Origin of the sequence: Acinetobacter sp. YH12070, from assembly GCF_013419625.1 — a bacterium.
Lineage (GTDB): Bacteria > Pseudomonadota > Gammaproteobacteria > Pseudomonadales > Moraxellaceae > Acinetobacter > Acinetobacter amyesii.
In genome coordinates this window covers 1-57,671 of record NZ_VOZT01000005.1, presented here as the reverse complement: position 1 = coordinate 57,671, position 57,671 = coordinate 1, and the positions used below count along the sequence as shown (strand labels likewise).

Annotated in this window: 52 protein-coding genes and 2 pseudogenes (1 of these 54 running past the window's edge); 31 read left to right on the top strand and 23 right to left on the bottom strand. The window is 40.6% G+C overall.

The window, feature by feature from the left end; genetic code table 11:
- From FTU17_RS02700 to ahcY, 5 genes are all read right to left on the bottom strand, one after another.
- A protein-coding gene (locus FTU17_RS02700; protein WP_078192090.1) for an NADP-dependent malic enzyme crosses the window boundary here: on the bottom strand, positions 1–122 show its 5' portion. Its footprint begins 2,158 nt before the window's first position; only the first 122 of its 2,280 coding nucleotides appear in the window; its start codon is at positions 120–122; the stop codon falls past the left edge of the window.
- Positions 123–262: 140 nt separating this feature from the next.
- The gene (locus tag FTU17_RS02695) at positions 263–3,139 is read right to left on the bottom strand and encodes an EAL domain-containing protein (RefSeq protein ID WP_180134622.1); all 2,877 of its coding nucleotides are present in this window, start codon (positions 3,137–3,139) and stop codon (positions 263–265) included.
- Between the two features lie 183 nt (positions 3,140–3,322).
- Complete coding sequence (locus tag FTU17_RS02690; protein WP_180106419.1) at positions 3,323–4,036, bottom strand: 16S rRNA (uracil(1498)-N(3))-methyltransferase; 714 nt, start codon at positions 4,034–4,036, stop codon at positions 3,323–3,325.
- A 32-nt stretch (positions 4,037–4,068) separates the two neighbouring features.
- The gene (gene metF, locus FTU17_RS02685) at positions 4,069–4,905 is read right to left on the bottom strand and encodes a methylenetetrahydrofolate reductase [NAD(P)H] (protein ID WP_168378282.1); all 837 of its coding nucleotides are present in this window, start codon (positions 4,903–4,905) and stop codon (positions 4,069–4,071) included.
- 217 nt (positions 4,906–5,122) lie between these two features.
- Entirely contained in the window at positions 5,123–6,505 is a 1,383-nt protein-coding gene (gene ahcY, locus FTU17_RS02680; RefSeq protein ID WP_168378281.1) for an adenosylhomocysteinase, read from the bottom strand.
- A gap of 236 nt (positions 6,506–6,741) precedes the next feature.
- Here ahcY and FTU17_RS02675 point away from each other — a divergent pair, with 236 nt between their 5' ends.
- The 3 genes from FTU17_RS02675 (at position 6,742) to FTU17_RS02665 (ending at position 8,616) form a co-directional block, all read left to right on the top strand.
- The gene (locus FTU17_RS02675; RefSeq protein ID WP_111883908.1) at positions 6,742–7,044 is read left to right on the top strand and encodes a hypothetical protein; all 303 of its coding nucleotides are present in this window, start codon (positions 6,742–6,744) and stop codon (positions 7,042–7,044) included.
- A gap of 34 nt (positions 7,045–7,078) precedes the next feature.
- Positions 7,079–8,026 carry a DUF4424 family protein gene (locus tag FTU17_RS02670; protein WP_180134621.1) on the top strand — a complete coding sequence of 316 codons (948 nt, stop codon included), beginning with the start codon at positions 7,079–7,081 and terminating at the stop codon, positions 8,024–8,026.
- A 65-nt stretch (positions 8,027–8,091) separates the two neighbouring features.
- Positions 8,092–8,616, top strand: a complete 525-nt coding sequence (locus tag FTU17_RS02665; RefSeq protein ID WP_180110359.1) for a cysteine peptidase family C39 domain-containing protein — start codon at positions 8,092–8,094, stop codon at positions 8,614–8,616.
- Between the two features lie 64 nt (positions 8,617–8,680).
- Here FTU17_RS02665 and FTU17_RS02660 read toward each other — a convergent pair whose 3' ends face one another.
- The 6 genes from FTU17_RS02660 to radA form a co-directional block, all read right to left on the bottom strand.
- A complete protein-coding gene (locus tag FTU17_RS02660) occupies positions 8,681–9,193 on the bottom strand; it encodes a tetratricopeptide repeat protein (protein ID WP_180134620.1) in 513 nt (170 codons plus the stop codon).
- 102 nt (positions 9,194–9,295) lie between these two features.
- Positions 9,296–9,634, bottom strand: a complete 339-nt coding sequence (locus tag FTU17_RS02655; protein ID WP_180134619.1) for a DUF3325 family protein — start codon at positions 9,632–9,634, stop codon at positions 9,296–9,298.
- The gene (locus FTU17_RS02650; protein ID WP_180134618.1) at positions 9,631–11,382 is read right to left on the bottom strand and encodes a PepSY domain-containing protein; all 1,752 of its coding nucleotides are present in this window, start codon (positions 11,380–11,382) and stop codon (positions 9,631–9,633) included. Before FTU17_RS02650 ends, FTU17_RS02655 begins: the two co-directional genes overlap by 4 nt.
- 1 nt (position 11,383) lies before the next feature.
- Positions 11,384–11,731, bottom strand: coding sequence for a hypothetical protein (locus FTU17_RS02645; protein WP_180116889.1), 348 nt, complete (start codon positions 11,729–11,731; stop codon positions 11,384–11,386).
- Positions 11,732–11,933: 202 nt separating this feature from the next.
- Positions 11,934–12,935 (bottom strand): Tim44 domain-containing protein, encoded by a 1,002-nt coding sequence (locus FTU17_RS02640; RefSeq protein ID WP_078192078.1) that lies wholly within the window; start codon positions 12,933–12,935, stop codon positions 11,934–11,936.
- Between the two features lie 123 nt (positions 12,936–13,058).
- Complete coding sequence (gene radA / locus FTU17_RS02635; protein ID WP_180003350.1) at positions 13,059–14,447, bottom strand: DNA repair protein RadA; 1,389 nt, start codon at positions 14,445–14,447, stop codon at positions 13,059–13,061.
- A 185-nt stretch (positions 14,448–14,632) separates the two neighbouring features.
- Here radA and FTU17_RS02630 point away from each other — a divergent pair.
- Positions 14,633–14,989 (top strand): annotated as a pseudogene (locus FTU17_RS02630) (hypothetical protein); the annotation flags it as partial.
- A gap of 240 nt (positions 14,990–15,229) precedes the next feature.
- Here FTU17_RS02630 and FTU17_RS02625 read toward each other — a convergent pair.
- Entirely contained in the window at positions 15,230–16,591 is a 1,362-nt protein-coding gene (locus FTU17_RS02625) for a sodium:alanine symporter family protein (RefSeq protein ID WP_078192076.1), read from the bottom strand.
- 332 nt (positions 16,592–16,923) lie between these two features.
- Here FTU17_RS02625 and FTU17_RS02620 point away from each other — a divergent pair, with 332 nt between their 5' ends.
- The 7 genes from FTU17_RS02620 (at position 16,924) to FTU17_RS02590 (ending at position 23,560) form a co-directional block, all read left to right on the top strand.
- A complete protein-coding gene (locus FTU17_RS02620; protein ID WP_078192075.1) occupies positions 16,924–18,327 on the top strand; it encodes an amino acid permease in 1,404 nt (467 codons plus the stop codon).
- Between the two features lie 343 nt (positions 18,328–18,670).
- A complete protein-coding gene (locus FTU17_RS02615) occupies positions 18,671–18,880 on the top strand; it encodes a lipoprotein (protein WP_372491094.1) in 210 nt (69 codons plus the stop codon).
- A 24-nt stretch (positions 18,881–18,904) separates the two neighbouring features.
- Positions 18,905–20,149, top strand: a complete 1,245-nt coding sequence (lysA, locus tag FTU17_RS02610; protein WP_180039623.1) for a diaminopimelate decarboxylase — start codon at positions 18,905–18,907, stop codon at positions 20,147–20,149.
- A gap of 13 nt (positions 20,150–20,162) precedes the next feature.
- Positions 20,163–21,008 carry a diaminopimelate epimerase gene (gene dapF, locus FTU17_RS02605; RefSeq protein ID WP_111883917.1) on the top strand — a complete coding sequence of 282 codons (846 nt, stop codon included), beginning with the start codon at positions 20,163–20,165 and terminating at the stop codon, positions 21,006–21,008.
- Positions 21,009–21,092: 84 nt separating this feature from the next.
- On the top strand, positions 21,093–21,914 hold the full coding sequence (locus FTU17_RS02600) for an enhanced serine sensitivity protein SseB C-terminal domain-containing protein (RefSeq protein ID WP_180134617.1): 822 nt from the start codon (positions 21,093–21,095) through the stop codon (positions 21,912–21,914).
- A 71-nt stretch (positions 21,915–21,985) separates the two neighbouring features.
- Positions 21,986–22,909, top strand: a complete 924-nt coding sequence (locus FTU17_RS02595; RefSeq protein WP_180134616.1) for a tyrosine recombinase XerC — start codon at positions 21,986–21,988, stop codon at positions 22,907–22,909.
- A gap of 279 nt (positions 22,910–23,188) precedes the next feature.
- Positions 23,189–23,560, top strand: coding sequence for a hypothetical protein (locus tag FTU17_RS02590; RefSeq protein ID WP_218949190.1), 372 nt, complete (start codon positions 23,189–23,191; stop codon positions 23,558–23,560).
- A gap of 453 nt (positions 23,561–24,013) precedes the next feature.
- Here the strand turns inward: FTU17_RS02590 and FTU17_RS02585 are convergent.
- Positions 24,014–24,506 (bottom strand): annotated as a pseudogene (locus FTU17_RS02585) (Lrp/AsnC family transcriptional regulator).
- A 113-nt stretch (positions 24,507–24,619) separates the two neighbouring features.
- On the opposite strand from FTU17_RS02585, the gene FTU17_RS02580 reads away from it, so the two are divergent.
- The 6 genes from FTU17_RS02580 (at position 24,620) to FTU17_RS02555 (ending at position 32,336) form a co-directional block, all read left to right on the top strand.
- Positions 24,620–25,225: a LysE family translocator gene (locus FTU17_RS02580; RefSeq protein WP_180023307.1), complete on the top strand. Its 606-nt coding sequence runs from the start codon at positions 24,620–24,622 to the stop codon at positions 25,223–25,225.
- 527 nt (positions 25,226–25,752) lie between these two features.
- A complete protein-coding gene (locus FTU17_RS02575; protein ID WP_078192067.1) occupies positions 25,753–26,505 on the top strand; it encodes an electron transfer flavoprotein subunit beta/FixA family protein in 753 nt (250 codons plus the stop codon).
- An 18-nt stretch (positions 26,506–26,523) separates the two neighbouring features.
- Positions 26,524–27,456 carry an FAD-binding protein gene (locus FTU17_RS02570; protein WP_180134615.1) on the top strand — a complete coding sequence of 311 codons (933 nt, stop codon included), beginning with the start codon at positions 26,524–26,526 and terminating at the stop codon, positions 27,454–27,456.
- A gap of 455 nt (positions 27,457–27,911) precedes the next feature.
- Positions 27,912–28,544: a hypothetical protein gene (locus tag FTU17_RS02565; RefSeq protein ID WP_180134614.1), complete on the top strand. Its 633-nt coding sequence runs from the start codon at positions 27,912–27,914 to the stop codon at positions 28,542–28,544.
- A 290-nt stretch (positions 28,545–28,834) separates the two neighbouring features.
- Positions 28,835–31,819: a DNA gyrase subunit A gene (gene gyrA, locus FTU17_RS02560; RefSeq protein WP_180134613.1), complete on the top strand. Its 2,985-nt coding sequence runs from the start codon at positions 28,835–28,837 to the stop codon at positions 31,817–31,819.
- A gap of 73 nt (positions 31,820–31,892) precedes the next feature.
- Positions 31,893–32,336 (top strand): DUF3887 domain-containing protein, encoded by a 444-nt coding sequence (locus FTU17_RS02555; RefSeq protein ID WP_180134612.1) that lies wholly within the window; start codon positions 31,893–31,895, stop codon positions 32,334–32,336.
- 65 nt (positions 32,337–32,401) lie between these two features.
- Here FTU17_RS02555 and gltP read toward each other — a convergent pair whose 3' ends face one another.
- Positions 32,402–33,697, bottom strand: coding sequence for a glutamate/aspartate:proton symporter GltP (gene gltP, locus FTU17_RS02550; protein ID WP_078190399.1), 1,296 nt, complete (start codon positions 33,695–33,697; stop codon positions 32,402–32,404).
- A 459-nt stretch (positions 33,698–34,156) separates the two neighbouring features.
- Between gltP and FTU17_RS02545 the strand changes: the two genes are divergently transcribed.
- The gene (locus FTU17_RS02545; RefSeq protein ID WP_180123760.1) at positions 34,157–34,705 is read left to right on the top strand and encodes a hypothetical protein; all 549 of its coding nucleotides are present in this window, start codon (positions 34,157–34,159) and stop codon (positions 34,703–34,705) included.
- A gap of 119 nt (positions 34,706–34,824) precedes the next feature.
- Here the strand turns inward: FTU17_RS02545 and FTU17_RS02540 are convergent, their stop codons facing one another.
- The 4 genes from FTU17_RS02540 to FTU17_RS02525 are packed head-to-tail and all read right to left on the bottom strand — an operon-like array spanning position 34,825 to position 39,778.
- Positions 34,825–35,943: an ABC transporter permease gene (locus tag FTU17_RS02540; RefSeq protein ID WP_180003322.1), complete on the bottom strand. Its 1,119-nt coding sequence runs from the start codon at positions 35,941–35,943 to the stop codon at positions 34,825–34,827.
- Positions 35,940–37,070, bottom strand: coding sequence for an ABC transporter permease (locus FTU17_RS02535; RefSeq protein ID WP_180003320.1), 1,131 nt, complete (start codon positions 37,068–37,070; stop codon positions 35,940–35,942). The genes FTU17_RS02540 and FTU17_RS02535 overlap by 4 nt, the downstream gene beginning before the upstream one ends.
- On the bottom strand, positions 37,070–38,269 hold the full coding sequence (locus tag FTU17_RS02530) for an HlyD family secretion protein (protein WP_373684050.1): 1,200 nt from the start codon (positions 38,267–38,269) through the stop codon (positions 37,070–37,072). The genes FTU17_RS02535 and FTU17_RS02530 overlap by 1 nt, the downstream gene beginning before the upstream one ends.
- Positions 38,270–38,290: 21 nt before the next feature.
- Positions 38,291–39,778: a TolC family protein gene (locus FTU17_RS02525; protein WP_180134611.1), complete on the bottom strand. Its 1,488-nt coding sequence runs from the start codon at positions 39,776–39,778 to the stop codon at positions 38,291–38,293.
- 347 nt (positions 39,779–40,125) lie between these two features.
- Between FTU17_RS02525 and serC the strand changes: the two genes are divergently transcribed.
- Positions 40,126–41,205 carry a 3-phosphoserine/phosphohydroxythreonine transaminase gene (gene serC / locus FTU17_RS02520; protein WP_078192058.1) on the top strand — a complete coding sequence of 360 codons (1,080 nt, stop codon included), beginning with the start codon at positions 40,126–40,128 and terminating at the stop codon, positions 41,203–41,205.
- 606 nt (positions 41,206–41,811) lie between these two features.
- On the opposite strand, the gene FTU17_RS02515 is transcribed toward serC, so the two are convergent.
- On the bottom strand, positions 41,812–42,744 hold the full coding sequence (locus FTU17_RS02515) for a hypothetical protein (protein WP_180009976.1): 933 nt from the start codon (positions 42,742–42,744) through the stop codon (positions 41,812–41,814).
- Positions 42,745–43,010: 266 nt separating this feature from the next.
- Here FTU17_RS02515 and FTU17_RS02510 point away from each other — a divergent pair, with 266 nt between their 5' ends.
- A complete protein-coding gene (locus FTU17_RS02510) occupies positions 43,011–43,499 on the top strand; it encodes a YaiI/YqxD family protein (protein ID WP_372491130.1) in 489 nt (162 codons plus the stop codon).
- Positions 43,500–43,503: 4 nt separating this feature from the next.
- Positions 43,504–44,415 carry a DMT family transporter gene (locus FTU17_RS02505; RefSeq protein WP_180134610.1) on the top strand — a complete coding sequence of 304 codons (912 nt, stop codon included), beginning with the start codon at positions 43,504–43,506 and terminating at the stop codon, positions 44,413–44,415.
- Here the strand turns inward: FTU17_RS02505 and FTU17_RS02500 are convergent.
- The gene (locus FTU17_RS02500; RefSeq protein WP_078190390.1) at positions 44,412–44,981 is read right to left on the bottom strand and encodes a PilZ domain-containing protein; all 570 of its coding nucleotides are present in this window, start codon (positions 44,979–44,981) and stop codon (positions 44,412–44,414) included. The two genes, FTU17_RS02505 and FTU17_RS02500, sit on opposite strands and share 4 nt — an antisense overlap.
- Positions 44,982–45,007: 26 nt before the next feature.
- On the opposite strand from FTU17_RS02500, the gene FTU17_RS02495 reads away from it, so the two are divergent.
- The 3 genes from FTU17_RS02495 (at position 45,008) to FTU17_RS02485 (ending at position 49,484) form a co-directional block, all read left to right on the top strand.
- Positions 45,008–46,243, top strand: a complete 1,236-nt coding sequence (locus tag FTU17_RS02495) for a lipoprotein-releasing ABC transporter permease subunit (RefSeq protein WP_078190389.1) — start codon at positions 45,008–45,010, stop codon at positions 46,241–46,243.
- Positions 46,236–46,919, top strand: coding sequence for a lipoprotein-releasing ABC transporter ATP-binding protein LolD (gene lolD / locus FTU17_RS02490; RefSeq protein ID WP_111883937.1), 684 nt, complete (start codon positions 46,236–46,238; stop codon positions 46,917–46,919). The genes FTU17_RS02495 and lolD overlap by 8 nt, the downstream gene beginning before the upstream one ends.
- Before the next feature lie 105 nt (positions 46,920–47,024).
- Positions 47,025–49,484 carry a DNA internalization-related competence protein ComEC/Rec2 gene (locus FTU17_RS02485; protein ID WP_180134609.1) on the top strand — a complete coding sequence of 820 codons (2,460 nt, stop codon included), beginning with the start codon at positions 47,025–47,027 and terminating at the stop codon, positions 49,482–49,484.
- A gap of 31 nt (positions 49,485–49,515) precedes the next feature.
- Here the strand turns inward: FTU17_RS02485 and FTU17_RS02480 are convergent, their stop codons facing one another.
- Complete coding sequence (locus FTU17_RS02480) at positions 49,516–50,487, bottom strand: lysophospholipid acyltransferase family protein (RefSeq protein ID WP_180124323.1); 972 nt, start codon at positions 50,485–50,487, stop codon at positions 49,516–49,518.
- A 127-nt stretch (positions 50,488–50,614) separates the two neighbouring features.
- Between FTU17_RS02480 and sppA the strand changes: the two genes are divergently transcribed.
- Together sppA and FTU17_RS02470 are read left to right on the top strand one after the other, a co-directional pair.
- Entirely contained in the window at positions 50,615–51,640 is a 1,026-nt protein-coding gene (sppA, locus tag FTU17_RS02475; RefSeq protein WP_078190385.1) for a signal peptide peptidase SppA, read from the top strand.
- Positions 51,637–52,446 (top strand): alpha/beta fold hydrolase, encoded by an 810-nt coding sequence (locus tag FTU17_RS02470; RefSeq protein WP_180134608.1) that lies wholly within the window; start codon positions 51,637–51,639, stop codon positions 52,444–52,446. The genes sppA and FTU17_RS02470 overlap by 4 nt, the downstream gene beginning before the upstream one ends.
- Before the next feature lie 73 nt (positions 52,447–52,519).
- Here FTU17_RS02470 and purN read toward each other — a convergent pair whose 3' ends face one another.
- Both purN and purM read right to left on the bottom strand, forming a co-directional pair.
- Positions 52,520–53,149: a phosphoribosylglycinamide formyltransferase gene (purN, locus tag FTU17_RS02465; RefSeq protein WP_180040183.1), complete on the bottom strand. Its 630-nt coding sequence runs from the start codon at positions 53,147–53,149 to the stop codon at positions 52,520–52,522.
- A gap of 9 nt (positions 53,150–53,158) precedes the next feature.
- On the bottom strand, positions 53,159–54,229 hold the full coding sequence (gene purM / locus FTU17_RS02460; protein ID WP_078190382.1) for a phosphoribosylformylglycinamidine cyclo-ligase: 1,071 nt from the start codon (positions 54,227–54,229) through the stop codon (positions 53,159–53,161).
- A 134-nt stretch (positions 54,230–54,363) separates the two neighbouring features.
- Between purM and cxpE the strand changes: the two genes are divergently transcribed.
- The 5 genes from cxpE to FTU17_RS02440 form a co-directional block, all read left to right on the top strand.
- Entirely contained in the window at positions 54,364–55,581 is a 1,218-nt protein-coding gene (cxpE, locus tag FTU17_RS02455; RefSeq protein WP_180134607.1) for a chloramphenicol efflux transporter CxpE, read from the top strand.
- Between the two features lie 18 nt (positions 55,582–55,599).
- Positions 55,600–56,304, top strand: coding sequence for a DnaA regulatory inactivator Hda (hda, locus tag FTU17_RS02450; protein WP_078190380.1), 705 nt, complete (start codon positions 55,600–55,602; stop codon positions 56,302–56,304).
- A gap of 118 nt (positions 56,305–56,422) precedes the next feature.
- The gene (locus tag FTU17_RS17365; protein ID WP_218955521.1) at positions 56,423–56,680 is read left to right on the top strand and encodes a CSLREA domain-containing protein; all 258 of its coding nucleotides are present in this window, start codon (positions 56,423–56,425) and stop codon (positions 56,678–56,680) included.
- Between the two features lie 121 nt (positions 56,681–56,801).
- Positions 56,802–57,449 (top strand): hypothetical protein, encoded by a 648-nt coding sequence (locus tag FTU17_RS17360; protein WP_218955520.1) that lies wholly within the window; start codon positions 56,802–56,804, stop codon positions 57,447–57,449.
- Positions 57,450–57,531: 82 nt separating this feature from the next.
- Positions 57,532–57,671 (top strand): transposase (locus FTU17_RS02440; protein WP_151813106.1); only part of this gene is annotated, 140 nt, incomplete at its 3' end.

Genomic DNA, 57,671 nt, shown 5'->3' with positions numbered 1-57,671 from the left:
GAGTATGCGAGGGCTAAATCGTGTTGGTTGACCAATTGTTTGCTTGGTGTAACGCTGATTTTCCCCGGAGTTGGAAATTCGTGATAATACAAAGCCTGCTGTTTTAAAGATTGATCGTCCATCTGTATCTCGATTGTGTTTTGTTTATCCAATATAAAGCTGAAATGCTTGCTTTATCCGCTTGAATATAACATTAGTTGCACAGTTGGGACAGTCGAAGTCGCGTCTTTTTCAGACAATCTTATAGCTCAGGCATAGTGACTTATATTAAGTATGTATAAGCAGGCGAAGAGATATTATTTTCAAGGAACACGGTTGCCTCTTCTTGTGGCAATGGCTTAGAGAAAAAATAGCCTTGAGCAATGTCACATTCTAAGTCTTGTAGATACTGTAACTGTTGTTCGGTTTCAATCCCTTCAGCGACTACCGTCATGCCCATCGCTTTGCCCATGGCAATCATGGCACTGACGATGGCCAATTGTTTATTTTCACCAATTTTAGAGATAAAACTCCGGTCAATTTTTAAGATATCAATTGGGAAATCAGCTAGATAAGATAATGATGAGTAGCCCGTACCAAAGTCATCAAGTGAAATATTGATTTTACGTTTTTTGATTTCGTTTAACAGTTCACGTACTGAATCTAGATTTTCGACCAAAGAGGATTCGGTAATTTCCAGTTCTAAACTTGCTCCATCAATTTGATTGGCATCTATCGCTTCATCAAGATCATTTAACAATTGTCCACGGCGCAGTTGCTGCGCGACAATATTGACGGATACACAAATATTTTGATAACCCAAATTGTTCCAAAAACGAATTTGCTGTGCGGTTTTTTGCAGGACAAAACGCCCGATATCCGAAATTAAACTGGTTTGTTCTGCTAGAGGAATAAATAAGCCTGGTGGTATTAAGCCTTTTTCAGGGTGATTCCAACGCACCAAGGCTTCAAAACCATAAATATTTTTATCACGGAAATTAATCTTCGGTTGGTAATACACCACCAACTCATTATTTTGAATGGCTTTACGCAAGTCGCGTTCCAAGAAGATCCCCTGCTCTAATAATGCGGTATTTTCATTGGAATAATAACGAGTGGTGTTGCCACCTAAATTTTTTGCTTCGCTCAGCGCTTGTTCTGCACAATTATTCAGATAATCTAGCTGACGACCATGCTCAGGGTAGAACGCGACACCCATCGATAAAGTGATAACATGATCTTGGCCAAAAATATTAAATGGAATGCTAAAGGCTTTATTGATGCGTTCACAATGCTCTTGCACAGAAGGGCGGATATGTGAAATTTCATACACTATCGCAAAATCATCGCCATTTAAGTGTGCTACAAACAGAGCTTCGGCATTGGTTAGACGTAAACGCTGTGCGACTTGGCGTAACAGTTCGTCACCACCATTGTTGCTGAGATATTCATTTAATGGACGGAAACGGTCGATGTTTAAACGAATAACGGCCAACTGTTTAATCGAATCTTGCTGTGAAACTAAATATTGATGCAGTTGATAGTTGTAATAAAAACGGTTAGGTAAATCTGTTAAGGTGTCATAGTTTTCTAAATAAGATAAACGTTGTTCTTGCAATTTACGTTCTGTTAAATCTGAGACAATTCCAATGTAATGGGTGACGCGATTTTGATCATCGGTAATCGCATTAATATGCATCCATAGTGTCAGTTCTTTACCTGAAAGAAATTTTTCGTGCAATTCACCATCATACTCACCAATTTTCAGCACTTGCTTAATGATCGAATAGTGCATACTACGTTGAATTGATTTGTAATTTGCAGTGATATCAAAAAGATGTTTACCAATAATTTGGTCGTAGTTAAAGCCGGTTAATTGTTCGTAAAATGGATTGACTTCGATATAGCACAGCTCTTCATTTAAAATGAAAATCCCTTCAGCAGCTTGTTCGAGTACACTGGCTGCAAGTTTTAAACGTTCTTGAGACGTCCGTTCCTGATGAATGTCACGACGAATACCGACCATGCGCAAGGGCTTACGGTTATCTGGATCGCGTTGAATGACCCGCCCAATATCATGTACCCAACTCCATTTTCCTTGACTGTTTTGAATTCGATAGGTGGCCTCATAACGATCTTTAAATCCACGTAGATGTTGAATCATTGCCGACTTAAAATGAGGAATATCATCAGGATGGATCACATGCTGTAACTGTTGCTGATGCTCTTTCGAATGCCTTAGGGTTTTTTCTTGCTTATAGTTGGTGACAACGATTTTACGATCTTTGATATTCCAATCCCAAGGGCGTAAACCTGCAATTTCATGCGCAAGGACTAAATTGGCTTGTTGGTTTTCTAAATCCTTGTTCATTTGCTCAATGTCGAAGGTCCGCTCTTTGACTTTCTGTTCAAGGATTTGGTTACCCAGTTGTAGCTGTAATTCGATGTCTCGTGATTTGTTGACTTCATCTTGGAGCTGCTGACACAGTTCATCAGTCCATTTGACTTGTTGCTTCGCACTATCGACCAGTAGGTTATTTTTAGCATGTAATGTCGATACACGACGATGAATTCGATATGACGTCATGGCGCACATTAAAATCACAATGAGCCCAAAATTAATACTCAGGCTAAATAAGTGATTTGAACCATCTAAGAAAAAAAATTGTGCAATCAGATACGGCACGATAGACGGGATAAAGGCTAAACAAAAATAATTGAGTTTTTGCGTTAAATAGGTCAAACCAAAGGTTTGCGTCACGATCAAGAGTAGGGCGGAGAGCGTTAAGGCCTGAATCGGTTCAAAGCTTTGATTGGTCGCAGGTAAATAGTAAAAAATTAAAAAGATACCGCTCGCAATCAGTGTGCCGACAGAAAAACACTGAAACTGTAACCAACGATGCGCAATCATCAGTGAATATTGTTCAGGTTTAAAATAAACGGTGCTAATCAGCCAGCATAAACTGACAAAAACTTCGGTAAAAATAAACCAAATATTGAAATATAAAGATGGCGATTTATAAAAAATTTGATATATCGAAAAAATATATAAGCAAATAATCAGGATACTGACTAAAAAATAGCGGCTATGGCGAATCGTGTTCGCAATTTGAGCAGTATGATTGTACTGCTTGATATATTCATCTTGTTTATACGTCATGAATATAAAAACCCTGCCTTAGCCAAATTTAGATCGTTGTATTTGTATTGTTCCTGAGAATATTTGTTTATTCTTAGTAACAAATCATTTGTTTTTATTGACTCTAGGGTAATTGCGTTACAAATAAAAAGCAATATCGAGGATGTCATCATTGATGCTTTCAGATGAACTATCGAGTAAAAATTAAATAAATTTATAATTTAAAATTGAAAGTGCAACTACAGGTGCAGTTTCTGTGCGAAGGACACGTTCACCGATACACCAGTTCACAAAACCTTTCTCATTTGCTGCGCTGATCTCGGCTTCGCTCAAGCCACCTTCAGGGCCTATCAGTAAGGCAAATTGTGGGTCAGCATCAGCTAATACATCAACTTCATCTTTATTGGGTGCGAGTACCAACTTGGTAGTCGGAAGATTACTCTCCAGCCATTTTTCAAGAGAAAGGGGCGCAAGTACTTTAGGGACAATGTTGAGACCACATTGTTCACATGCAGCAATGGCAATACCTTGCCAATGGTCGAGTTTCTTTTGATCACGATCGTACTTCAAACGCATTTCACAACGTTCGGATGTGAGTAGTTGAATTTCAGAAACACCGAGTTCAACCGCTTTTTGAATCGCATAATCCATGCGGTCGCCTTTGCTCATCACTTGACCCAAGAGTGCCGTAAAATGTGGTGTGCGATTGCTTGGATTGAATTGCAAAACTTGGACGGCAGCCGACTTTTTAGCGACTTCAACCAATTCAACATGGTATTCGCCACCTTGCCCATTGAACAAAGTGGCAGTTTCGCCCACGTGAGCACGTAAAACTTTTACCCAGTGATGAAACACTGTTTCCGTTAATTCAACAGTCGTATCAACAGTTAAATCAGCTTCAATATAAAAACGTGGCATTAAAGTTTTACTCTCAAATAGGTCGAAATGTCTTATGCAAGACCGAGGTCTTTCACAAGTTGGCGTGTAGGGTCAGTGGTGTTCATGGTATAGAAGTGCAAGCTTGGCGCACCACCAGCAATCAGGCGTTCGCAAAGTTTTACAATCACTTCATGACCAAAGGCTTTGATCGATGCTGTGTCGTCGCCATAAGTCGCAAGCTGTTTACGAATCCAGCGAGGAATTTCTGCACCTGTACCATCTGCAAAGCGGATTAAGTTGCTTGCATTGGTAATCGGCATAATGCCTGGAGCAACAGGAATATTCACGCCTTCTTTTTGAATGCGCTCTACAAAGTAGAAGTATGCATCTGGATTAAAGAAGAACTGTGTGAGTGCTGCATTTGCGCCTGCATTGGCTTTATCGCAGAAACGTTTGATGTCGAGATCAAAGCTGTCTGCTTGCGGATGCATTTCAGGGTAAGCAGCCACTTCGATTTTGAAGTGATCACCAGTATGTTCACGGATGAAACGCACAAGATCTGTTGCATAAGGCAATTCGCCTAAGCCCACCTGACCAGAGGGCAAGTCACCGCGCAGCGCAACAATACGGTCAATGCCTTGTGACTTATACAAATCCAGCAATTCGGCAATACGTTCTTTGCTGTCACCAATACAAGACAGGTGAGGGGCAACAGGTGTGCCTTTACCGTTGAAGTCGTTCAATGTAGACAAAGTACGTTCACGGGTAGAACCGCCTGCACCGTATGTTACAGAGAAAAATTCAGGATTTAATAATTGTAGTTCTTGGTGTACAACTTTAAGTTTTTCCGCGCCCGCATCAGTTTTGGTCGGGAAGAACTCAAAGGAAATAGGAATCTGTTTTGACATGTTCAAATCCTTTTTTTATAAATACTTTTATTTAAAAAAATCCCCTCATCCTAACCTTCTCCCAGAGGGAGAAGGGACTTCCATTATGAAAGTAATAGTTATTTGGAGTTAACAACAAATTTGCTTTCACAATGAAGAGTTCCCTCTCTTGCGCTGAGCTTCAAAGCAGTGCTTGAAGCACGCTCAGGAGAGGGTTAGGGAGAGGTATTTATAAAACTTAGTATTTATAAGCCTCAGCTTTGAACGGGCCTTCAACTTGAACACCGAGGTAGTCCGCTTGTTCTTGAGTCAAAGTCGTCAATACGCCGCCGAAACCTGCAACCATTGCAGCAGCAACTTCTTCGTCTAATTTCTTAGGAATAAGTTCTACACGGATTGCAGCTTGTTTTTGATCTTCAGGAAGATCAGCAAATTTTTCAGCGAATAGGTGCATTTGACCCAATACTTGGTTGGCAAAAGAACCATCCATAATACGTGAAGGGTGACCGGTTGCATTACCAAGGTTCACCAAACGGCCTTCTGAAAGAAGGATTAAGTAATCATTTTCATTTTCTGAACGATACACTTGGTGAACTTGTGGCTTAACTTCAACCCACTTATAACCACGTAAGTAATTTGTGTCGATTTCAGTATCGAAATGACCGATGTTACAAACTACAGCGCCAGCTTTTAATGAATCAAGCATTGCAGCGTCACATACGTGGTAGTTACCAGTTGTTGTTACGATCAAGTCAGTATTTTGAAGAAGATCAAGGTTGATGTCTTCTTTCTTACCCGTTTGAATGCCATTTTTATACGGAGCAACAACTTCGAAACCGTCCATGCATGCTTGCATTGCACAGATAGGGTCAACTTCAGTGACACGTACAATCATGCCTTCTTGACGAAGTGATTGAGCAGAACCTTTACCTACGTCACCATAACCGACTACAAGCGCACGACGACCAGATAAAAGCATATCTGTACCACGTTTGATTGCATCGTTAAGTGAGTGACGGCAGCCGTATTTGTTGTCGTTTTTAGACTTAGTGACAGAGTCATTTACGTTAATCGCTGGAACTTTTAAAGTACCGTCGCGGTGCATTTCGTAAAGACGTTGAACACCTGTAGTGGTTTCTTCTGTAATACCGTGAATTTTAGCAATCACTTCTGGGTATTTTTCGTGAACAAGTGCAGTTAAGTCACCGCCATCGTCCAGAATCATGTTGGCATCCCAAGGCGTACCATTCACATTAATTTGCTGTTCAAGACACCACATGTATTCTTCTTCAGTTTCGCCTTTCCAAGCAAATACAGGAATACCTGCAGCAGCGATTGCAGCAGCAGCGTGGTCTTGAGTAGAGAAGATGTTGCATGAAGTCCAGCGAACTTCTGCACCTAATTCAACTAGAGTTTCAATTAAAACTGCAGTTTGAATGGTCATGTGGATACAGCCAAGGATTTTCGCGCCAGCAAGCGGTTTAGCCGCTGCATAGCGTTTGCGAAGACCCATTAGGGCTGGCATTTCTGCTTCTGCGAGTTTGATTTCTTTACGGCCGTAGTCAGCTAGTGAAATGTCGGCAACTTTGTAATCTGTAAATGAAGCATTAACCGCGTTCATCACGATCTCCTTAATAAAAACAATTGATCATTCAGTTCGCGGATGCCGTTGTTGATTGGAACGAGTGTCCAACCGAATCGTCGAGCCTAGCGATCTTATATTTAGTGCCTATAAGAAAGTCGCAGCATCCCTCGACTAGCGGAGTATTGTACTTGGAAATAGAGTGAGTTCCAATCAAAAATTGGTTAATATGTAGATGAATAATCTGATAATAAAAAGATAATAACGTACATATCATGAATATATTAAAATTTAATATTTTCCTAGTTTTACTCGTATCTTCACAAGCTGTCTCAGCAAGGCGAGGCGACTTTTCACCACAAGATATTTTTTTTCTGCCTTTAATTTTGATTGGGGTTTTATCCTTATTTAAATTTTCAGGCTTTATTGAAAATTATACGAAAGGCTTAAATTTAACCCTTAGAGTAGTCATAAAAGCAGTGAGTTTTATTATTTTGATTGGCATCATTGCCCTTATAATTATCGGGATAGGGCTAATTTCTGAGTATATTCCTGAAAAATGGTCGATGATATTCTAGTGCAATTTTAAATATAAAAAATTGGAAGCTAATAATGAAAAAATTAACTGCATTCATATGCTTGTGTTTTTCAGCACTAACATATGCCAACGATTCAACAGGCTATGTGGCAACGGGAGGGGTGCAGTACCTGAAAAATAAAGACATTCAAATGTTCAGTGAAGACCTGTTTATCAGTAAAAAAATGATCAAGGTCGATTATCAGTTTAAAAATCTGAGCAATCAAGATGTGATTGAAACGGTCTTATTTCCGTTGCCAAAAGTTAAAAACTTCTTTGAATCAGATTTTGCCAATACAGAAAAGTTGCTCAAACGTTTTAAAGTTCAAGTGAATGGAAAAACGATTCAGCCTGAAATGCATGTGCGCACTTTTATTCAAAAAGATGAAAAAACAGCCCCGATTGATATGACGGAGAGTTTTAAGCAATGCGGGTTTACGGAAAAAGACATGCTGAATCCGTGGAGCAGGCAAGATGATGAATATGAAACTTTCGAGGAAAAACTCAGAAACTGTAAAAATGCAGCTTTGCAAAAAGTTTTGCCCAAAGATCCGAGTGAAGTCATTTCATGGTCATCTCAGGTAATTTACAGCTGGAAGCAAACCTTTAAAGCCAAAGCATTTACTCGCGTACAGCATCAATATGCACCGCTGGTGGGTGGCTCTGTGGCGTTATATCCAGATGAGTATAATCAACAATTTTGTATGGATAAAAACTTTAAGGCAGGACTCAGAAAGGCCAAATCACAGCATGCACCATTTCAAGCACTGGGCTATATCTTAAAAACAGGTGCCAATTGGGCAAAACCTATTCAAGATTTTAAGCTGACTATTGAGCGGGATGCTAACGAACTGGTTTCATTTTGCTGGGCAGGTAAAGTCAAAAAACTGAGCGCTACGCAGTTTCAAATGGTTGAAAAGAATTTTGTACCTAAACAAGATTTGGACATTATTTTTGTGCATGTGAAATCAGGTCTGGATTAAAACTTGCAGGCAAAACCACTTTGATTTGTTTATCATCGTCCATAAGCAATTTTGAGTTTTGATATATGTCGATGGAAATACCTGATGAGTTGGCAAATTTAGAAGCCAACGGTGGCATTTATGCGGTGTGGATGTTGCTGCAGCACTTAGGCATAGATGCAGATATTCAGCAACTCATCGAAGTTTGCGCTTATGACGCTGACCATGGCACAACAACCATTGGTTTAGCTGTAGGACTGAAAAAGTTTGGTTTTCAAGTAAAGTTTTACACAGAGCATGATCCTGAGCTGCAGGACAGTGAAAAACGCAGTTATGCAGAAGCAGACCAATTGGAACTGCCTATATTGCCTGCAATTGGCTATGCACAAATTCAGCAGGCTTTTGAACAAAATCAGTTTGTGATTGTGTATTACGATACTCTAGAGGGCGTGGGGAACCATTCTTTGGTGTATGACATTGACGAAACTGAAATTAGTTTCTTTGACAGCTTTGATGCCATGCCAGCAGACGTATTTGAACAGCAGCGTGGAGCAGAAGGCATTTGCCGACAAGTCATTACTGTTGACGTAAATAGCTATGTAGCGAGCTGAGCCATTTTGTTAAAAGCAAAAAGCCCATCATGAGATGGGCTTTATTTTTTAGAAAATAATTGGATTACTGCTCAGCCACATTGGCTTTTTCATTCCAAAAATCTGCTTTTTCTTCATCAGCGTCGATGCCTAATCCATTGGCATAAATAAAAGCTAAATCACGCATGGCTTGAACTTCACCTAATTTTGCAGATTGTTCAACCAGTTCAATGGATTTAGCAACATCTTTTTCCACCACATCGCCGCGACGGTAAAAATTGGCCAATTCTAAAATTGCAGCAGGATGGTCATGTTTTGCCGCTTGTTCTAACCAGCGGTGTGCATGCTCAAAATAGGTATTAGATTCTTCAGGATCTTCTTCGAGCATATCTTTGGCATAGACTGCATAACCTTCACCCAGCCAATACATTGCTTCTACATGACCTAACTGAGCTGCTTTGAGTGCCCATTCTTCAGCAAGTTCAACATGCTCATCATTTTCACTTTGCATATAAATTTCAGCCAGTTCAAATTGAGCATCTTTATTACCTGCCATAGCGCGGTTATATAAAGCAGGAGAGATTGAAAGTTCAGACATGTGTAATCCAAAAGAGCAGAATAGGCATAGCCTAATCGGTTGGCATGAAAAAAGCCAATCCGAAGATTGGCTTTCAATGTTTAGAGAATGTCGTCTAAAGAATTAAAATTTCAATAACACTGCTGACAATACAAAGATGACAACTAAAGCACCAATAATTTTCCAAAAATATTCAGCGATATAACTAATACATAGCCCGACAAATAAAGCCGCAATGGTCAGCGCGCCAAAGCAATAACTGATGTTATTGCTCGGCGTGCCAAGTGAGAGGCAAAGTAGTAAGGCGATGATCAATAGCGCCCAGCCGACTAGCGTGGCTAAGCGTGTTTGGCCCACACTTAACTCTTTGCTGTAGAACTGCTTTTGATGTTTAGACATGCTGCATGCCAAGGCAAAAAAACCTAAGCTACTCAGTGCCCAAATCAGGAGAAAGAACATCATGCTTCAACCTCCTTTGTGCCACGTGCTTTTTTAACATGCAGCCCTTTATGCTTTTTCACTTTGTAAAATGAATAGGCAAACAAGATAGCCAAAAGCCACATTGCAAGATCAAAGGATGCAATCATCCATTGGCCATTTGCCATGGTATTCCAAAGCGCTTGACCACCAGTCATGAAGTTTACAATTGGCAGTAAGGCAAAAATTGCTGTGGCAAAAGCTAAAAGTTCCAGCCACGCTTGACGGTGCGTACGGAACATCGCATAAACGAGCGTCAGTAGCCAAACAATAAAGAAACTACGAATTTCTAATTCCGAACGGTTTTCAAGCTGTGCGGGAATAAAACGGTTGGCATAGAAAAATGCTGCACAGGCAATGGGTAAACCAATAATCGCTGCAATATTGGTCACTTCAACCGTGCGGTAGCCAAATGATTTAAAGCCTTGTTTCTGCTGTTGAGGCGCACGTTTTACACACCACAGAATGAGACCTGTAGCGACCATCAGGGTGCCTACAATCCCTGAAATAAACAGCAGCCAACGTAGTGCTAAATCTACACCGCGTGCTTCATGTAGCGTGGTCACTACATTGTAAATACCCATCGGTACAGAAGCGTGCTTTAACTTGGCACTTTTGTCAGTTAAGTCTTTGCCTGTTACGCCATCAAATTGTTTACTTGCATAGACATTTCGATATGCAACACTTTCACCATGTAAGGCGCGTAGCTCAATTTTAGCTTGGTCTGTATTCGGTGCAATGATGCTAACGATACTAATAGGATTAGTTTTCCATTCAGCCTGAACCGCAGTCACGATTGGTGCTAAGTTGGTCAGCGGCGCAGCAACAACAGGTTGCTCTTCACGTTTAGAGCGACGATCTCCTCGACCTTCACCACGGCCCTCAGCGCGATTTTCACCTGGGTTTTGTGCAGAATTGGCACGGGCTTGCTGTGGGCGTTCGCCACGTTCTTCGCGTCCTTGAGCAGATTCACGTCCTTCAGGTTTATTTTCTTGAACCAAGGCACGATTTTGTTCTTGTAAAAATTGTCCACGGTTTTCATAAATACGCTCAATCCCCCAAGGCATGATCGTAAATAACAGCAGCAACAGGCCACTAAAGGTGATCATGATGTGGAAGGGAAGCGCAAATACTGCGGTTGCATTATGTGCATCGAGCCAAGAACGTTGTCCTTTGCCTGAACGGAAGGTAAAGAAATCTTTAAAGATTTTTTTATGAGTAATCACACCACTAATGATGGCAACTAACATCAACAGTGTGGCTATCCCGATAAACCATCGTGTCCACATACGTGGCATGCCATATAGTTCGAAATGGAAACGATAGAGAAAATTACCACCACGCGTATCGCGCGGCTCAAGCACTTCACCTGTAGCACTATCAATGTAGATTTGTTTACCACCACGGCGTGCGCGAGGGTCTTCACCTTGTTCACGCACGGTAATTAAGGTGGCATTTTGACGCGTATTCGGCAGCAAAATATTCCAAGCACCTGCATTCGGATGATTTTGCTGTAAATAATTCAGTGCGACTTCAGTTTGTTGGACTTGTGAACTGGCTGGAACAGATTGATGCAGCTCAGGAGTCATCCAGACATTGATTTCATTTTTAAAGAAGCTCAGGGTTCCGGTCAGGAAAATAGCATACAGCAACCAACCTAAGATTAGGCTAGCCCATGTATGCAGCCAAGACATGGACTGGCGCGGTCCCTCTACTTTTGCATCAACACGCATTTTAGCTTCCCATCATCATGTAAATGGCATACAAACACACCGCAGGGATCACAATGCCTAAAGTTGCTTTGAGGGTTTTATTCACCATAAAGACCCAAATAAATGCACAGCTCCACAGGATAAACGCAATTAAAGTTGCACTCATGGCTGCAGTTCCACGGTCTTCGCTAAACACATCTGCGATCACGATGGCAGATAGCATCGCGACAACATATCCGCCCACTAAAGCGAGGGCAAAGCGATAGAAAATCATCAAGCGATAGGTCAATAGAGAGGGGGTGTCTTTACGCGTTTTAGGCAGCGCAGATGTGAGGGGGGTCACGAGTGCCTCAGGTGGTGAGCTATTCATAAAATACTTAAGCGCTTGGAAATTGTATTAAAGCTAATCTAAATGATAACAATTATTATTAATAATTAAAATAATGTATTCACAAAATTATTGATTTTTCAGCATGCTGAGTTGAAGTTGAATTAAAAAAGAGGGAAATAAAGGCAAAAAAATAGCGACCGAAGTCGCTATTTTAGAATGCAAGAATGCTTAAATGTCTACATTATTGCTCTTGTTGAATGCCTGCAACTAACCAGTCTTGATCAGAACCCGCAGGTTTAACAAAATGCCATACTTCAGCAAATGGCTGTGGCAGGCTATTTAAGTCTTCACTAACAGTACCTGTAAAACGCACACTTACAACGTATTGACCATTTTCGTTAGCAGAATCGACCACCATAGCATTTAAGTTAGAAAACTCAGCAACGTCTTCGTCTTTATTCGCCATAATGTCGTTATACATAGACTGGTAAAGATCAGGCGTTAAGTAACGCTGAATTTCAGAAATGTTGCTTGCCGTATTCATCGATTGAATGTGGTTAAAACGCTGACGTGCAACACGTAAAAATGTTGCTGGTTCTGTACCATCAGGCAATTGATTGCCGCTGTTGGTATAGGCAGCACCAAAAGGCGCATTCGTTGCAGCAGCTGCACCAAATGGAGCATTTGAAGCTGCTGAATTACCGCCTACAGAATTACCAAAAATATTCGTATTGTCATTACCTGCACGAGGTGCAGCATTTTGTTGGCCAAACGGTGCATTGTTTGCACCGCTGTTTGGCGCATACGGATTGTTAGCGGCTAGTTTTTTTTTTGCGCCCATCTTACGGAAAATGAAGAAGGCAACAGCAGCGGCAAGTAAAATCCAGATCCAGCCTGGAATACCACCTTTCTCTTCCTGTTGTTGAGCTTGCGCTTCAGAAGCTGCTTGACCATTGTTGTCATCGGCCATCGCATTTGCAGCGACTGCACCAATTGCAGCACCAGCCACACCAGCAGCAACCATTCCGCCCACATTCGAGCCAGATTTTGCTGGAGCGCCAGCAGTTGCAGGCTGTTGAACAGGAGCAGATTGACGAGGTTGCTGATAAGACTGAGTTGGAGCAGCTTGACGGCTCATACCATGGCTTTTACCACCACCGGCACGTTTCGCTTCTGCAATCGGCGCTACCAAAAGGGCTGCTGTTAAAAGAGCAGTCATCAAACCACGCTGTCGAACTTCCATCAAATTTTCCTATATCTATATAAAGTTAAAATAGCCATCTAGTTATGCCGCCATTTTTATTGAATTTCAATAGAACATCGGTAAAAAATTGAAAATTCATTCAAAATATACTATTCAGCGTGACTAAGACTCATCGGTCAGCGTAATTGCCTGACTCAACGCCTCATGTAAACGTGCGACAGAAATAATCTCTACACCTGAAATGGGTTTTTGCGGTGCATTCCCACGCGGTAAAATAATGGTTTTAAAACCATGCTTAATGGCTTCTTTGAGTCGTTCCTGTCCATTGGGTACAGGACGGATTTCGCCTGAAAGTCCGACTTCGCCAAATACCGCCAAATGCTGTGGCAGGGCTTTAGCTCTTAAGCTAGAGGCACAGGCTAAAAGTACCGCAAGGTCAGAACCGGTTTCCGTGATTTTTAAGCCACCGACGACATTGACATAGACATCTTGTCCTGCGGTTTGTACGCCACCATGACGGTGCATAACGGCTAAAAGCATGTTTAAACGGTTTTGTTCTAAACCTAAGGCCACGCGCCGAGGTTGTCCGTGCGCATCATCTACCAAAGCCTGAACTTCAACCAAAAGTGGGCGTGTACCTTCACGGCTAATCATGACAATGGAACCCGGAATGGCTTCATCATAACGACTAAGGAAAATAGCGGATGGGTTTGATACTTCACGCAGACCTTTATCAGTCATGCCAAATACCCCAAGCTCGTTGACCGCACCAAAACGGTTTTTCACCGCACGAATCATACGGAAGCGAGAGTCAGACTGACCTTCAAAATACAAAACACAATCGACCATGTGCTCAAGCACGCGAGGGCCGGCCAAAGAACCTTCTTTTGTTACGTGACCGACAATAAACAGTGCAGTGCCACTATTTTTGGCAAAGCGGGTCAGGAGTGCAGCCGATTCACGAATTTGGGAAACACCGCCCGGCGCAGACTGGAGTGTTTCGGTGTATAGGGTTTGGATCGAATCTAAAATGGCCACGGCAGGGCGTTCATGTGCCAATACTTCGCAAATACGCTCGACACAGGTTTCTGCCATGACTTTAAGTTGATCGGTCGGCAAATCTAGGCGCTGGGCACGTAGCGCCACCTGAGACAAAGATTCCTCACCTGTGACATATAAGGCAGAACTTTTACTCGCCGCCATATAGGTTGCGGTTTGTAGCAAAATAGTGGATTTACCAATGCCGGGGTCACCACCAATCAGCACAACTGAACCTGTGACCAGTCCACCACCGAGTACACGGTCAAATTCACCAATACCTGTTGCCATTCGGGTTTCATGCGAAACAGAAACTTGATTTAAGGTGGTCACAGCAGCGGCTTGACCTGCATAGCCACCGCCCATTTTAGGCTGTGCACGGTGTGTAACGGCGGGTGCAATATTGACTTCGACTAATGAATTCCATTCACCACATTCGGTACATTGACCGGCCCATTTGGGATGATCAGCACCACATTGTTCACATCGATAGACACTTTTTGCTTTCGCCATAATATTTACTGTGCACAAACTCAAATTGAGTCACAGCATAGCGGTGAATACATCGAAAAACCAAGTTTTTATCGCATGAAATGACTGTTGAAGGTCAATTGATGTCGTTTTATTTTCAATAGCTGCACTTTTATATAGTAAGCACTTTATAATAGCGCATTATATTTTTTGAAATGGGTCACCACATGACTGAACTATTACGACATATCGATGCCATTGCACGTGAAAAAAATCGTGATGTGTTATTTGTGCATTTTGAAGAATATGATCATCAACATCCTGAGAAAAATACGGTACGTAATGACGTTATGCACTGGTTTGACCTGCAAAATCTCGAGTATTTCCCTTGTATGGGGCTAGAAGGTGAGTCTTTGATCGATAGCTATACAGGTGATTTATACCTTGACGTACCTTTTGATGAAAGCAGCCCTGCATATAAAACTCTCAGTGAATATCTTGAAGATGAACAAGGGAACATGAAAATTCAGGGGGTATTGTTCTTTTCTTTATCCTTGGAAATTGCCTTAGAAATCGAAGCGGATCTGATGGAAGCCAGTGCTGTAGATTCTGAATATGCTGAAAATGAGTTTGGTGACCAATTTGGTGAAGGCTTTATTGAAGATGCTGAATTAGATCCAAAAGATGAAGCGGCCAATGAAAGCAAGACGAAAAACGACAAATTTGATGATGGTCAAATTGGCACGATTCAATAAGTAAATATTGATTTTCAGTCCGAATAAAAAAGCCACGTGAATTCACGTGGCTTTTTGTTTAGCAGGGGATTAGTACAATTCACCTGATTTACGACGTTCAATAAAATCTTTCGATTCTTTTACAATGATGCCTGAGAGCAATAACAGTGCAATACAGTTTGGTGCAGCCATCAAACCGTTAAAGGTATCGGCAAATAGCCAAACGAGATCAAGTGTTACGACACAGCCGACAAATACTGATGCGATGTAAATTAAGCGATAAATCATTACTGATTTTTCACCTAACAGGTAAGTACAGCATTTTTCACCATAATAGCTCCAACCCAGAATGGTTGAATAAGCGAAGAAAATAATACCGAAAGTCACGACCCAACCACCGAAGCCCGGAAGTAGTTTGTCAAAAACACTGATCGTCAGTACGGCACCCGTTTGATCACCAAAGCTTTGTCCTGCCATGATGAAGCCCATCACCAGTACGATACCTGTAATTGAGCAAACAATGATGGTGTCTAAGAACGTACCTGTCATAGAGACAAGACCTTGACGTGCTGGGTGGTCAGTTTTTGCAGCCGCAGCGGCAATAGGTGCTGAGCCCATACCTGCTTCATTAGAGAATACACCACGTGCCACACCATAACGAATCGCAGCACCAATCGCACCACCCGCAGCAGCTTCGCCCGTAAATGCATAGCTAAAGATCATTTTTAGTGCAGGGATCACCAATTCAAGGTTGGTGAAAATAATGATTAAGCCACCCAATACATAACCTACCGCCATAATTGGAACAATAAATGAAGAGGCTTTAGAAATGGATTTGATGCCGCCTAAAATAACGAGGGCAGAGAATATGGTGATGACGATTGCAGTGGTGAGTGTGCTGATCCCTAAGCTGTTTTGCACAGCAAGCGCGACAGTATTGGACTGTACTGAGCTCCCAATACCAAAGGATGCCAAAGTACCAAATAGGGCAAATACCACTGCCAACCATTTCCACTTAGGCCCAAGTCCACGTTCGATGTAATACATCGGACCACCGTTCATTTCGCCATTTTCATTTTTATGACGAAACTTTACAGCGAGTACACCTTCACCATATTTGGTTGCCATACCAAAAAGCGCGGTTATCCACATCCAAAACACTGCGCCCGGACCACCGAGCACACAAGCAGTGGCTACACCGGCAATATTACCTGTACCAATGGTGGCAGAAAGTGCGGTCATAAGTGAGGCGAAATGAGAAATATCGCCATCATGTTGATTGGCTTTAGGATGCTTGCCAAAGACTTGTTTGAATGCGAAAGGCAACATGCGAAATTGCCAGAAAAGTAGTCGGAAGGTGAGGAATACACCTGTTCCGACAATGAGGACCAACATGTACGGGCCCCAGACCCATCCACTGAGTGTTTCCATGATATTTTGAATTTCTTGCATAGTATCTTCTTCTTATCGGCCCTGAGTGAGTGAATGCTACATTTTTGATATCTGTAGCAATTGATATGCCATTGTTAGAAACTTCCATGATTTTTGGCATAAATTTTTATCGTTGGTAAAATATTTTTTGCATAAAATTTAAGTTATTACAAGTAAATTGTTGTTTTATTGGTCGCTTTAAAATGTGAACTGGCGCTAAGATTTTTATATATAAGAAAAATAAATTAACTTTGTCACTTAATCCGAAAATATAGATGATGAGAAATAATTTTGTATTTTCTGAAATTTTTACGTTAATTTGTCGCAATTGGAACGCGAAGTTGAATTAAATAATGTCAAATGAAATTCATGGATCGCACGCTGATAGCGGCGATTTGAAACGAAGCTTGTCCAACCGACACCTGCAATTGATTGCGATTGGTGGTGCGATTGGTACAGGTTTATTTATGGGGTCAGGAAAGACCATCAGTTTAGCTGGTCCGTCCATCCTTATTATCTATATGATTATTGGTTTTATGGTTTTCCTCGTCATGCGTGCATTAGGCGAGTTATTACTATCAAATCTTGAATATAAATCTTTTATCGATTTTGCAACCGACTTAATCGGCCCGTGGGCAGGTTATTTTGTGGGTTGGACCTATTGGCTGTGCTGGATCACTATAGGGATTGCTGATTTATCGGCCATCATTTATTACCTGCAATTCTTTAATGGAGGTAACCCGTTCTCGCCCGAAGAAGGGGTGATGATCAGTGTTGCCGCCATTGTTTTTATCATGGGTTTAAACCTTGTTACGGTTAAACTTTTTGGTGAATTAGAGTTTTGGTTTGCACTGATTAAGATTATTGCAATCGTGGTGCTCATTGGTGTCGGTCTTTGGATGATCTTTACCGGTTTTACCTCATCGACAGGTGAAATCGCATCATTCACACATTTATGGTCACATGGTGGTCTATTCCCAACAGGAGTAACTGGCTTCTTGGCAGGTTTCCAAATCGCCATTTTTGCCTTTGTCGGCGTAGAACTCGTGGGTACTACGGCAGCAGAAACCAAAGATCCAGAACACAACTTGCCTAAAGCTGTGAACTCGATTCCGATTCGTATCATTATTTTCTATGTGCTGGCACTTGTGATTGTGATGTCCGTTACGCCATGGAATGCCATTGACCCAAGCATTTCACCATTCGTGAACTTGTTTAGCCAAGCCGGTATTGCTGCTGCTGCGATTATTATGAACTTGGTGGTGTTGTCATCAGTTATGTCATCGATGAATAGTGGTGTGTTCTCGACTTCACGTATGTTGTTTGGTTTATCTCGTGAAGAGCAAGGTCCAAAAGCGTTTGGCCGTCTAAACTCACGTGCAGTTCCGGCAAATGCGTTGTATTTCTCGGCAGTTTGTTTACTGTTGGGTGCGGCATTACAGTATTTCGTACCGAACACGGTTGAAGCCTTCACTTTAGCAACTACACTGTCGACGATTTTATTTATCTGCGTATGGCTCATGATTATCTGGAGCTATATCGTTTACTATAAAACTCGTCCTGAGCTGCATGCGAAATCAACCTTTAAATTGCCGGGCGGCTTATATACTTGCTGGCTCGTGATTATCTTCTTCATCGGCATGATTTATGTTTTGTCATTAGAAGCAGATACCATGAAAGCGCTCATGGTGAGCCCAATTTGGTTCATCATTTTGATTATTGGCTATTTCGGTTTTTATAAGAAAAAGCACCATTAATTTACATTTTTGAACTGATGTAAAAACATAAAAAGCTGCTCCTGAGGAGCAGCTTTTTTATTTGGATATGGATTTATTTTGCGTTAAAACAGATTGTTTATTAGCGCTTCAATTTGTATAAAACAGCATTCAAATTGATAAGCTATTTCAGTGAAATCAATAGCCTGATCGGTCCAGAAAAATACATAAAAGTGGTTTGAAAATAGCACCATCAAAATTTGCTTAAATTTAGTGCAGAATGGCAAAAAGCTCACTTGGAATTACAGGGCTTTTCTTTTATCCGCGGGTTGATCACGTTATACTCGGAAAAATCTTTTCATTAGGTACGTTTATGTATCGTTTTATGAATTATAAAATTATTGTATTAGCAAGTGCTGTGCTGCTGACAGCTTGTGGTCAGTCTGGTGCATTGCATTTACCTTCAGATGCCAATGCAGATAAGCGCGCAAAATATCTGATTTATCCAGACACGCCTGCACAGCAAAAGCAGGAAAAACAAGCGGCTCCTGTTGCAACTGAATCGGAATCTTCAAATTCTAACCCTACACCTTAATGCTTTTATAGAAAGGATACTTTCATGAGTTTCACCCGTACGAATGGGGTATTGCATGCAGAGCAATGTTCTTTACAACAGCTTGCACAGCAATATGGCACACCGCTTTATGTTTATTCAAAAGCTATTTTTGAAAAGCATTATTCAGATATGGATCGTGCATTTAGCTTTATCGACCATCAAATTTGTTTTGCGGTAAAGTCAAACTCTAATCTTGCGGTGTTAAACGTACTTGCCAAGCAGGGCGCTGGTTTTGATATCGTGACGGGTGGTGAACTCGCACGTGTATTAAAAGCCGGTGGTGAAGCTTCTAAAATTGTATTCTCAGGTTTGGGTAAAACTGAAGCTGATATTCAAAAAGCGTTGGACGTAGGTATTGCATGTTTTAACGTGGAATCACATGCAGAGTTGGATCGAATCCAAAAAGTTGCTGCGGCAATGGGTAAGAAAGCACCGATTTCATTGCGTGTAAATCCAGATGTGGATGCCAAAACCCATCCTTATATCTCTACGGGTTTAAAAGAAAATAAATTCGGTATTCCTTCAGACAGCGTTTTTGACACCTATGCATATGCAGCGTCGTTGCCTAATCTTGAGATTATCGGGATTGATTGTCATATCGGTTCACAGTTGACTGAAACTCAGCCTTTTGTTGATGCACTTGATCGTGTCATTGTAATGATCAATCAACTGAAAGAGATGGGGATTCATCTAAAACACATCGATATTGGTGGTGGTTTAGGCGTGACTTACAAAGACGAAGTTCCGCCAACTGTTGAAGAATATGCTCAGGCAATGCGTCCGGCTTTAGAAAAATTAGGCCTTAAGGTATATATGGAGCCGGGGCGTAGTATTTCTGCAAATGCAGGTGTGTTGTTAACCAAAGTTGATTTACTCAAACCGACCAATCATCGTAATTTTGCCATTATTGATGCCGCAATGAACGACTTAATCCGTCCCGCTTTATATGAAGCATGGATGGATATTCAGGAAGTAACGCCTCGTACTGATACAGAAAAGAAAGACTGGGATGTTGTTGGCGCGATTTGCGAAACTGGCGATTTCCTAGGAAAGCAACGTCAGTTGGCGATTCAAGAAAATGACGTGCTTGCAGTATTGGGTGCAGGTGCTTATGGTTTTGTCATGAGTTCAAACTACAACAGCCGCGGACGTGCTGCTGAAGTAATGGTTGACGGTGATCAGTCTCATTTGATTCGTGAGCGCGAAACCATCGAATCATTATGGGAACGTGAACGTTTATTGCCTTAAGGAGAAATTCGAGATGTTATTAGAATTTACCAAAATGCATGGCCTTGGCAATGACTTTATGGTGGTCGATCTGATTAGCCAACGAGCTTATTTAGATACAGTGACGATTCAGCGTTTGGCCGACCGTCATTTTGGTATTGGTTTTGATCAGCTTTTGATTGTAGAACCACCTGATTTACCCAATGTCGATTTTAAATATCGTATTTTTAATGCAGATGGTTCGGAAGTTGAACAATGCGGAAATGGCGTACGTTGTTTTGCGCGCTTTGTGCATGAACGTAAGTTGACCAGCAAAACCAAAATCAAAGTACAAACCAAGTCAGGTATCGTAGAGCCTGAATTAGGTGCAAATGGTTGGGTGCGCGTCAATATGGGTTATCCACGCTTTTTGCCGCATGAAATTCCATTTATTGCGGAAGAGCCTGAAAACTTATACGACATTGCATTGGCGAATAATGAACAACTCACCATTGATGTGGTGAGTATGGGTAATCCGCATGCAGTGACGATCGTTCCTGATGTTATTACTGCAGACGTCGCTAAAATTGGTCCACAAGTCGAATCGCATGAGCGTTTTCCACAGCGTGTAAATGCTGGTTTTATGCAAATTGTGGATGAGAAACATGCACGCTTACGTGTATTTGAACGTGGTGTCGGTGAGACTATGGCCTGTGGTACAGGTGCTTGTGCAGCGGCAGTATCAGGTATGCGTCGTGGTTTATTAGCCAATTCAGTCGAAATAGAGTTGGCAGGTGGTAAGCTGCAAATTGAGTGGCAAGAAGGTGGTGTGGTCTGGATGACCGGACCAACCGCAACAGTTTACGAAGGACGCTTAGATTTAAGTTACTTCCAAGGTTAAAATCAAAGCCCTGATTCATTCAGGGCTTTTTTCATAAAATAAAAAGTGAATAAAAAATTATAATTCAATTGGATTGGAATCAACATGGAACAAATAAACGAAGAAATCTTAGAACAACTTTTTCATAAAGCCTTACATGAACCCGCGTATCGACCCGAATTTTTAGCTCAGTTATTGGCAGCCAATGTGTATTGTGTGGGAACAACAGGGGGACGTGATTCACGTATTGCCGAAGATTTGATCTTGGATGAAGGCGACCGTATTCAATTGAAATCATGGGAAGATGAAACATATGATTGCGTCATTCCATTTTTTACGTCCTTGGAAAAAATGCGTTTAGCAATATCTGAAGAGGAGTCGTATATCCGGCTACCAACCAAGGCATTATTTGAAATGACTTTAGGAGCAAGGCTTGTATTGAATCCACAATCACCTGATGCGACGAAGGACTTTGTACCAGAAGAAATTCAACATTTGCTGAACGGGCAGTATATTCAGCCCTCAGAAAACTATGAAGTTACGGAAGATACGGAAGTTTTAATTGGTCAGCCGGCGGAATATCCGCAGTTTATGATTGATCAATTAAGCATTTTTTTCGGCACAGAGCGTGTGGTAAAAGCTGCTTATTTAGCGCAAATGCTGAATCAAGCTCGAGATGATTCACCGACTTTGTTGATCGGATTAGATTTAGAAGCAGGATTATCTGAACAACAAATTCAAGATTTACACAGTAAAATTGGTCGTATCACACAGGACAGTTTAAAAGAGCAATGCCCAGTGGATTTAATCCATGTCAATCCGCACAGTGTGGATGGTGTAGAAGGGTATTTGCTTAATGAAACGCAAGCTTTTTACCAACGTGTTGATGGTAAGCCTAAGGGGTTCTTTGCTAGACTGTTTTCATAAAACAGATATGTGAAATCGCTTTAGAGAACGTACTGAAACGCTAAAGCACATGTTGAAATGGGAGAAGACAGATGACGATGGATCAGACTCAACTACTGGTCATGTGGTTGAAGGAACGTGAAATTCAAAATCAGTCTAAACATACCTTGCAAGCGTATGAGCGTGATGTCAGTGATTTTCTCCAATTTTGTACAATACGCAACTTGCCACTGCATGATGTCGAAAAGTCAGATCTGCGTGAATTTGTTGCTCATAAAGTGGAACAGTTTCAGCTCAGTCCAAGTAGTTTGCAGCGCATGTTATCTTCAATACGCCAATTTATGAAATGGGCAGAACAAGGGGATTATCTCAGTTTCAACCCCGCAGATGATTTTCAGCTCAAACGCCAATCACGTCCTTTACCTGGATTGGTCGATATTGAAACCATTAAACAAATCATGGAACAGCCTGAGCCAGAAAGTGAAACTCAACGGCAGCTTTGGATACGTGATAAAGCGATTTTGGAGTTGCTGTATTCAAGTGGCTTACGTTTGGCTGAAGTGCAGGGCTTAACCATTCGAGATATCGATTTTAATCGACAACTGTTACGTATTACGGGTAAAGGGAATAAAACCCGCATTGTACCTTTTGGTTCTAAAGCCAAAGAGGCTGTGATGCATTGGTTGCAATTATATCCTGCATGGCATGGCGATTTTGTCCCAGAAGCTCAAGTTTTTATCACCCAAAAAGGTAATCCACTCGGGGTAAGACAAATAGAAAATCGAGTTAAATTTCAAGCTCGACGTGCAGGTGTAAATGTCGATTTACATCCGCATTTATTACGACATTGCTTCGCTAGCCATATGTTGTCCAATAGCGGTGACTTGCGTGCTGTACAAGAAATGTTGGGTCATAGTAATTTAACCACTACACAAATTTATACCCATGTGGATTTTGATCGATTGGCACAAGTGTATGATCAGGCCCATCCAAGGGCACAGCATAAAGATTCGTAACAATTGCAAAAACGACTTTGGTACTCAGTGGTCTAAATTTTGCTTAAATTCACAGGCTAGATTTCACATTTTGCATCCTAAAGTGGTCTACTTCATGAAAATTAAATAAGGATGTGAAAAAATATTGGTAAAATTGACCGACATTTTGAACTATTGTCGCATTATAAAAATTCAAATTATCGGGTATAAAAATTGTCCATTATTGAATTGACGTAAGTGCCGAAGTGAAATTCGCCATTTACTAAATTGCTGTACCGTTAAAAATATATAGGCCATACCATGATTTCAGATATTCAAGAAAAATATGACCAGTTAAATGGTCAGCAAAAAGAAATTTTTGCAGGATACGGCTTACGCCAGATCAAACACTTTGTTGAAATCAGTTTGCCTGAAGTAGAAGCTGTATTGCCTGAAGGTGCGCAGCTACAAGGGATTAATGCCGATGGTAAAGTTCAGGCGTTTAATGCGGCGACGGGCCAATACTTTATTTGGATTTCGGATAAACAATGGCAGCTTACCAATAAAGCAACTGCTAAATTTGACAGTAAAGAAGATGCCCTCACCATTTGGCGTATTTTTGATTTGGCACAATATGAACTTATTGACCTAAGCCACATCCATCGTGACTTTTTGGAAAATCAGCCAGCCTAAACTATCCGGAAAATATACAACTCATGGGCTATCTTCATTGGATTTGGATGTTTAGCCCTTATATTACTTACAGCATGACATCTTGATTTGCTTTTGTGCAGCGCGTTAGAGTATTGATCTTCTTTGCATAGCTTAGTTGCCTAAACAAAAATTTCTAAATGCCAATCCGTTTCGCTGCTTAGTAATCAATTCGCTCAGTTTTGATAGCGAGAGCCTGTAAATCCAATCAGTCGTATTCTTGTTTAAGAAATTAAGCTCAAAGGCCCCTTAGATTGTGTTCGTTCATTTGCCGCAAATCATTATTTTTCTTTGCTTAAAATATAATGAAATACCGCATAGCTAGGTTTTTGCATTCGAGGCTGTGAATAACTGCGTTACTACGTGGCCATTCTTGTAGTATCAGCCTCGTCGTTTCTAATGCTTGAGTTGCTCGTTGGCAGATCAATTGTTTGGTTACAAATCTTCTAACGGTAACTGGAAGCTTTGTTTGATGATTTGGCTAGGTAAATCAGTCTTTACACTAGTGATGCCATTTTTCTTGGTTAAGTGAGTAGACTGAAATTTACGGTAACTTTCTAGGTCAGGAACTACAACTTTGAGCATTGCATCGCACTCACCCAAAATAATGTAGCACTCCATGACTTGAGGAAGTTCTTTCATCGCTTCGATAAAAGTATCGATGGTTTCAGCATCTTGCCCAGTCAACCAAATACGAGAGAATAAAATCAATTGAAAGCCAATCTTTTGTGGATCGACCACGGTGGTGTAATTCTGAATCACACCTGCTTCTTCGAGTAATTTAACCCGACGTAAACAAGAAGAAGGCGAGAGTCCAATTTCCTTGGCTAAGTCATTATTTTGGATGCGGCCATTATTTTGAAGTGCGCGAATGATTTTTATCAATACGATCTAGTTTAACTAGAATTGACTTAGAAGATGTCTTCATAAAATAGAATATAATTCTAAAAATAATATCTATTATAGAATATTTGATATCCTATTTTAAAGCGATTCAAACATACTAATTTCACTTTCAGGACATAGAAAGGGAAAATTGAAATGTCTGTATTTGCTTTGTTTGCCTTAACGGTAATTCCCCTTATTTTCACACCAGGACCCGATATGCTTTTTATCCTGTCACAAGTGATGGGTAAGGATGCAAAAGCAGGCATGATGGCAACAGTGGGGGTGTGCTCAGGTTATTTGGTTCACTCGATTTTGGTGGCATTGGGTATTGCTGCGATTATCGTGTCATTTCCACTACTGTTTGAAACAATCCGCTGGTTGGGGATTGCTTATCTTTTATATTTGGCAACGCATTTGCTGCGTTCAGTATTTAGCAGTAAAAAATTAAGTATTGAGAAAAAGTCAGCGTCCAACCCGATAAAAAAAGGCTTTTTTACGGCTTTACTGAACCCGAAAGGAATGTTGATATATTTTGCAATTTTGCCGCAATTTATCGATAAATCAGCGAATACCGTGAGTCAAGGTTTGATTTTGTCCTTCATTTTTATTGGGCTGATTTTTGTGGTGTATTGTAGTTTAAGTGTGGTCTTTGCACGTATTACACAAAAAACTCAAATTGATGAACGCAAACAAAAGTGGATCGATGGTACATCAGGCGGTTTATTGGCTCTTGCTGCGACGTGGTTAATTGCCAATTAAAAACAGCAAATGTAAATAGAAATAAATGCCTTAACTAAAACCTTCGCGAAAGCGGAGGTTTTTTTATCTGTGCTGAATATTGACAGATATTAAGAACAAGAAAGAGAGAAAAACCCACCAATTAGCTTCGGAAAAGTGAAATTAGCGCTAAATTCATTATGCTTCTATCTTAAATGACAAGTTTAGATATGTTGCCGAATGTGTAGAGGGAAAGCTCTATTTCAGAAAGATTGATCGAAAATTGATATTAAATCAGATCTTTTGATGAGCTAAATCAAGTAAAAAAATAATAAAAATCAATGCTTAAAAAATAACTGAATAATGCGTTTTTTTGGATAACTGAAGCATTCTTTAAAAAATGTGAACGATAAGTTCAAGGAAATTACGCTTTTTTACAGGTCTTTCGATAATTGTGACTTGACCGAAATGCCGTACACATTGCAAGATAGGGCACCTAAAAAATTTAAAGTGAAGAGTTAATATAACTTTTCTCAACATTTACATTTGCTAAAACAGCCGAGGATTACATGAAGGCTCTTGTTGCTGTAAAACGTGTGGTTGATGCCAACGTTAAAGTTCGCGTTAAGCCGGACAACAGTGGTGTTGACTTAACGAACGTTAAAATGTCAATTAACCCATTCTGTGAAATCGCAGTGGAAGAAGCGGTTCGTTTAAAAGAAAAAGGAACTGTTTCAGAAATCGTTGTTGTTTCTATTGGTCCTAAAGAAGCTCAAGAACAAATCCGTTCTTCTATGGCGCTTGGTGCAGACCGCGGTATCCTTGTTGAAGCTGACGACAGCCAGTTAGGTGCACTTGAAGTTGCAAAAATCCTAAAAGGTGTTGTAGACGCTGAACAACCTCAATTGATCCTTCTTGGTAAACAAGCAATTGATGACGACTCTAACCAAGTTGGTCAGATGCTTGGTGCGCTTTTAGGTGCTGGCCAAGGTACTTTCGCTTCAGAAGTTAAAGTTGAAGGCGACAAAGTACAAGTGACTCGTGAAATCGATGGTGGTTTACAAACTGTTGAACTTGCACTTCCAGCAATTATTACAACTGACTTACGTTTGAATGAACCACGTTATGCTGCTCTTCCAAACATTATGAAAGCGCGTAAAAAGCCGCTTGATACTAAGTCACCTGCTGATTATGGCGTTTCACCTGCGACTAAGCTTAAAACTGTTAAAGTTGAAGCTCCTGCAGAACGTAAAGCGGGCGTACAAGTGAAGTCTGTAGACGAGCTTGTAGATAAATTGAAAAACGAAGCGAAAGTGATCTAATACAGAAGGATAAAAATCATGAGTATTTTAGTTATCGCTGAGCACGACAACAAAGCACTAAATGGTGCAACTCTTAACGTTGTTGCTGCAGCGCAAAAAATCGGTGGTGATATCACTGTATTAGTAGCTGGTTCAGGCGCTCAAGCAGTTGCAGACCAAGCAGCTAAAGTTGCGGGTGTAAGCAAAGTATTACTTGCTGACGACGCTGCTTATGCAAACCAGTTGGCTGAAAACGTAGCAAAACTGGTTGCTGAATTGGGCAAAGGCTATAGCCATATTCTTGCTGCTTCTACCACGACTGGTAAAAACATCCTGCCACGTGCAGCTGCATTACTAGACGTAAGCATGATCACTGACATCATTGCTGTTGAAGGTCCTAAAACTTTCAAACGTCCAATCTATGCAGGCAACGCGATTGCAACTGTAGAGTCTGGCGAGTCTGTTGTAGTTGCGACTGTTCGTGGTACTGCATTTGATGCTGTTGCAAGCGAAGGCGGCTCTGCTGCAGTTGAAGCTGTTGCATCTACTGGTGATGCTGGTATTTCTAAGTTCGTTTCTGAAGAAATCGTGAAATCTGAACGTCCAGAATTAACAGCTGCGCGTATTGTTGTTTCAGGCGGTCGTGGTGTTGGTTCAGGTGAAAACTATCACACTGTTCTTGATCCATTAGCGGACAAGCTTGGTGCTGCGCAAGGCGCATCTCGTGCAGCAGTTGATGCTGGTTTCGTACCAAACGATATGCAAGTGGGTCAAACAGGTAAAATCGTTGCTCCTGACTTGTACATCGCTGTAGGTATCTCTGGTGCGATTCAGCACTTGGCAGGTATGAAAGAATCTAAAGTGATCGTTGCGATCAACAAAGATGAAGAAGCGCCAATTAACTCAGTAGCTGATTACTGGTTAGTAGGTGACTTGAACACTGTAGTTCCAGAATTAGTATCTAAAATCTAATTTCTGAACACAGTTCAAGGCGCTCCTAAGCTTATGGTTTAGGGGCGTTTTTATTGTTTGACGAATTAGTAGGTCTTCTTGGTTATGTTTAATCGATTAATTATACGTAAATGTACATATATAAATTGCAGTTAGATGTTTCATGCTTATGGGGGTAGTGGATTCTTAGTTTAGTACTTCAATATTCATACGATGTGATTTCTTATTATTGGTATTAGACACTACTGTAGCGTAAGCTAAACGTATGTTGAAACTTAAATGGTAAGTAAGCAGGAGCAATCGCTTGGTAATAGGATGGAAATTAATAAATTATAAAAAATACAAAGATTTAAAATAAAATAATCAAGACCTATTCTTCAAGCTTGAATCTTAAACTTAAAGCAAGCTTAAAGGATTGTATAATTTGTGTTAAAATTGCTTTTTTATTGAACTTGCCCTTTAGGCGGAGTCTCCCTTTGAAATTTGATTTTCAGTTACCAGTCAGTGTATTGGTGCTGATGATCTGCTGTTTACTTTTTCCTGTTTTACAAAGTATCTCTTTTCCTTTATTTGATGGAATGACTGTTACAGCAGTTGAATCGGTCCAAGCATTGTTATTGCTGTTTTTTGCGATTTATACTTTTTTCTATATTCGACCACTTGAAATGCAAGATGGAAAGAAACAATTTTGGTTGTGGGCTGTTGCATGGTGGTTGTTGCTATTTGGTCGTAGTATTAGTTGGGGGCGTGACTATTTTCCTGATGTGCCTAAACCATATTTTCGTTTAATTTCGGTATTCATGATTGCACCAGTCGTCTTTATGCTATTTTCGCCTTATTTGCGTCAAGAAATTGTACATAAACTAAAAACCTTGGCTTTGCCAATTTGGCCATTAGGCTTGGTGATATTGGGCTTACTGATTTCTGATGCAGTTGAGCATAGTCGAAGTCTCAGTTTTTTATTTTTGTACGATTTGGCTTACAAGGATTTCATCGAAGAAGTTTATGAATTTCCGCTTATTTTAGGTTTGTTTTTAATAGCATACCCATGGATGCAACAGGATCATGTACCTCAAGAATTAGAGGTCATGCAATATCATAAAAAGTGATTTTTATCACATTTATAAGTCTAAACTTGAAGCTTCGAAAAGAAATTTTTTGAACATTAAACAACCTCTATTCGTAGAGGTTTTTTTCACAGTAAATAAAATCAAAATGCTTAAAATAAATACAAAAAATCATGGTTCTAGTGCAAGATGATTGGCACAAAAATCAGGGTTTTTATGCTATACTGTCCGACTTGATTTTTGATATTGGTTCAGTGTTTTTTGAACTAATTTTTACAGATTTACGATATATAAATGCGGGCAGAATTCTGCTTGTATAACAAGGAGTATGCATGAGCGTATCGGAAATTAGACCGATTGCCATTGAGGATGAACTGAAGAGCTCATATCTCGATTATGCAATGAGCGTGATTGTGTCACGTGCGTTGCCAGATGTCCGAGATGGTCTCAAACCTGTTCACCGTCGTGTGCTTTTTGCAATGCACGAATTGGGCAATGACTACAACAAAGCTTACAAAAAGTCTGCCCGTGTAGTCGGTGACGTCATCGGTAAATATCACCCACATGGTGACTTAGCTGTATACGAAACCATTGTTCGTATGGCTCAAGATTTCAGCTTACGCTATCAATTGGTTGATGGTCAGGGTAACTTCGGTTCTGTCGATGGTGACAGTGCAGCAGCAATGCGTTATACCGAAGTTCGTATGCGTAAATTGACTCACGAACTTTTAGCGGATCTTGAGAAAGATACCGTAGAGTGGGAAGACAACTACGACGGTTCTGAACGTATTCCACAAGTCATGCCGACACGTGTGCCTAACTTGTTGATTAACGGTGTAGCTGGTATTGCTGTAGGTATGGCAACCAACATGGCTCCGCATAACATGACAGAAGTCATTAATGCATGTCTTGCTTATGCTAACGATCCGCACATTAGCATTGAAGGGTTAATGGAACACATTTCTGGTCCAGACTTCCCTACAGGCGGCATCATTTATGGTAAATCTGGCATTGTCGATGCGTACCGTACTGGTAAAGGCCGTTTGCATATCCGTGGTAAATATCACATTGAAGAAGACCAAAAATCGGGCCGCAGCACGATTGTCTTCACTGAAATTCCTTATCAAGTTAACAAAGCAAAAACCATTGAGCGTATTGCTGAGTTGGTCAAAGAGAAAAAACTTGAAGGTATTTCTGAACTTCGTGATGAATCAGATAAAGAAGGGATGCGTATTGCAATTGACTTAAAGCGTGGTGAAAACGCTGAAGTGATTGTAAATAACCTATTCCAAAATACCCAATTAGAAAATTCATTCAGCATTAACATGGTCTGCCTCGATAATGGTCAGCCTAAATTAATGAACTTGAAAGATATTATTGCAGCGTTTATCCGTCATCGTCAGGAAGTGGTTACACGCCGTACCATGTTCGAACTGCGTAAAGCACGTGAACGTGGACATATCTTAGAAGGTTTGACGGTTGCACTCGCAAATATCGATGCGATCATTGAAACCATCAAAACATCTGCAAACCCTAGCGAGGCACGTGAACGTTTACAAGCGGGCGAGTGGGCAGGCGGTGGTGTTGTTGCATTGCTTGAAAAAGCGGGTGCGGTATCTGTCCGTCCAGATGAAATTGAAGGCGAAGATCCAGCACGTCCATTTGGTTTAACAGGTGATATTTATCGTCTGTCTCCAACCCAAGTAGGTGCGATCTTAGAACTTCGTTTACATCGCTTAACCGGTCTAGAACAAGACAAGTTACAAGCTGAATATACAGAAATTCTTGGTCAAATTGCTGAATACACGGCAATTTTGAACGATTTCAACTTATTGATGAACGTAATTAAAGAAGAATTGGCTTTAATCCTTCAACAATATGGCGATGCACGTCGTACCGATATCGTGGAATCACGTATCGACTTCTCTCGTGAAGATTTAATCCCTGAAGAGCAAATGGTACTAACTGTTTCTAAATCAGGCTATGCAAAAACTCAACCATTGTCAGACTACGCTGCACAGCGTCGTGGTGGACGTGGTAAGTCTGCAACTTCAATGAAAGAAGACGATTACATCCAACATTTGATCGTGACTTCAAACCACGCAACAGTGCTTTGCTTTACCAATGTAGGTAAAGTTTATCGTCTGAAAGTCTATGAAGTGCCTCAAGCATCTCGTGGTGCGAAAGGTCGTCCGATGGTGAACTTATTGCCATTAGATGAAAACGAAACCATCACCGCTATTTTACCAGTGGTCGATGCGCCGAAGAAATTTAAAGAACGTTTGGCTGACTTTAAAGCATTTGTAAAAGCCAATAGTGCACAGTTACAAACCAATGAAGTGATTAATAGTCATTTTGCAGGCTTAGAAGCTGCGCTTGCTGAGACTGAAGACGGCGCAGATGATTTATCTGATGCACTTCGTATTCAGTTGAAACAATTGGGTCTAGAGTTATCTGCGACTGATCTTGATGACGAAACCATCAATGACTTTGCACAGCAAGCAGAAGCCGTTCGTAAAAACTTCTACGTATTTATGGCAACAGAATACGGTACGATTAAACGTGTTGAGTTAGAACAATTCTCGAATGTTCGTTCTAACGGTCTACGTGCAATTGAGCTCAATGGTGATGACACCTTAATTGGTGTTGCCATTACCGATGGCGAACAACAAATCATGTTGTTCTCAAACGAAGGTAAAGCTATTCGTTTTGCAGAAACTGATGTGCGTTCAATGGGGCGTTCTGCCAAAGGTGTTCGTGGTATGCGCGTGACCATTGGTGCAGCTGCTCAAGCTGAAGACGCTGAAGATGCGGATGTAGAGTCTGATGATGAAGATACCTCTGATTCAGCTCTCATTAGCCGTATTGTGTCATTGGTGGTTGTTCCGGAAACGGGTGAAGTACTTTGTGCTTCAGCTAATGGTTATGGTAAACGTACACCAGTAGATGACTTCCCAACTAAGAAACGTGGCGGTAAAGGTGTTATTGCAATTAAAACATCTGAACGTAATGGTGAACTTGTTGGTGCGGTAGCGATTGATGCGTCTAAAGAGCTGATGTTAATTTCAGATGGTGGTACGTTGGTTCGTACACGTGCGTCTGAAGTGGCACAAACAGGTCGTAATGCTCAAGGTGTTCGTTTGATCCGTTTAGGTGAAAGCGAAATCTTAGTCGGTGTTGTGGCGATCGAAGCAGTTGAAGAAGACGAAACTTTTGAAGAAGTGGAAGCAATTGAAACTGAGCAGCTTATAGATGACTCAACGATTATTGATCAAAATGACAATGAATCAGATCTCAATGAGCCTGAAGAAGACTAATTGAAGTTTGAGAAAAGAGGGCGCTACGGCGTCCTTTTTTATAGACAGATAATTTTAGATTGATGAGTACAATATGAAATTAAAATATTTTGCAATGGCTTCACTTATTGGGCTGGGCGGCTGTGACCAAATAGGTCAAAAAGCCTTAAATGCAATACCAGACCCAAGTGCTGAACAGACTGAAGTTGCCCAAGCTGCCTATGATCAATTACGTGAAGGCAATTTTGAAAAGCTGTACACCTACTTTGAACCAGAACTCAAAGCGAAGTTTGAACAGAATGAAAAAAAGCTGCGTAAATTTGCACGGGGTATTCCGAAACAAGATTACTCACGCAAAAATATAGTGGCAAAGCACATTGAAAAATCGACTGAAAAGCCGTCTTTATATACGGTCACTTATGAGTACGGTTATACCAATAAAAACCTTGTACAGTACGATGTAAGTTTTGATAAACCCGAAGGAAGTAACAAAATTCGAGATTTTAATATTTCAGTGTTTGGCGAAAAAAATAAATAAAGTTTGGAAAAATAAAACAAAGCTGTAAATAAGGACGCCGAAGCGTCCTTTATTATGTCATTAAATTAAGCGGCATCTTTTAGATTAGCAGCATAATTTTTTTGTTTTTCAGTATCAAATTGGCCTTCCCATTTACTGATCACCAGTACCGCAAGCGCGTTACCAATCACATTCAGTACAGTACGTGCCATATCTAAAATACGGTCAATACCTGCAATGAATGCCAGACCTTCGAGAGGAATACCGACACTGCCGAGAGTCGCCAGCAAGACCACGAAAGAAACGCCAGGTACACCTGCAATCCCTTTAGAGGTAATCATCAAGGTCAGTACTAGAATCACTTGTTGGGTGATTGTCAGATCAATCCCGTAAAGCTGAGCAATAAAGATAGCCGCAATACTTTGATATAAGGTCGAACCATCGAGGTTAAATGAATAGCCAATTGGAATTACGAAACTGGTAATCGGTTTCGGAGCACCATAAGCTTCCATCTTTTCCATAATACGGGGGAGGACAGTTTCAGAACTTGCAGTTGAATACGCGAGAATCAATTCATCTTTTAAGATCTTGATAATGGCCCAAACACTGAAGCCACAGAATTTAGCAACTGCACCTAATACAATGAAAATAAAGAAGAAGATTGCACCATAAACTAAAACTGCGAGTTTAAGCAGTGGCACAAGTGAGCTGAAGCCGAAATTCGCAACAGTTGCAGCAATCAAGCCGAATACACCAATAGGTGCAAACATCATGATCATGTGCGTAACTTTAAACATCGTTTCAGAAACAGCGGTCAACACTTTAATTAAAGGTTGTTTTACTTCCTGATCAAGCGCACCTAAACCTACACCAAACATCACAGAGAAAAAGATGATTGGGAGCATTTGACCACTCGTCAAAGCTGCAAAAAAGTTAGATGGAATAAGTGAAAGTATTGTTTGAATCAAACCATGAGAATGTTCACTGACTTCATGTGTTGTTTCTTGATACTTTGAAATATCGACTTGCGTCAATGCAGACATATCAATGCCGGCACCAGGTTGGAATACGTTGGCTGCAACTAAACCGACTAAAATAGCAACGGTGGTAATGATTTCAAAATAAATAATTGTTTTGAAACCTAGTTTACCTAAGTTACTACCGTGACTTGTATTGGCAATACCTAAAATAAGCATCGACACAACAAGCGGAATAACGATCATCTTAATAAGATTAATAAAAATTGAGCCCAAAGGAGTCAAAAAGTTATTAACTAAAGCATCACGATATTCAGGAGAATAGTGTAGGAAAGCACCAACAAGTATACCTAGAATGAGAGCAATCACGATTTGCCAGGCAAGGCTCACCTTAATCTTTTTCATACATCAGCTCTTATGTCAGATTTGGGAGAAAAAAGCCCACAGTCATCCACGAACAAATGTTGCAGACAGACTGAATCCGCAATGACAAAAAGTTCTGAATAATTTGGGAGATAAATACGACAATATTTTGCAGTTTATATGAGAATACAGCCAACGATTTTGATCAAAACCAAACTGTTTGATCGATAAATTATCATTTTAAGTTGTATAAGCGATTCGATTGTTAAGTTTAATTTATAAAACGAATAAAATTGAGTTATTAATAAACACTTCACAAAATTTCTGATTTGCCTAGAAAGATCGAAAAACTAAATGTGAGCCTGTATTTTTCATTTTTATATAGAAGTTTGCTTTATACTTGTGAGGCAGATAAATCAGTGAAAATTCTATAAATCACACAGATTATCCGAAATAAATTTTAGCTTTATATATTTTAATAATAACCAGAGGGCTTGTACGGTGTTGAAAAAATTAGTCGTCATCATCACTTTAATCTTACCTATAACGGCTTGTGAAAAAATCGGCGATTTCTTGATTGCAAAATTCGAATCAAGCCTGCCAAGTGAGACAAGTTCACAGCGTGTGAAGTCAGAAAAATTATTCGTCGCGCTACACGAACCCCATCAAGACACCTTTTTGGCATTGGTTGAAGAAAATGTTCGTGATGCGATGCTGGCAGATCCAGAGCTGTTTTCACGTATGAAAAAACTGATTCCTGCAGGTCAACCTAGCGCTGAGGCGGAAGTGATTCAGCGAATGGCAAATACTCGGCTGGGAGAAGGTGAGACCACAACAATTGTGTATAAATATGATTATCCGCAAAAAGAACTGTATATGAGTGTGGTCTTTGCAGGTCATGATGGGGACGATAAAGTGAAAGGATTCTGGCTTGAAAACGCTGCAGAAAAAGAATCAGATGATTTGGTTACTGAGATCACTTCAGATGCAGATGATTTTGATATTCAAGTGGATGAGGCATCGACTGTCACGCCAAATGCATACAGCTAATAGATGACAGCAAGAATTTAAATTTGAGACATGATTAGATACAAAGCGTTCGAGTCTATGATGAATAGGTTTGAACGCATTTCGCTTGAGACCAGACATGTCTTACAGCACAAACAGTTTTATCTTTTGGCAAACTTTAAACGCCAGACAGCAAGACATAAAAAAATCAGTCCAATACTTGTGAGGTAAAGCAGTTTTGGGATGACGATTACTGTAGGCACACCCATCTGATTGAGTTGAAGGAACATTTGAATGCCTTGGGTCGAAGGTAATGCTTGAGCGAGTATTTGCATCCATTTAGGCATAGCTGCATGTGGCCATGCCGTTCCCGAGAGTAGAAAAAGCGGAATAGAACTAAAAACGATGACATGTCCTGCACGTTCTGGCAGGTCAAGAAAAGTTGCGAGATAGAGGGTCATCGCAATAATACAACTGAGGAAGATGGGCACAGCAATGAACATGCCCCAAAAATTTCCACCGCGTGGATAATCATTCAGCCAAAAGGTAAAACCAAATAAATAGAAGCATCCCAACGTTCCTACGGTCAAAATACACAAGAAGATGCCAGCCAATTGTGTATAGCTCGGACGCCATGCTGTGTTTTGTCGATAGGTCGCAATCAGCATGCACAGACCCAATAAAATCGTCTGATGAATAATTAAGGGTGCAACCGCTGGGAAAATATAGCTGCCGTAGCCTGAAAGTGGATTAAACAATGGAATCTTATGGATAGATAAAGCTGGGCTAAAATCGGATATGTTCTGGAATTTTTCTGCATATTCGCCGAGAGCATTTTCCATCGAACTGGCTAAACCTAAGCCAATTTTTTGCGTCTTTAGAAAGTTTGCAGCACTGAGATATAAACCAATTCCACCGGTTTCACCACGGCGAATGCTATTTGAAAGATTACTCGGCAACAGTAAAATCCCGTCAGCTTGCTGACTTCGGAGCATATTTTCAGCTTCCGCAAAATTACCAGTCACAGCTAGAATTTCTACATTGGGACTATTGGCTACAGCACCAATAATCGTATTGGTGAGTATGCTTTGTTCCTCATCCACCACAATAATGGGGAGCGATTCTGCGTGTTCCGCTTGATAAGCAATGGGATAAAAAAAACTGTAAAGAAAAACAGAAAGCACTAAGGTGGTAAAAATCGAACTGTGCTTAACAATATCTTTAAAGGTTTGAATATAGTGTCTGAGCAAAGTTGATAGAAATGACACGATTTTATTCATATGCTTTGCTCCTTCAGTACTTTCCGTAAAAAGAAGCTGGCAAGAACCAAATAGAACAGACAGTAAATGATCAGGGTGACAAGCGGTGTGATTGAAATGGAGATTGGGCTACCAATGACCCATTGTTCTGTTTGTAATTTGGCATAAGGCGTATAGGGAATAATATTGGCCCAGAATTTTGTAAACATCGGCGCGTTATTCAGCGGCAATGTCACCCCTGCAAAACTCAGTGATGAGCCACCATATACCGCAATAAAACCAAAAGATTTGGTGAGATCACGTGTCGCCAAAACTACAGTAGAACTGATAAAGGCATAGGCTGTATAAAAAAACAATTGCCCGAGCAAAATTAGCAGTAATGAACCCTGAACAAACCACCCTCGAAACACGATTAGCCAGAACATCCATGCCCATGTCCAAGCGGTAAAAATGAAAACATAACTGAGATTTTTAGCGATTAAAGCTTGAAAGACAGAAGTCGGTTTCACCCATTGATTTACAGTGCCATATTTGATTTCTTGACCGACTGAAAATGCGACACAGCAACACAGTAATAAATGCAGAATCGCAGGAATCATGTACGGCTCTAAATAGAACTCATAATTTAAACCTGGATTATATAAAGGTGAAATTTTGACATTGGGTGTCGGTGCATCGAGGTAGGGAATTGTATTTTCTAAATACTGATGACCACTAAAATCGGCCATGGCTTGCAATGTACTTAGCAGCATGGCTGATGAAATACTATTGCCGACACTAAAATAGCTTTGGTTATAGGCAATGCTGACTTCTGCATCTTTTGCTTGAACCAGTCGTTGCTCTGCACCAGCAGGAATATGAATATAGCCCCAAATTTGAGTCTGATTTAAAAGCTTTTCAGCATCATCCATACTGGGTGTAATGGTGGCTACTTTTAAGGTATGGTTCAGCTGCGCAAAATGAGTAATGTTACGGCTTAAACTGCTTTGATCTTGGTCTATGATCGCGATGGGTAAATGATCTGGTTTGCCTTGAGCAAACATATTGGTAAAGAGCAAAATCACAAGGGCAGGGGCAAGTGTGACCATACACAAGTCCCATTTATGCTGCATCAAATAGCGAAACTCACGCAGAATGCCCCTAAACATTATTTACGCTCTTCAATTTTAAACAAAACGCTCATACCCACTTTTAAGTCAGCAATCGGCTGAGCGGGTTTCAGTTGGACTTTAAAACTACGAATGTCATAGCCGCCCGTTTGTCGCGTGGTTTTGATTGTTGCAAATTCACCTTCGGCTTCGATGTGATCAATTTTAAAATCGGCAGATTTGTTCAGTGCGGGTATAAATCCATGCATGGTCTTGAGTTGATACACTTGAGCATACTGGTCTTCACGGACATTTAAGCTAATCCATAAGCTATCATCTTGAATCAGGCTTACAACGGGCACACCCATCGCAACTAATTCTGAAACTTTGCCATAGGTTTTTGAAATGGTGCCATTGGAGGGTGCAAACAATTTGGTTTCCGCCTCAAGTGCATTGGCTTCAGCTAACGCGGCTTGCGCAATCTTGACTTGGGCATCTGCCGAGCTTTGTTGTTGCGGTGTACTGCCACGTTTTGCACGCGCATATTGTTGATAAGACGCTTCTGTCATTTGCGCAGCAGACACTGCGGCAGCTTGCATTTCATCACGGCGTTGTCGTGAAATCACACCTTCTTTATAGAGGTTTTGACCACGTTGGTAGGTGGTTTGCGCCAATTGTTGCTGTGCTTTTAGACTTTGCCAATTGGCATACAAACTATCAATATTTTCTTGTTGAGAGCCGCGTTCAGCTGTGGATTGCAGTGCTTGCGCAGATTGGAGAGCAGCTAAAGCCTGTTGTTTCTTTGCATCGACTTCGGGGCTGGTTAAACGAACCAGTGCTTGACCTGCTTGTACTTTTTCACCGTCATGCACATATATTTCTTCGATACGACTGGGTACTTTTGTACTAATGTGGATGGTTTCTGCCTCTACTCGACCTTGTAATTCAACCTGTTTAGGCTGATAACTTTTCCATAGACCAAATGCGATCAATGCCAAAAGTAGTATCAATATAATGCCAACGGCAATTTTTATCAGTATAGATTTCTTATGTTGGTCTTTTGATGGGGAGAAAGAGTGGTCTTGCTCTAGAGACGTTGAATTAACAGATTCTGTCGGCTTTTTATCCATCGCGATTTCGTCTTGCGTACTACTGTTTTCCATAACAGGCTTTGGTACAACCGTATCATTTGTTGATGTAACAGATGATTTATCCTCAGTTGAGGTGTCTTTTGGTTGATCAGTTGAATCCTGATTCATGTGCATTTCCCCAGTCTAAGTTTAACGGATGTAATCGGTGTGTGATTGATTGATATAGCTTTGGAACTGGTCAATGCTCCCGTGACTTTGTAGCAATGTTGCAAGTGACATCACGTATTTATAAGCATTGAGTGCCATTTCACTTTGTAGCCCGTTCAATGCATTTTGTGCATCAATGACTTGTGTGGCCGTACCCATATCTTCCTTAAATGAAAGCTGTTGAATTCTTAAATTTTCTTGTGCGGCTTTTAGATTTTGCTGTAACAACAGGTGACTTTGCTGAGCGCTGGTGACTTCATTAAATGAGCTATAAATCAGGCTTTCAATTTCTTGTTTGGTACGCTCAGTCATTAACTCAGATGCATAGCGTTGAAGTTCAGCAGCTTGTACGGATTTGTTTTTATCAATACCTGAAAATAAGTTGTAGCGAGCGGCAACACCAACGATCCAATTTTGTTTATCGTCGAGACTATATTCACCAAAGGCAAAGACGTTGGGTTTTTTTGCTGCGCTTTGGGCTTTCACATTAGCACCAGCCAATTGACTGTCCAATTGCATTTTACGCACCAAACTAGACTGATCCTGATAACTTTTTAGTAAGGCGGTTATATTTTGATTGTGTTGCTGATTGATAAATAATGGCGTTGTAAGATCAGTAATTTGGCTGCTTTGCATTAAGTTGTTTAACTTAAATAAGCTAGAGCGGAGATTCGCTTCAGTATTTTGAAAAGTTCTGAGTGCATTATTCTTCGCCACTTCAAATTGCATACGCTGGCCTTTGCTAATAAAACCCTGTTGTTCCATTTTGAGCGCATTGGCATAGTGTTGTTGCATCGCATTTAAATTGAAGCGGCTGCTTTCGACTAATTTTTTTTGTAATTGAGCATTGAAGTAGGCTTGGATTAATTCAAAACGTTGCACATCTTGTTGTTGTTCACTGCTTATCGCGCTGCGTTTGGCTTGGATATTGGCAATTTCCTTGGCGCTAGACGTTAACCCACCGGTATACAGCGGCATCATTACGGAAACGGTAGGGCGGATCACTTGATCATCTAAGACCACTTGGGAAGAATCTGGAATTAATCCGACACCATCACGGATTGGCTGCTGCAGACTGTTTTTTAATGGGTCTGCCAAATCACTCGGTAAGCTTTCATCAATTTTATTATTAATGCCATTACTCAGCGTTTGTTCTAAGTTGTTTTTTAAGGCGCCGAGAGGAATATCGAGTTCATTATGAAAGGCATAGGCACGGACGTTTAAATCCACACGAGGTAAACCAAGGCCTTTAATGGCCTGAGCTTGAAGTTCGGCAGATTGTTGTAGCGCTTGGTTGGCCTGAGTACTATACGAGCTGGTGAGTAGACTTTGTTCTGCTTGGCTATAACTGATACTTTGCGCAAGTACGGTGGGGCTAAAAAAGCCACTGAAACAACCAAGGCCAAGCAGCAATCCTGAACGAAATGTATGTTTAATTTTTATAGAATAATCTGTTCGAGGTAAAGGCATAAAAACACACTCACAGCTGGGATGGGTTCATTATAGTCATTGTGATGAAGTTGGGTAAATTCACTAAGTTGTTGTATTGTTTCATATACATATGTAAATAAATTTTATCTTCGCAGCGCACGTCATTTTCTCACATCAAGACCTTAAATTAGCATCAATTCAAGGGATAAAAAATATCAGTAAATCTAATAATTTGAATTAAGAAGAATTAATTTTGATCTTTATTGAAATTTTGACTTTAAATGTCAGACAGCATTGGAATATTTTCAGCTTTAACTACTGCAAGCACGCGTCAGATATGGTTAAATGCCATCATTTTATTGTGTTTCACTTTGAAAGGAAAACTCATGCGCGCGTACAACTTCTGTGCTGGTCCTGCTGCATTACCCACTGCCGTTTTAGAAAAAGCTCAAGCTGAAATGCTTGACTGGCAAGGCAAAGGCCTTTCGATCATGGAAATGAGCCACCGTAGTAAAGACTATGTCGCTGTGGCAGAGAAAGCAGAAGCTGATCTTCGTAAGCTGATGAATATTCCAGACAACTATAAAGTGTTATTCCTTCAAGGTGGCGCATCACTTCAATTCTCTGCGATCCCATTAAACCTATTGGGTAAAAACAGCAAAGCAGACTATATCCACACTGGTATTTGGTCTGAAAAAGCGTTGAAAGAAGCACAGCGTTATGGCGACATTAATGTTGTTGAAGCGGGTACCACCATTGACGGTAAACTTGCGATTACTGATCAAAGCACTTGGAACTTATCTGATGATGCGGCTTATGTGCATTATGCAGATAATGAAACTATTGGTGGTCTTCAGTTTGCCAACATTCCTGAAACAGACAAGCCATTGGTTGCCGATTTTTCATCAAGCATTTTATCTGCACCATTAGACGTCTCTAAGTTCGGTTTAATTTATGCAGGCGCTCAGAAAAATATTGGTCCGGCTGGTTTAACTTTAGTGATTATTCGTGATGATTTATTGGATCAAGCGAAAGCAGATATTCCAAGTATCTTGAAATATTCAGCTCAAGCGAAAAATGGTTCAATGGTGAATACACCATCAACTTATGCATGGTACTTATCTGGCCTCGTTTTTGAATGGTTACTTGAGCAGGGCGGTGTAGACGCAATTTATAAAGCGAATATGGCAAAAGCTGAATTACTTTATGGTTATATTGATTCAAGCGATTTCTATGCAAATCCAATTGCAAAAGAATTCCGTTCAATCATGAACGTACCATTTACTTTGGCGAATCCAGAATTGGAAAAACAATTCTTGAAAGAAGCTGAAGAAAACCACTTGCTGAATTTAGCTGGTCACCGTTCAGTGGGTGGTATGCGTGCAAGTATTTATAATGCTGTTCCGCTAGAAGGCGTTCAAGCACTGGTTAACTTTATGGATGACTTTGCAAAACGCAACGCATAATCCTAAAGGCATAAAAAAACCGGCAAATGCCGGTTTTTTTATTGAATAGATTAAAAAATAAAAGTATGTAACACGTATGCACAAATCAGCATACCTAACATAAAAAATAAGCAGGACATTGGCTCGATTTGATATCGAGATTCCATGTGATGGTCAACTTGTGATAAGTTTTCTTCTTGCACGACTTTCATAGATATTCTTTCCGATCTATTTATCGTTAATTACTATTTCTTAAACGCATTTTTAACATAATTATTTGATTAAATAAAGTACTATCTGCCATAAACTTACTAAACTATTTAGTTCATTTAAAAATAAGCAACCGAATTGCTAAATTTAGTTTCATAAATTTCCTATCTTATTTATTTATATTAGATTTTTATATTTTATCTTTTGCAGATGGATTTATTTTTCGTCATTATTTTGAATTTAATATTGTGGATAAGTTATTTTAATTTGAATTTAAAAATAGAATAAATCGACTATCTTGTGGATAAAAAATATTCAATCATTTAAATATTCAGCGAATACACATGATTAGCGAGAAATAAAAAAAACCGCACTGAGGCGGTTTTTTTTATTTGAAATAGGTTTTTTGAATTCAAATTAGGCAGATTTCGCGTAAATATTGGCTTGTATCCACAGGTTGCCACGAATATATTGCCCAACATTGAAATCTTTATGCGCCGGATTTCGTGTTGCAACACGAACAATCACCGCTTCTTGGTTTTCTTCGTGGATTAAGGTCACATCATACAGCGTGTAGTCTTGCTCTTTAAATTGCATGGCGGTTTTGCCAACAATATGCCCTTGGAACCATGCTTCGTCTTCTTGGCCAAGATTTTCACCATATAGGTATGCAACCATTTTAGAAAAATCGACGGTCACTGGCGCTTTGTCATCTTCAGACTTTGGTTGCCATGCTTTAATTTGTTCGTGTAAATCTGCAGGGGCAACACCATTATTTGCTGCCAAGATATCGTTTAAAGCACGATGATGTTTAATCGATGCAGGATCATCAACGACAAGCTGTTCATGTTCTGCGACAGCTTCGAGTTCATAGGCCCAAGCATTGAGTTGCACACTGTAGCTTGCATCTTTTTCATATTGGTCGTGATTGACGCTATATAAACTATCAAAAGCATACACACTGGTATTTGCGCCTAAGTCGAGGCAAAGCACAGCTTGCGTATTGGATTTACAGGTAATAATACGTTCAATGGTGGCTTTGGTTTTATATGGGCTATCAAAACTTGGAAATGCAGTTTTAACGGCTTTAGGTTTATTATTTTCTACCGCAATCACTTGGCACAGTTGAATCGACGCTTGTGATGGACCTTGAATCAGCCAGGTACTTTGATCCATATCAGATTCTTGTGCGCATAAGCCCATCGGCATAATGGGTGCATCCAATGCCTGACCCAGCCAAACTGGTACATCCGTTGTCGGGTTGCCGGTGAGCAAATTCCAATGTTCAACATGACTACCAAAAGTTTGATCTTCAATAGTGATAATTTCAGGGCTATTTTGTTTTTTCATATGCACAATTGATATTGGGTTGGTTTCATAATTAATAAATCGAGGGTTATTTGAAATTTTCAAGTCACCGACGTCATATTTATCATGAAATCATGCATAAAAAATGTTTTCAGTAGGATTTAAATGTAAAAGCATTGGAAAATAAGCCCAAGTTGGACTCATTTTGCAGCTTTTCGATTCTCATAATTAGAGAAATGTAGATCCATTCAGCGGATGCAGATCCCCAAAATGTCATGTAGATTTGTTACTATGAGTCATGTTTAAAAGTGAATGGAAAATCAGTGCTGCCATTTAAATTATGGGTGGATGCAGATGCGTTACCACGCATTTTACGTGATGTGATTATTCGGGCTTCTGATCGTTACCAGTTAGAAGTCACTTTTGTCGCCAATCAAAATGTTGGGATAACGCCTTCGGTGCGGATTAACTCAATTCAAGTCATGAGCGGGGCAGATGCAGCGGATAAAGAAATTATTCAGCGCATGAAAGAGCACGACATCGTGATGACACAGGATATTCCACTTGCTGCTGAAGTGATTGAGCGGGGCGGTATAGCGATACATCCACGCGGTGAGATTTATACCACAGCAAATGTCAAAGCTCGTCTACATTTACGCGACTTTATGGATACATTACGGGGCGCAGGTGTGCAAACTGGTGGTCCAGCACCGATTTCTGAACGTGATAAGCGCGAATTTTCCAGTAGCTTAGATCAAACCATTCAAAAGCAAAAACGCAAAACGGCACAGAAGTAAAACCATGCCATCTAAAACAAACCTCGCGACGACCTATGCGTTGTTGGTGTTCATTTGGTCGACCACGCCACTTGCCATTGTTTGGAGTGTCAGTGATATCAATGCGTTTTGGGCACTGACATTACGCTTTTTTATCGCATTACCCTTGGCTGTCGCATTATTGTTTATTTTTAAACATAAACTGCCGATGGATAAAACCTCGCTGCACAGTTATTTGGCAGGGGCGTTTAGTTTTATTGGTTCTCAGATTTTTACCTATATGGCAACAGCCTATCTCAGCTCAGGCATTATTGCCCTGATGTTTGGTTTGGCACCAATTATGACGGGTCTGATCGGTCGTTTCTTCTTTCATACCTATCTGCATCGCTTGCAATGGATTGGGATGTTGATTGCCGTCTGTGGTTTAGCCATTATTTGCTTAGGCGGCAGTGATCAGCACGTACAGCCTGTTGGTATCGTCTTAATGTTAATGAGCGTGTTCGTCTACTGTATGTCGATTTTTTGGGTGAAAAAAGTCAATGCACCTTTGCAGCCCATGTCTCAAGCCACAGGTTCGATTCTTATCTCAGCACTATTTTCTGCTGCAATGCTACCGTTTATTTGGCAATATGCACCGACACAGATGCCTTCGACCAAAGCACTCATTGGCTTATTTTATGCAGTGATTATGGCTTCATTGATTGCAATGTTTTGTTATTTCAAACTGGTACAAAACATCAAGGCGACAACTTTGTCTTTAACAACGGTACTTACACCGATGCTCGCGATGTTGTTCGGGGCACTGTTAAATGATGAAAAATTGATCTTGATGGTGTTCTTGGGGGCGATTGTATTGTTGACCGGTTTATTTGTGTATTTCTACAAAGATTTACAGGCAAGTCGTGAGCTTGCCCGAAAAACACAAGCTCCGAATTAAAGCTTCTGCTGAGTCAGGGCGATGCATTCAGCCAATTTAACCCGGTCTTGAGGGAGCAGCGTGATAAAATAGGCACCCGTACGATATAAGTTGCTTTCTTCTTCACGGCTATAAACCACTTGTGCTGTTGCCGCAATATGGAAGAAATTTTCAGGGTGGCTTAAGGTCACATGGATATAAGTACCTTCTTTAATCGCGCGTTCGCTAAAAAAGCTCAAACCAGTCTCTGAGAAATTCACATGCTCAGGCACTGGTAACATGCTTTGTACAATTGCGTCGTATAAAGAACCCGTAATAAGGTTTAACTTTTGGTTAAATAAGGATAAGATTCGAGCAATTTGTTGATCTTTCTCAGCTAATTGTTCTAATTCGTAGTTGAGTGCATGATCAAATTGATCTAATTCAGCAAGTAGTAGAAAATAGCGCGGCAATACAAAATTAGGATCGTAAGGATCATTCAGTGCAACATCATCAGAGATAATCTGATAGTTGATGCGCAAAGCAGCATCGATACGCGACATTACACGGCGTTCAGTTTGAACGCTTTGATGCTGTAAATTTTCCATAATATATTACCTCGGACTAGATGGTTATGTTTAAACCAATCTCGCTGTATATAGGGTTGAGATACACTCGCGCTCGGCGCAGTAACCACTTTATTTCTTTTATTGCTCTGGTATCCATGATCGGCCTCACGCTTGGTGTGGCAGTCCTTATTACAGTTTTATCTGTGATGAATGGTTTCGATCGTGAGCTGAAAACTCGTGTCTTAGGAATGATACCTCAAGCCACTGTTTCTTCAACACAAATTTTAACAAATTGGCCTGAACTTGCAAAAAAAATTGAGCAGCATGAGCATGTTCAAGGGGTCGCACCATTCACCCAATTACAGGGAATGTTGACGGCACAAGGTCAAGTGTCTGGCATTATGGTCAGTGGGATTGAACCGCAGTATGAAAAAAAGGTATCAATTATCCAAGACCATATGGTGGAAGGCAGTATCGATAACCTGAAAAAAGGTGAGTTTGGTATTGTCCTTGGCAAGCAAATGACAGATGCCTTAGGTTTAGGCTTGAATGACAGTGTGACCTTAGTGCTTCCTGAAGCAACTCCTTCGCCGGCTGGGGTCGTTCCGCGTTTTAAACGATTTAAAATTGTGGGTATTTTCAGTATTGGTGCAGAGGTTGATTCGATGATGGGCTACGTGGCCCTGAACGATGCGTCGACTTTATTAAGACTGCCAGATGGTGCGCAAGGCATCCGTATGAAGTTGGATGATATTTTTGCAGCGCCACAAGTGTCTCAAGAAATTGTGCGTGATCTACCTGCAAACTTCTATGCTTCTGACTGGACTTATACACACGGCAACCTATTCAGCGCGATTCAAATGGAAAAGGCAATGGTGAGTTTATTGCTGTTCCTGATTGTATTGGTTGCAGCATTTAATATCGTGTCTTCATTGGTGATGGTGGTTACTGATAAAAAATCCGATATTGCCATTTTGCGTACTCTAGGCGCTTCACCGGCTACAATCACGCGGATCTTCATGGTGCAAGGTACAGTGATTGGGGTGATTGGTACGGTGTCTGGGGCGATTTTAGGGATTATCGCTGCATCGAGTATTAGTAATTTAGTCGGTTGGTTGAATACAACATTGGGCTTAAATATGTTTGATGCTTACTTCATCAACTATTTACCGTCTTATTTAAGATGGCAAGATGTTGTGGTGATTGTGTCCTTATCATTGGGTCTTAGCTTTATCGCGACTATTTATCCGGCTTTACGTGCAGCTAAAGTTCAACCTGCAGAGGCTCTACGCTATGAGTAATTTAGTTTTAGATGCCCAAAACATTACCAAATCTTTTACTGATGGGAAGTCTACAGTCGATGTGATTCGTGGACTTTCATTACAAGTCAAAGCGGGTGAGTTTGTTTCGATTGTGGGGTCAAGTGGTTCTGGTAAAAGTACGTTGTTGCATGTATTGGGTGGCTTAGATCGTCCAACATCGGGTCAAGTGTTGATTAATGGTCAACGCTTTGACACTTTAGGTGAAGCAGAGCGTGGATATATTCGTAATGAGCATTTAGGTTTTGTATATCAATTCCATCACTTACTACCTGAATTTACCGCCTTTGAAAATGTGGCGATGCCATTAATGTTACGGAAGTCGAGTAACTTCAAAGAAGTCAAGCAGCAAGCTGAATACCTGTTGGAACGTGTTGGACTTTCCCACCGCATGACGCACAAACCCGGCGAACTTTCAGGCGGTGAACGTCAACGTGTGGCTTTGGCCCGTGCATTGGTAGCAAAACCTAAGTTGATGATGGCTGATGAGCCAACAGGGAACTTAGACCGAAAAACCGCAGTGAAGATTTTTGAGTTGCTATCTGAGTTGCGTAAAGAATTTAACATGGCCATGTTAATTGTGACCCATGATGAATATTTAGCTCAATCTGCTGATGCGATTTTGCATATGCAAGATGGTTTATGGGTAGATGACTAAGCGCTAAATTGATTTCGCAAAAATTAGTGGATTAAGATTATTTGATTGAAGCTCACCTCGGTGGGCTTTATTATTGCCAGCACATAATAAAAATAATGATGACTCATGTTGCAAAGCTTTTGTATTGGCTGGATTTTAGGCATTTCTTTTATGGGTTTCAGGTTTTGGAATCCACAACTCTCGACAGCTCAGTTGCTTTTTATTGTCCTGATTTGGCTAGTGCTACAGCTCTACATTTCACCAAAACTAAAAAGTATCTTTTCGAAAATCTTACAGCTCAGTGCAAATCTTTGCATAGGTGCAATTCTCGGCTTTAGTTTCGCCAATACTCAACTCGATCAGCGTTTGGCATTGGTTGAACATCAGAGCAGACAAGGCGAGTTTATAGCGTATATTCCACAGATCAGCCAACTCAAAGACCAAGCAATTCAGCAAAAAATTGAAGTGCTCAATGTGAATCAGCAGATTCAATATTTTATGGCGTATTTACCCAATTCAATTTTGCAAAATAATGAACAGACGATTCAGTTGGTCCCTGGACAATACTATCGTATGTATGGTGAGTTACGACCTACCCAAAGCTATGTGACAGAAGGTGCATTTGACCAAGAGCGGTGGAGCGTACAGCAAAATATACATGCCAGTTTAAAGGTGAAGTCGGTGGAATTAATACCACCTCAACATGTGATTGCGATGGGCTATGGGCAGCAGTATCAACGACATCAAGGTGTGCTACACCAGTTCAAAATAAAAGTCGAACAACAACGTTTATATTTAAGAGCGTTTATATACCAACAACCGCTACGGAATCATGGCTTGCTGTTAGCACTGCTTACAGGTGATAAAAGTTTACTCACTGAAGGCACCAGTGAATTATTTCAACGCTTTGGGATGAGTCATTTATTGGCGATATCTGGTCCGCATGTACTGGTTTTTGCCAGCATGCTCTGTTGGGCGCTGCAGTTAGGTATCCGTAAGTATTGTCCCAAAATCTATCTCAAATGGCCCAAACAGTATGTTTTGGTCGTGCCCTTTATCTTTTGTGTCCTTCTATATTGTGCATTTACCGGTTTTGAAATACCGGCGCTGAGAACGCTGACGATTTGCCTTGTCGCAAGTAGCATGCTTTTGTTACGGCAAACCATTCAGCCTTTTCAACTGCTGGTTTTTAGTGCCGCAATGTTATTGCTCGTGGATCCCTTTAGTATTTTATCTGCAGCATTTTGGTTGTCTTATGGTGCATGCTTTATTTTACTGCGGATTTATCAAACCTTAAGGAAGCATATACTGGCTCAAACAGAAGTCAGTTTTTGGCAAAAGTTAAAACATTCAATGTGGTTGATGGTGGAATCACAATGGAAAATCTTTGTTGCCTTATTTCCATTGATGGTGATTTTTTTCAAGCAAGTCACGTGGATTAGCCCACTAAGTAATTTATTTGCCATCCCGTGGTTAGGGGCTGTGGTGGTTCCTTTAGATATCATCGGAGGGGCACTTTCATATATTTCTACACCTTTGGCGCATTTGGTCTTTTTATTCAATGATCTGTGTTTAGAAGTGTTACATGTATTTCTCTATGGCTTAGATCGACTCTTTGCACCACAAATGCAAGATGTCGCATTGACGTCCACTCAGATCGTACTGTTGATACTCGTCATAGTAATCTTATTTTTACCTGAAGGAATCTTGCCAAAATATTGGGCGGTCATTGCCTTTTTTGCTCTGTTTATTCCATGGAAAAATTCAGCAAATTTTCAGCTTTCAATTTTAGATGTGGGACAAGGGCAGGCGATCTATATCCGTTCTGTAGATCATCATATGATGGTGGACTTCGGTGGAAACTATGATGAAAGTCAATTTAGTGTCGGGCAGAATATCATCCGGCCATTTTTGAGTGTGAATGGTGTCCATCGACTAGATCGGGTGTTATTGACTCATTTAGATCAAGACCATAGCGGTGGTTTTTTCTCATTGGAGCAACAGCTTGATATCGGGCAGCTTTCAAGTAATGAGCGAGTACAAACCACGAACCAAGTTCCACAGCGTTTATGTCAGCGTGGTCAGCAGTGGAATTGGGATCAGCAAGTCTATTTTGAAATACTCTCGCCAAAGCCTGAAGATCTGACAAATGCCCAATGGAATGCCAATGAACGCTCTTGTGTAGTGTATGTGACGGTCAAAGGCGTCAATGGACCAAGACATTTTCTATTGATGGGGGATGCGGGTTGGGAGACTGAATATCAAATATTACGTGATTATCCAGACCTAAAAGTCGATATTTTGGTACTTGGACATCATGGTAGTCAGCATAGTTCATCCTATGCGTTTTTAAACCATTTTAAGCCCAAGTTGGCGATTGCTTCTGCGGGGCGATTTAATCGTTATGGACATCCTGCAAAGATGACCCAAACACGACTCAAACAATTAGATATTCCACTCTTACAGACCGCACAAAGTGGAAGTATTCATTTCAAGCAAAATAAACAGCAAATTGAACTAATTGAAGAGCGGACAAAGTATAAATGGCTCGATCTATATCGCAGGCTATCTAAAGAATCTGAATAGAAAACTGCTTCAAGTATATTGCTTGAAAATGTCATTCTGTCACATTTTTCATTTTTTGCTGTCTTTGATATTCCTCACGAATATCACGAATGCGTTGAGCAGCCTCTTCATCACTAATATTGTATAGATTTCTCAATTTTGGATTGGCTTTAAAGCGTTTATAGCTCCAGTGATAATGCTCTGGGTAACGATGGATTAAATCTTCCACTGCTTTAAAGATAACCATCGAGCCATCATCTGCATTACCTTGATAAATATTGTCATCGATAGGTTCGATATGCATATCAAAACCATGATTATCGTTACGAATGGCATACAGTAAGAGCGCACGTGCTTTGGTTTTTTGAATTAGTTTTGCACTTAAGTTGCTGGTTTTTAGTGGAATACCAAAGTATGGAATCATTTCGCCGCCGGCATTGGGGGTATGGTCTGGCAAAATCACCGTCGTCCCACCTTGTTTTAAGGCTTTGAAAATTTGACGTACACCTGATTCATCCGTAGGAACCAATATTGCTTGCTCACGGCTTCGAGCAGCACGGACAAAATTGTTGGCAGATTCACTTTTTACCGGCTTGTACATGATGGTCATTTGAGTGTACTGCGCAACCCATGCATTCATGATTTCCCAAGTACCAAAATGTGGTACCACGAGTACAACGCCTTTTTGTAGGGCGAGCGCTTCATGTAAATATTCAGCGCCATGTACGTGATGAATTCGTTGAATATTTTTTTCTGTACTTGCACCCCAAATGTTAAAAAATTCAAAATAAGAACAAAGTTCGTTTCGAATCGCTTGTTTAGTGAGTTGAATGCGAGCTGACTCTGATAATTCAGGCAATGCAATTTTAAGATTGCGTTGAATCGTAGAGTAGGTTTTAGAGATTTTTAAAACATTGACTAACCCAGCCAAACCTTTTGCAATTAATCTAGAAATTTGAATAGGTTGACGGCTGATAAATTTTAACAGGTGATATGTGGTGTCCTGTGAATTTTGGTCGGTCATCTTATTTAAGTCTGAAAGAAATGAAAGAAAATTTAAAATAATTATAGGGGAAAATGAATTGATTAGACAGTTATAGCGATTAGCGTGTATATAATGACTACAAATTAACGATCAAATGGGTTTTTTTATGTCCGAATGGCCACCAAAACCTGAAGAAAAACAGCAAAGTTCTTCAAACAATATCCAGCAGCCAACTGGAAATGAATGGAAAATATTAGAAAAAGCCGTGCTTTCTTCCGTTGAGGAACAACGTAGAGCACGTAGATGGGGTATATTTTTTAAATTTTTAACCTTTGCTTATTTGCTATTTATTATCATTGCGATGGCGAAAAGTTGCAGCATGTCATCATCAGATCCTGCAGCAACAGCGGGTTCACATATTGCCGTGGTTGATATCATTGGGACCATTGCAGCGGACAAGCAAAGTGTAAACAGCGCAAATACCATCAAAGCTTTGAAAAAAGCTTATGAAAATAAACAAAGCAAAGCCGTTGTTCTAAATATTAACTCACCGGGTGGCTCACCTGTTCAGTCTGATGAAATCTGGCAAGAAATTCAGTACTTGAAAAAAGCCCATACCGATAAAAAACTGTATGCCATTATTGGTGATACTGGTGCTTCAGGTGCGTACTATATTGCGTCTGCTGCAGATGAAATTATTGTCAATCCTTCAAGTTTAGTGGGTTCAATCGGCGTGATCATGCCGAATTATGGTGTTAGTGGTTTGATGCAAAAGTTCGGTGTAGAAGATCGCACTATGACTTCGGGTGAGAACAAAGCGATTTTATCCATGACTCAACCTGTCGATGCTGCACAAAAAGCACATGTTCAAGGTGTACTCGATAACGTTCATGCGCATTTCATTAATGCCGTGAAAGAAGGTCGCGGTAAGAAATTAAAATCAAATGATCCGGCTATTTTCTCAGGTTTATTTTGGACAGGTGATCAGGCTGTGAAGCTGGGTATTGCTGACCGTACAGGTAGTTTAAATAGCCTGAAACGTGAATTGAAAACTGAAAAAGCCGTAAACTACACCATTGAAAATAGTCCATTTGATTCTGTGCTAGGTCGTATGGGAAGTTCATTTGGTCAAGGTTTGGCAAGTGCATTGTCACAACAGGTTCAATCTGAAAACAGCACGAAGTTACAATGAAACCGTTAATTCATTTTGCGCACGCCAATGGCGTGCCATCACAGGTTTATCAAAAATTGTTTGATTTACTGAGTGATGAATATGATGTGATCTATGTGCCGTTACTTGGGCCAGATAAGCGTTACCCAATCGATAACCATTGGAAAAGCTTAACACAGCAGGTAATAGACAGTATTGTACGTCAGGCCAATGGTCGTAAGGTGATTGGATTAGGTCACTCATTAGGTTCGGTTTTAACATTTCAGGCTGCGTTACAACGCCCAGAATTGTTTGAACAAGTGTTAATGATTGATCCGCCTATGATCATGGGTAAAGAGTCTTTTGCTTTGCACATTGCAAAACTCCTCAAACTTAAAGTCCTCGATAAAATGTCGCCCGCAGGCTTGTCTAAACGTCGTCGTGATCATTGGGACAGCCGTGAACAAGCAGCAGAGCTTTTAAGGCCGAAAGGTTTTTATAAAGATTTCGATCCAGACTGTTATCAAGCTTATATTGATCATGCCTTGATGGACGATAAACTGCGTGGTGGGGTGGAATTGACGATTTCACGTGATGATGAGGTTCATATTTTTCGAACCAATCCTTCGCTGTGGTGGTTACCACAGGCTCAACCACAAGTGCCTGTGCAGCAGTTAATTGCAGAGCAGGGGCCATTTTTGGCTCGGCACTTTCCACAAATGGTCGAGAAAAAATTTGCGATTCCATTTAAAGTGGTTGGTGGGAGTCATATGTTTCCATTAGAAAAACCAGTAGAAACGGTGGAGCTGATCAAACAAATGTTAGCGGTTCATGCCAAACATGAATGATTAAATGTAGTCAAATAAAAAACGCATCCAAGGATGCGTTTTTTATTTCTATTTAAAATAGATAAAACTGATTTTAAAACTTGCAGAATTGAACAGGTGCTTGCATCGGTTGATTGCGATATAACACCCCATCAGCAGTATGTTGGATCGTACCATTACAGATCCATTCTGCGACTTGAGGGTAAATCACATGCTCAAGCACGTGAATGCGATCTGCTAGACTTTCAGCATGATCATGCACATTGACTTTAAGCACACCTTGAGCAAGCGCTTGGCCAGCATCTAGCTCTGCAGTCACGTAATGAACTGTACAGCCATGGAAAACATCACCAGTGTTTAACACACGTTGATGAGTATGCATGCCTTTATAATTTGGCAACAAAGAAGGGTGGATGTTAATCATTTTCCCTTCCCATGCTTTGACAAATTTTGAGCTTAAAATGCGCATAAAGCCTGCCAAAATCACCAAGTCAACATCCCAGTCGAGCAGTTGTTGATGCATCACATCATCAAAAGCTTCACGACTTGGATATTGCTTATGTTCAATGACTGCAGTTGCAATATTTGCTTTTCTTGCACGTTGCAGTGCAAAAGCGTCAGGTCTATTGGAAATCACCCCAACGATTTGACCTGATAGATTGGCATCGATCAGGGCTTGCAGGTTAGATCCGCTGCCTGAAACAAGTACAGCAATTTTAATCATGAACGTTGCTTATGCGAAAACTACACGGATTTTTTCGTCAGCGCCTTCAACAGATTCAGCATTATCTGCAATGTGACCCATTGTGAATGCTTTTTCGCCAAGGCTATTGAGTAATTCAACTGTTTTGTCAGCATCGGCTGCATCAACCACGAGAACCATACCTACGCCACAGTTAAATGTGCGGTACATTTCAAATTGTTCAACACCACCTTCTTTTTGAAGTAGTTTGAATAATTCTGGCCATTCCCAAGATGCTTCATTCACTACCGCTTGAGCACCATTTGGCAGTACGCGAGGTAAGTTACCCGGTAAACCGCCGCCTGTGATGTGCGCCATAGCGTGTACATCCACTTCTTTCAATAACTGAAGAATTGGTTTTACATAAATACGTGTTGGTTCCATTGCTGTATCTGCAAGTGGACGACCATCAACGATTTGAGTAAGGTCAACATTTTTCACATCTAAAATTTTACGAAGAAGTGAGTAACCGTTTGAGTGTGCGCCAGAAGATGCAACACCAACTAAAACGTCACCCGCTTTAACTTTAGAGCCATCAATAATTTTACTTTGCTCAACTACACCTACGCAGAAACCTGCAAGGTCATAGTCTTCGCCTTCATACATACCTGGCATTTCAGCAGTTTCACCGCCAACCAATGCACAACCTGCAAGTTCACAACCCGCACCGATACCAGTCACAACATTTGCTGCAACGTCAACGTTGAGGTGGCCAGTTGCATAGTAGTCAAGGAAGAACAGTGGTTCAGCACCACATACAAGAAGATCGTTTACGCACATTGCAACCAAGTCTTGACCAATTGTGTCATGACGGTTCAAATTCAATGCTAAACGCAATTTTGTACCAACACCATCTGTGCCAGATACGAGAACAGGTTCTTCATAACCTTTAGGAATTTTACAAAGAGCGCCGAAGCCGCCTAGGCCGCCCATTACTTCAGGACGTGCAGTACGTTTCGCGACAGATTTGATACGATCGACTAACGCGTCGCCCGCTTCAATGTCGACACCTGCATCTTTGTAGCTTAAACCAGTGTTTGGGGTAGAAGTTGAGTTGCTCATAATGAAGTCTCCGCATTCGCGCGGGGATTATAACCTGAATATGCAAAACTCTTATGCTATTTCGCACTAAAATGTTATCTTTATTAAAATATTTTCCTTTCTATAACGATTACATTGAAAAAAGGTGACTTTATATGGGTGATCGCACCTTGCGCCGAATATTTATTCTTGCTGGGATAGCATTGATCATATGGGTTTTATACTTATTAAAGCCTGTAGTTGTTCCTTTTATCGGCGCATTTCTAATTGCATATTTATTTAGCCCTTTAGTCGATAAATTACATAATATTGGCTTGCCGCGCTGGTTATCTATCAGTTTGGTCTTTATTGGAATTGGTGTCGCTATATTCCTTGCAATGTGGTTCCTCGTACCACTGGTATGGGAACAGTTGATGTATGCGAAAAACAATATTCCAAGCAATATTCATTGGGTCAACTATACATTCCTGCCGTGGTTATCAGAGACATTTAATCTTGTACCGATGGAAATTGATACAGAGCAAATGTCAGCAGCGATCATGGAGTATATTCAAACCAATTATAGTGCAGACAGTATTCAAGCCATGTTATTAAAAGTGGCTCAATCAGGTCTGAACTTCATACAAATTGGTGGCACGATTGTGTTAATTCCAATTATTGCCTTCTATTTCCTATTAGATTGGGAACGTATGTTAGAAAACATGCGTCGCCTTATTCCACGCAAATACGAAAAAAACACATTAACCATCGTAGGCGAATGTCATGAAGTTCTAGGCGCATTTGTAAAAGGCCAGTTCTTGGTAATGTTCTTATTGGGCGTTGTATATGCGGTTGGACTTCAATTGGTGGGTATTGAGGTCGGCATCATCATCGGGATGATTGCGGGTTTAGCCAGCATTATTCCGTACTTGGGTTTTGCAGTCGGTATTATTTCGGCAGTTGTGGCATGTCTATTCCAATTCGGTTTGGATTGGGTGCATTTAGCCTTAGTGCTGGTTGTCTTCATGGTGGGACAGGCGATAGAAGGTTATATCCTTCAGCCATTCTTATTGGGCGACAAAATTGGTTTGTCTCCAGTGGCTGTGGTTTTTGCAGTACTTGCAGGCGCACAATTGGCAGGACTGCTCGGAATGCTCATTGCATTACCCGTTGCAGCGATTATTGTGGTGTTATTACGTCATGCGCGTGAAAATTATGAGAAAAGTAATTTATACCGAAATGATGTACTCGTAGTGAATGATGCTGAAATTGGCACATTAAGCGTAGAAACCAATCAAATTGCTGTCGATATCGAGCTCAAAAATCAGTCTGCAAATTCGCTGCAAGATCCTGAAATTTCGAGTAACATTGAACGATCAGAACATAAAGATTGATAAGGCTAAAATATAGATATGCGTCAATTGCAGTTAGATATAGAACCTCAGCTCGATGCCCGAATTAGTGATTTTTCTGGGCCGAGTTGGGGACATGTAATCGATGGTGTACGTCAATTACATGCAGGATTAATGAATCGTTTCTATATCTATGGCGGAGCTGGCACAGGAAAAAGCCATTTACTCTCTGCAATATGTGACTCCTATTTAGAAATTGGCAAATCAGCAATTCAAGTTTCATTGCTTGAATTGCTCGATGCGCCCACTGAAGCGATTACTTCGCTCGATCGCTATGACTTGGTGGCTTTAGATGATATTGAAGCCATCAGTGGAGTTCCACATTGGCAAAAAGCCGTTTTTCACCTGATTAACTATAATAACGAAGAAGGTGGTCAATTGGTCTTTTCATCTCGACTGGCGCCAATTGAACTCAAACTTGAACTGCCAGACCTACAGTCTAGATTAACTCAGGCTGTTAGTGTGAAAGTGCCGAATGGTAGCTTATACGCAGACCGTCAAGCGCTCGTTAACTCTGTTTTAGCGCGACGTGGCATCCATATGGATCAACAAATTGTGGATTATTTGTTGGCACATGGGCCGCATCAGGCGTCTATTTTACTTCGCTCTTTAGAACAACTGATTCAGATGTTAAAAGGTGAAAAAGTCAAATTGAGTCATGCCAATTTAAGACAAATTTTTGCCCTAATTGATGAATATCGGTAAGCAATAAAAATTCTTGAGTAATTACTCAAGCTGTGACAAAGTACATAAAAATATTTTAATGTTGCAAGGATTGTGCAACTTAAGAATAAAAAGATAAAAAATATTTAAGGAGATGGATATGCTCAAACAGAGCATAGGCATTGGCATGCTTCTCATGGCAGGTCATGCATTTAGCGCAGAAATTACCGTTACAACCACTGAAGATGTTGTAAAGGATGACAAGGAATGTTCACTTCGTGAAGCCATAGAATATATCAATAATGGTATGCCAGAAGCCGGATATAATGGTTGCGGGGGTAAAGACGCCTATGCCTCAATTTCTCTGAAAAAAAATGAAGTTTATAAACTCACTAAAAAAATTGAGGCTCTAGACTAACATATCTATTCTGCTAGTCTAGAGCCAAATTGATATTAAAGCGGAACTGAATCTGAAAACGGCGTATGACAGTAACGTCAATGAAGATGTTGTACTCGGTCTTAATAATGCCGTCATTGAAATGACGGGTAAGGATCAAATTTTTAATATTAATGATAGCGAAAAAGAACTACTTGCAATCAATTTTAAAGAAATTTCATTTAAAGGATGTAAGCAAGATCAATGTGCTGATAAAGGCGGCATCATTTTTAATAATGAAAAACTCACACTTGAAAATGTAAAGTTTGAAGATGGCTATGCACGACTTGGTGGTGCAATCTACAATGTTGGATTTTCAGAAGATGGCGCAGCTGTAGCGAGCCGTCTATATATACGAACCACGATTTTTCAAAACAACAAAGCGGTAGATGGCGGGGCAATTTACTCAGAAGCACCGGCTTATGAAATCTATACATCTTTGTTCAAAAATAATGAAAGCAATTCTGGTCGAGCGATTGTTTACAATCAAAATGGGCTCGCAGACATTAGCAAGTTGGTGTTCAGTAACCCTCAAAATATCATTGCCAATAGTACCTTTTTCAAAAACAAAGGTTTTGCTGTTAACTTACGTGATGGTTTAGCACTCAATAATATTACAGTACTGAAGAACAGTGGCGGTATCGAACTAAATAGTACCTCTGAGCATGCTTATTTAGCCAATAGTGTGGTGATTGGTAATGCGCTCAGTGGTACCGCTCAAGATTGTAAAGTCTTGAACTCAGGAACGTAAGCGTCCGCTGAACACACCTTCTGAATTCATCCTATAAGCCTTAATTTAGTCCCCACTTAGAAACAAGTGGGGACTAAAATTTATGACTACAAATAATCAGACATCCATCGCATCTCTTGCGAAAAAACGAAGAACATACAGTGCTGAATTTAAACAGCAGATCGTTCAGGCTTGTAAAGCACCGGACGTTTCAATTGCTTCAGTCGCTTTGCAACATGGATT

Excerpts from the sequence above, each read along its gene's own strand:
- FTU17_RS02695 (WP_180134622.1), bottom strand. The coding sequence starts at position 3,139 with ATGACGTATAAACAAGATGAATATATCAAGCAGTACAATCATACTGCT.
- FTU17_RS02690 (WP_180106419.1), bottom strand. The coding sequence starts at position 4,036 with ATGCCACGTTTTTATATTGAAGCTGATTTAACTGTTGATACGACTGTT.
- metF (WP_168378282.1), bottom strand. The coding sequence starts at position 4,905 with ATGTCAAAACAGATTCCTATTTCCTTTGAGTTCTTCCCGACCAAAACT.
- ahcY (WP_168378281.1), bottom strand. The coding sequence starts at position 6,505 with ATGAACGCGGTTAATGCTTCATTTACAGATTACAAAGTTGCCGACATT.
- FTU17_RS02675 (WP_111883908.1), top strand. The coding sequence starts at position 6,742 with ATGAATATATTAAAATTTAATATTTTCCTAGTTTTACTCGTATCTTCA.
- FTU17_RS02670 (WP_180134621.1), top strand. The coding sequence starts at position 7,079 with ATGAAAAAATTAACTGCATTCATATGCTTGTGTTTTTCAGCACTAACA.
- FTU17_RS02665 (WP_180110359.1), top strand. The coding sequence starts at position 8,092 with ATGTCGATGGAAATACCTGATGAGTTGGCAAATTTAGAAGCCAACGGT.
- FTU17_RS02660 (WP_180134620.1), bottom strand. The coding sequence starts at position 9,193 with ATGTCTGAACTTTCAATCTCTCCTGCTTTATATAACCGCGCTATGGCA.
- FTU17_RS02655 (WP_180134619.1), bottom strand. The coding sequence starts at position 9,634 with ATGATGTTCTTTCTCCTGATTTGGGCACTGAGTAGCTTAGGTTTTTTT.
- FTU17_RS02650 (WP_180134618.1), bottom strand. The coding sequence starts at position 11,382 with ATGCGTGTTGATGCAAAAGTAGAGGGACCGCGCCAGTCCATGTCTTGG.
- FTU17_RS02645 (WP_180116889.1), bottom strand. The coding sequence starts at position 11,731 with ATGAATAGCTCACCACCTGAGGCACTCGTGACCCCCCTCACATCTGCG.
- FTU17_RS02640 (WP_078192078.1), bottom strand. The coding sequence starts at position 12,935 with ATGGAAGTTCGACAGCGTGGTTTGATGACTGCTCTTTTAACAGCAGCC.
- radA (WP_180003350.1), bottom strand. The coding sequence starts at position 14,447 with ATGGCGAAAGCAAAAAGTGTCTATCGATGTGAACAATGTGGTGCTGAT.
- FTU17_RS02625 (WP_078192076.1), bottom strand. The coding sequence starts at position 16,591 with ATGCAAGAAATTCAAAATATCATGGAAACACTCAGTGGATGGGTCTGG.
- FTU17_RS02620 (WP_078192075.1), top strand. The coding sequence starts at position 16,924 with ATGTCAAATGAAATTCATGGATCGCACGCTGATAGCGGCGATTTGAAA.
- FTU17_RS02615 (WP_372491094.1), top strand. The coding sequence starts at position 18,671 with ATGAATTATAAAATTATTGTATTAGCAAGTGCTGTGCTGCTGACAGCT.
- lysA (WP_180039623.1), top strand. The coding sequence starts at position 18,905 with ATGAGTTTCACCCGTACGAATGGGGTATTGCATGCAGAGCAATGTTCT.
- dapF (WP_111883917.1), top strand. The coding sequence starts at position 20,163 with ATGTTATTAGAATTTACCAAAATGCATGGCCTTGGCAATGACTTTATG.
- FTU17_RS02600 (WP_180134617.1), top strand. The coding sequence starts at position 21,093 with ATGGAACAAATAAACGAAGAAATCTTAGAACAACTTTTTCATAAAGCC.
- FTU17_RS02595 (WP_180134616.1), top strand. The coding sequence starts at position 21,986 with ATGACGATGGATCAGACTCAACTACTGGTCATGTGGTTGAAGGAACGT.
- FTU17_RS02590 (WP_218949190.1), top strand. The coding sequence starts at position 23,189 with ATGATTTCAGATATTCAAGAAAAATATGACCAGTTAAATGGTCAGCAA.
- FTU17_RS02580 (WP_180023307.1), top strand. The coding sequence starts at position 24,620 with ATGTCTGTATTTGCTTTGTTTGCCTTAACGGTAATTCCCCTTATTTTC.
- FTU17_RS02575 (WP_078192067.1), top strand. The coding sequence starts at position 25,753 with ATGAAGGCTCTTGTTGCTGTAAAACGTGTGGTTGATGCCAACGTTAAA.
- FTU17_RS02570 (WP_180134615.1), top strand. The coding sequence starts at position 26,524 with ATGAGTATTTTAGTTATCGCTGAGCACGACAACAAAGCACTAAATGGT.
- gyrA (WP_180134613.1), top strand. The coding sequence starts at position 28,835 with ATGAGCGTATCGGAAATTAGACCGATTGCCATTGAGGATGAACTGAAG.
- FTU17_RS02555 (WP_180134612.1), top strand. The coding sequence starts at position 31,893 with ATGAAATTAAAATATTTTGCAATGGCTTCACTTATTGGGCTGGGCGGC.
- gltP (WP_078190399.1), bottom strand. The coding sequence starts at position 33,697 with ATGAAAAAGATTAAGGTGAGCCTTGCCTGGCAAATCGTGATTGCTCTC.
- FTU17_RS02540 (WP_180003322.1), bottom strand. The coding sequence starts at position 35,943 with ATGAATAAAATCGTGTCATTTCTATCAACTTTGCTCAGACACTATATT.
- FTU17_RS02535 (WP_180003320.1), bottom strand. The coding sequence starts at position 37,070 with ATGTTTAGGGGCATTCTGCGTGAGTTTCGCTATTTGATGCAGCATAAA.
- FTU17_RS02530 (WP_373684050.1), bottom strand. The coding sequence starts at position 38,269 with ATGAATCAGGATTCAACTGATCAACCAAAAGACACCTCAACTGAGGAT.
- FTU17_RS02525 (WP_180134611.1), bottom strand. The coding sequence starts at position 39,778 with ATGCCTTTACCTCGAACAGATTATTCTATAAAAATTAAACATACATTT.
- serC (WP_078192058.1), top strand. The coding sequence starts at position 40,126 with ATGCGCGCGTACAACTTCTGTGCTGGTCCTGCTGCATTACCCACTGCC.
- FTU17_RS02515 (WP_180009976.1), bottom strand. The coding sequence starts at position 42,744 with ATGAAAAAACAAAATAGCCCTGAAATTATCACTATTGAAGATCAAACT.
- FTU17_RS02505 (WP_180134610.1), top strand. The coding sequence starts at position 43,504 with ATGCCATCTAAAACAAACCTCGCGACGACCTATGCGTTGTTGGTGTTC.
- FTU17_RS02500 (WP_078190390.1), bottom strand. The coding sequence starts at position 44,981 with ATGGAAAATTTACAGCATCAAAGCGTTCAAACTGAACGCCGTGTAATG.
- FTU17_RS02495 (WP_078190389.1), top strand. The coding sequence starts at position 45,008 with ATGTTTAAACCAATCTCGCTGTATATAGGGTTGAGATACACTCGCGCT.
- lolD (WP_111883937.1), top strand. The coding sequence starts at position 46,236 with ATGAGTAATTTAGTTTTAGATGCCCAAAACATTACCAAATCTTTTACT.
- FTU17_RS02485 (WP_180134609.1), top strand. The coding sequence starts at position 47,025 with ATGTTGCAAAGCTTTTGTATTGGCTGGATTTTAGGCATTTCTTTTATG.
- FTU17_RS02480 (WP_180124323.1), bottom strand. The coding sequence starts at position 50,487 with ATGACCGACCAAAATTCACAGGACACCACATATCACCTGTTAAAATTT.
- sppA (WP_078190385.1), top strand. The coding sequence starts at position 50,615 with ATGTCCGAATGGCCACCAAAACCTGAAGAAAAACAGCAAAGTTCTTCA.
- FTU17_RS02470 (WP_180134608.1), top strand. The coding sequence starts at position 51,637 with ATGAAACCGTTAATTCATTTTGCGCACGCCAATGGCGTGCCATCACAG.
- purN (WP_180040183.1), bottom strand. The coding sequence starts at position 53,149 with ATGATTAAAATTGCTGTACTTGTTTCAGGCAGCGGATCTAACCTGCAA.
- purM (WP_078190382.1), bottom strand. The coding sequence starts at position 54,229 with ATGAGCAACTCAACTTCTACCCCAAACACTGGTTTAAGCTACAAAGAT.
- cxpE (WP_180134607.1), top strand. The coding sequence starts at position 54,364 with ATGGGTGATCGCACCTTGCGCCGAATATTTATTCTTGCTGGGATAGCA.
- hda (WP_078190380.1), top strand. The coding sequence starts at position 55,600 with ATGCGTCAATTGCAGTTAGATATAGAACCTCAGCTCGATGCCCGAATT.
- FTU17_RS17365 (WP_218955521.1), top strand. The coding sequence starts at position 56,423 with ATGCTCAAACAGAGCATAGGCATTGGCATGCTTCTCATGGCAGGTCAT.
- FTU17_RS17360 (WP_218955520.1), top strand. The coding sequence starts at position 56,802 with ATGACGGGTAAGGATCAAATTTTTAATATTAATGATAGCGAAAAAGAA.